This window comes from Bradyrhizobium japonicum USDA 6 (genome assembly GCF_000284375.1).
Taxonomy (GTDB): domain Bacteria; phylum Pseudomonadota; class Alphaproteobacteria; order Rhizobiales; family Xanthobacteraceae; genus Bradyrhizobium; species Bradyrhizobium japonicum.
On record NC_017249.1, the window covers coordinates 8,256,619 to 8,314,289 of the forward strand.

At 59.2% G+C, this 57,671-nt stretch carries 42 protein-coding genes and 9 pseudogenes (1 of these 51 running past the window's edge); 25 read left to right on the forward strand and 26 right to left on the reverse strand.

The genetic code is table 11. The features are described 5' to 3' along the window. A protein-coding gene (locus BJ6T_RS38255) for a hypothetical protein (protein ID WP_014497924.1) crosses the window boundary here: on the forward strand, positions 1 to 873 show its 3' portion. Its footprint begins 36 nt before the window's first position; 873 of the gene's 909 nt are visible here — the last part of the coding sequence; its start codon lies beyond the left edge, outside the window; the stop codon is at positions 871 to 873. A 462-nt stretch (positions 874 to 1,335) separates the two neighbouring features. On the opposite strand, the gene BJ6T_RS38260 is transcribed toward BJ6T_RS38255, so the two are convergent. Then, on the reverse strand, positions 1,336 to 1,770 hold the full coding sequence (locus BJ6T_RS38260; protein WP_011084653.1) for a VirK family protein: 435 nt from the start codon (positions 1,768 to 1,770) through the stop codon (positions 1,336 to 1,338). 685 nt (positions 1,771 to 2,455) lie between these two features. On the opposite strand from BJ6T_RS38260, the gene BJ6T_RS38265 reads away from it, so the two are divergent. The 5 genes from BJ6T_RS38265 (at position 2,456) to BJ6T_RS38285 (ending at position 10,804) form a co-directional block, all read left to right on the forward strand. Beyond that, positions 2,456 to 3,436, forward strand: a complete 981-nt coding sequence (locus BJ6T_RS38265; RefSeq protein WP_014497925.1) for a hypothetical protein — start codon at positions 2,456 to 2,458, stop codon at positions 3,434 to 3,436. Between the two features lie 2,013 nt (positions 3,437 to 5,449). Then, on the forward strand, positions 5,450 to 6,139 hold the full coding sequence (locus tag BJ6T_RS38270; RefSeq protein WP_011084649.1) for a response regulator: 690 nt from the start codon (positions 5,450 to 5,452) through the stop codon (positions 6,137 to 6,139). A gap of 26 nt (positions 6,140 to 6,165) precedes the next feature. Then, on the forward strand, positions 6,166 to 7,620 hold the full coding sequence (locus BJ6T_RS38275; protein WP_014497926.1) for a type II and III secretion system protein family protein: 1,455 nt from the start codon (positions 6,166 to 6,168) through the stop codon (positions 7,618 to 7,620). Between the two features lie 10 nt (positions 7,621 to 7,630). Next, positions 7,631 to 8,293 (forward strand): CpaD family pilus assembly lipoprotein, encoded by a 663-nt coding sequence (locus BJ6T_RS44580; protein ID WP_011084647.1) that lies wholly within the window; start codon positions 7,631 to 7,633, stop codon positions 8,291 to 8,293. 195 nt (positions 8,294 to 8,488) lie between these two features. Further along, the gene (locus BJ6T_RS38285; RefSeq protein WP_011084646.1) at positions 8,489 to 10,804 is read left to right on the forward strand and encodes a hypothetical protein; all 2,316 of its coding nucleotides are present in this window, start codon (positions 8,489 to 8,491) and stop codon (positions 10,802 to 10,804) included. A 292-nt stretch (positions 10,805 to 11,096) separates the two neighbouring features. Here BJ6T_RS38285 and ltrA read toward each other — a convergent pair whose 3' ends face one another. Then, positions 11,097 to 12,506 carry a group II intron reverse transcriptase/maturase gene (gene ltrA / locus BJ6T_RS38290; RefSeq protein ID WP_028170458.1) on the reverse strand — a complete coding sequence of 470 codons (1,410 nt, stop codon included), beginning with the start codon at positions 12,504 to 12,506 and terminating at the stop codon, positions 11,097 to 11,099. Positions 12,507 to 12,778: 272 nt separating this feature from the next. On the opposite strand from ltrA, the pseudogene BJ6T_RS42755 reads away from it, so the two are divergent. Next, positions 12,779 to 13,219: pseudogene (locus tag BJ6T_RS42755) on the forward strand (transposase); the annotation flags it as partial. Positions 13,220 to 14,012: 793 nt separating this feature from the next. Here the strand turns inward: BJ6T_RS42755 and istB are convergent. Further along, on the reverse strand, positions 14,013 to 14,723 hold the full coding sequence (gene istB / locus BJ6T_RS38300; protein ID WP_014497929.1) for an IS21-like element ISFK1 family helper ATPase IstB: 711 nt from the start codon (positions 14,721 to 14,723) through the stop codon (positions 14,013 to 14,015). Between the two features lie 8 nt (positions 14,724 to 14,731). After that, a pseudogene (gene istA / locus BJ6T_RS38305) lies at positions 14,732 to 16,108 on the reverse strand (IS21-like element ISFK1 family transposase); the annotation flags it as partial. A 625-nt stretch (positions 16,109 to 16,733) separates the two neighbouring features. On the opposite strand from istA, the gene BJ6T_RS38310 reads away from it, so the two are divergent. Further along, positions 16,734 to 18,068, forward strand: a complete 1,335-nt coding sequence (locus BJ6T_RS38310) for an IS5-like element ISBj2_B family transposase (protein ID WP_014497932.1) — start codon at positions 16,734 to 16,736, stop codon at positions 18,066 to 18,068. 129 nt (positions 18,069 to 18,197) lie between these two features. On the opposite strand, the gene BJ6T_RS44590 is transcribed toward BJ6T_RS38310, so the two are convergent. From BJ6T_RS44590 to BJ6T_RS38330, 5 genes and pseudogenes are all read right to left on the reverse strand, one after another. After that, positions 18,198 to 18,404: a hypothetical protein gene (locus tag BJ6T_RS44590; RefSeq protein ID WP_011084638.1), complete on the reverse strand. Its 207-nt coding sequence runs from the start codon at positions 18,402 to 18,404 to the stop codon at positions 18,198 to 18,200. Positions 18,405 to 19,238: 834 nt separating this feature from the next. Continuing rightward, on the reverse strand, positions 19,239 to 19,640 hold the full coding sequence (locus tag BJ6T_RS38315; protein ID WP_014497933.1) for a hypothetical protein: 402 nt from the start codon (positions 19,638 to 19,640) through the stop codon (positions 19,239 to 19,241). Between the two features lie 1,003 nt (positions 19,641 to 20,643). Next, entirely contained in the window at positions 20,644 to 21,708 is a 1,065-nt protein-coding gene (locus BJ6T_RS38320; protein WP_011084514.1) for an IS630-like element ISRj1 family transposase, read from the reverse strand. Positions 21,709 to 22,032: 324 nt separating this feature from the next. Continuing rightward, positions 22,033 to 22,191 (reverse strand): annotated as a pseudogene (locus tag BJ6T_RS44600) (IS630 family transposase); the annotation flags it as partial. Positions 22,192 to 22,425: 234 nt separating this feature from the next. Next, positions 22,426 to 23,447, reverse strand: a pseudogene (locus BJ6T_RS38330) (IS110 family RNA-guided transposase). A 325-nt stretch (positions 23,448 to 23,772) separates the two neighbouring features. Here BJ6T_RS38330 and BJ6T_RS38335 point away from each other — a divergent pair. Then, a pseudogene (locus BJ6T_RS38335) lies at positions 23,773 to 24,102 on the forward strand (transposase); the annotation flags it as partial. Between the two features lie 254 nt (positions 24,103 to 24,356). On the opposite strand, the pseudogene BJ6T_RS38340 reads toward BJ6T_RS38335, so the two are convergent. After that, positions 24,357 to 25,150 (reverse strand): annotated as a pseudogene (locus BJ6T_RS38340) (IS630 family transposase); the annotation flags it as partial. Between the two features lie 107 nt (positions 25,151 to 25,257). Here BJ6T_RS38340 and BJ6T_RS44605 point away from each other — a divergent pair. Beyond that, a pseudogene (locus BJ6T_RS44605) lies at positions 25,258 to 26,039 on the forward strand (IS5-like element ISBj2 family transposase). 9 nt (positions 26,040 to 26,048) lie between these two features. Here the strand turns inward: BJ6T_RS44605 and BJ6T_RS38350 are convergent. Genes BJ6T_RS38350 through BJ6T_RS46545 form a run of 11 tightly spaced genes read right to left on the reverse strand, consistent with a single transcriptional unit; the run spans position 26,049 to position 34,472 of the window. Next, complete coding sequence (locus BJ6T_RS38350) at positions 26,049 to 27,086, reverse strand: EscU/YscU/HrcU family type III secretion system export apparatus switch protein (RefSeq protein WP_014497939.1); 1,038 nt, start codon at positions 27,084 to 27,086, stop codon at positions 26,049 to 26,051. Continuing rightward, on the reverse strand, positions 27,083 to 27,904 hold the full coding sequence (gene sctT / locus BJ6T_RS38355; RefSeq protein ID WP_011084629.1) for a type III secretion system export apparatus subunit SctT: 822 nt from the start codon (positions 27,902 to 27,904) through the stop codon (positions 27,083 to 27,085). The genes BJ6T_RS38350 and sctT overlap by 4 nt, the downstream gene beginning before the upstream one ends. A gap of 10 nt (positions 27,905 to 27,914) precedes the next feature. After that, complete coding sequence (locus tag BJ6T_RS38360) at positions 27,915 to 28,190, reverse strand: EscS/YscS/HrcS family type III secretion system export apparatus protein (RefSeq protein WP_011084628.1); 276 nt, start codon at positions 28,188 to 28,190, stop codon at positions 27,915 to 27,917. Positions 28,191 to 28,192: 2 nt separating this feature from the next. Further along, positions 28,193 to 28,858 carry a type III secretion system export apparatus subunit SctR gene (gene sctR, locus BJ6T_RS38365; protein WP_011084627.1) on the reverse strand — a complete coding sequence of 222 codons (666 nt, stop codon included), beginning with the start codon at positions 28,856 to 28,858 and terminating at the stop codon, positions 28,193 to 28,195. Beyond that, the gene (gene sctQ, locus BJ6T_RS38370; protein WP_011084626.1) at positions 28,851 to 29,972 is read right to left on the reverse strand and encodes a type III secretion system cytoplasmic ring protein SctQ; all 1,122 of its coding nucleotides are present in this window, start codon (positions 29,970 to 29,972) and stop codon (positions 28,851 to 28,853) included. The genes sctR and sctQ overlap by 8 nt, the downstream gene beginning before the upstream one ends. After that, positions 29,969 to 30,505, reverse strand: coding sequence for a hypothetical protein (locus BJ6T_RS38375; RefSeq protein WP_011084625.1), 537 nt, complete (start codon positions 30,503 to 30,505; stop codon positions 29,969 to 29,971). The genes sctQ and BJ6T_RS38375 overlap by 4 nt, the downstream gene beginning before the upstream one ends. Next, positions 30,481 to 31,836, reverse strand: coding sequence for a type III secretion system ATPase SctN (gene sctN / locus BJ6T_RS38380; RefSeq protein WP_011084624.1), 1,356 nt, complete (start codon positions 31,834 to 31,836; stop codon positions 30,481 to 30,483). The genes BJ6T_RS38375 and sctN overlap by 25 nt, the downstream gene beginning before the upstream one ends. Continuing rightward, the gene (gene sctL / locus BJ6T_RS38385; protein WP_011084623.1) at positions 31,833 to 32,453 is read right to left on the reverse strand and encodes a type III secretion system stator protein SctL; all 621 of its coding nucleotides are present in this window, start codon (positions 32,451 to 32,453) and stop codon (positions 31,833 to 31,835) included. The genes sctN and sctL overlap by 4 nt, the downstream gene beginning before the upstream one ends. Next, positions 32,450 to 33,088 carry a nodulation protein gene (locus BJ6T_RS38390; RefSeq protein ID WP_011084622.1) on the reverse strand — a complete coding sequence of 213 codons (639 nt, stop codon included), beginning with the start codon at positions 33,086 to 33,088 and terminating at the stop codon, positions 32,450 to 32,452. Before BJ6T_RS38390 ends, sctL begins: the two co-directional genes overlap by 4 nt. An 11-nt stretch (positions 33,089 to 33,099) precedes the next feature. Then, positions 33,100 to 33,963, reverse strand: a complete 864-nt coding sequence (gene sctJ, locus BJ6T_RS38395) for a type III secretion system inner membrane ring lipoprotein SctJ (RefSeq protein ID WP_014497940.1) — start codon at positions 33,961 to 33,963, stop codon at positions 33,100 to 33,102. Between the two features lie 8 nt (positions 33,964 to 33,971). Further along, complete coding sequence (locus tag BJ6T_RS46545; protein ID WP_026312858.1) at positions 33,972 to 34,472, reverse strand: nodulation protein NolB; 501 nt, start codon at positions 34,470 to 34,472, stop codon at positions 33,972 to 33,974. A 182-nt stretch (positions 34,473 to 34,654) separates the two neighbouring features. On the opposite strand from BJ6T_RS46545, the gene BJ6T_RS38405 reads away from it, so the two are divergent. Together BJ6T_RS38405 and BJ6T_RS38415 are read left to right on the forward strand one after the other, a co-directional pair. Continuing rightward, positions 34,655 to 35,347, forward strand: a complete 693-nt coding sequence (locus BJ6T_RS38405; RefSeq protein WP_020608155.1) for a secretin N-terminal domain-containing protein — start codon at positions 34,655 to 34,657, stop codon at positions 35,345 to 35,347. Positions 35,348 to 36,496: 1,149 nt separating this feature from the next. After that, positions 36,497 to 36,700, forward strand: coding sequence for a hypothetical protein (locus BJ6T_RS38415; protein WP_011084616.1), 204 nt, complete (start codon positions 36,497 to 36,499; stop codon positions 36,698 to 36,700). 570 nt (positions 36,701 to 37,270) lie between these two features. Here BJ6T_RS38415 and BJ6T_RS38420 read toward each other — a convergent pair. Further along, positions 37,271 to 38,335, reverse strand: a complete 1,065-nt coding sequence (locus tag BJ6T_RS38420) for an IS630-like element ISRj1 family transposase (protein ID WP_039228620.1) — start codon at positions 38,333 to 38,335, stop codon at positions 37,271 to 37,273. 154 nt (positions 38,336 to 38,489) lie between these two features. Continuing rightward, positions 38,490 to 39,944 (reverse strand): DUF1521 domain-containing protein, encoded by a 1,455-nt coding sequence (locus tag BJ6T_RS38425; RefSeq protein ID WP_014497946.1) that lies wholly within the window; start codon positions 39,942 to 39,944, stop codon positions 38,490 to 38,492. A 250-nt stretch (positions 39,945 to 40,194) separates the two neighbouring features. Between BJ6T_RS38425 and BJ6T_RS44615 the strand changes: the two genes are divergently transcribed. The 13 genes and pseudogenes from BJ6T_RS44615 (at position 40,195) to BJ6T_RS38480 (ending at position 53,089) form a co-directional block, all read left to right on the forward strand. Continuing rightward, positions 40,195 to 40,755, forward strand: coding sequence for a hypothetical protein (locus BJ6T_RS44615; RefSeq protein WP_014497947.1), 561 nt, complete (start codon positions 40,195 to 40,197; stop codon positions 40,753 to 40,755). Between the two features lie 97 nt (positions 40,756 to 40,852). Next, positions 40,853 to 41,161 (forward strand): hypothetical protein, encoded by a 309-nt coding sequence (locus BJ6T_RS38430; protein ID WP_011084613.1) that lies wholly within the window; start codon positions 40,853 to 40,855, stop codon positions 41,159 to 41,161. 42 nt (positions 41,162 to 41,203) lie between these two features. Then, on the forward strand, positions 41,204 to 41,395 hold the full coding sequence (locus BJ6T_RS38435) for a hypothetical protein (RefSeq protein ID WP_014497948.1): 192 nt from the start codon (positions 41,204 to 41,206) through the stop codon (positions 41,393 to 41,395). A gap of 116 nt (positions 41,396 to 41,511) precedes the next feature. Beyond that, entirely contained in the window at positions 41,512 to 42,405 is an 894-nt protein-coding gene (locus BJ6T_RS38440) for a SctD/MshK family protein (RefSeq protein WP_011084612.1), read from the forward strand. A 33-nt stretch (positions 42,406 to 42,438) separates the two neighbouring features. Then, the gene (locus BJ6T_RS44620) at positions 42,439 to 42,975 is read left to right on the forward strand and encodes a hypothetical protein (RefSeq protein ID WP_011084611.1); all 537 of its coding nucleotides are present in this window, start codon (positions 42,439 to 42,441) and stop codon (positions 42,973 to 42,975) included. Between the two features lie 2 nt (positions 42,976 to 42,977). Further along, on the forward strand, positions 42,978 to 43,406 hold the full coding sequence (locus BJ6T_RS38445; RefSeq protein ID WP_011084610.1) for a tetratricopeptide repeat protein: 429 nt from the start codon (positions 42,978 to 42,980) through the stop codon (positions 43,404 to 43,406). A gap of 9 nt (positions 43,407 to 43,415) precedes the next feature. Next, a complete protein-coding gene (gene sctV, locus BJ6T_RS38450) occupies positions 43,416 to 45,515 on the forward strand; it encodes a type III secretion system export apparatus subunit SctV (RefSeq protein WP_011084609.1) in 2,100 nt (699 codons plus the stop codon). 30 nt (positions 45,516 to 45,545) lie between these two features. Then, positions 45,546 to 46,136, forward strand: coding sequence for a tetratricopeptide repeat protein (locus tag BJ6T_RS44625; protein WP_014497949.1), 591 nt, complete (start codon positions 45,546 to 45,548; stop codon positions 46,134 to 46,136). 181 nt (positions 46,137 to 46,317) lie between these two features. After that, a pseudogene (locus tag BJ6T_RS49890) lies at positions 46,318 to 47,126 on the forward strand (effector protein NopP). Positions 47,127 to 48,240: 1,114 nt separating this feature from the next. Beyond that, entirely contained in the window at positions 48,241 to 49,587 is a 1,347-nt protein-coding gene (locus tag BJ6T_RS38460; protein ID WP_014497950.1) for a M16 family metallopeptidase, read from the forward strand. A gap of 53 nt (positions 49,588 to 49,640) precedes the next feature. Continuing rightward, a pseudogene (locus tag BJ6T_RS47770) lies at positions 49,641 to 51,046 on the forward strand (M16 family metallopeptidase). Between the two features lie 519 nt (positions 51,047 to 51,565). Next, positions 51,566 to 52,315: a P-loop NTPase family protein gene (locus BJ6T_RS38475; RefSeq protein ID WP_011084600.1), complete on the forward strand. Its 750-nt coding sequence runs from the start codon at positions 51,566 to 51,568 to the stop codon at positions 52,313 to 52,315. Between the two features lie 54 nt (positions 52,316 to 52,369). Further along, positions 52,370 to 53,089 (forward strand): hypothetical protein, encoded by a 720-nt coding sequence (locus BJ6T_RS38480; RefSeq protein ID WP_011084599.1) that lies wholly within the window; start codon positions 52,370 to 52,372, stop codon positions 53,087 to 53,089. Between the two features lie 546 nt (positions 53,090 to 53,635). Here BJ6T_RS38480 and BJ6T_RS48855 read toward each other — a convergent pair. The 3 genes from BJ6T_RS48855 to BJ6T_RS47780 form a co-directional block, all read right to left on the reverse strand. Then, the gene (locus tag BJ6T_RS48855) at positions 53,636 to 54,097 is read right to left on the reverse strand and encodes an NEL-type E3 ubiquitin ligase domain-containing protein (RefSeq protein WP_074076604.1); all 462 of its coding nucleotides are present in this window, start codon (positions 54,095 to 54,097) and stop codon (positions 53,636 to 53,638) included. A gap of 66 nt (positions 54,098 to 54,163) precedes the next feature. Then, entirely contained in the window at positions 54,164 to 54,553 is a 390-nt protein-coding gene (locus BJ6T_RS48860) for a hypothetical protein (RefSeq protein ID WP_014497954.1), read from the reverse strand. 1,088 nt (positions 54,554 to 55,641) lie between these two features. Then, positions 55,642 to 55,938, reverse strand: a complete 297-nt coding sequence (locus BJ6T_RS47780) for a hypothetical protein (protein WP_161170740.1) — start codon at positions 55,936 to 55,938, stop codon at positions 55,642 to 55,644. Between the last annotated feature and the right edge of the window lie 1,733 nt (positions 55,939 to 57,671).

Consider the following 57,671-nt stretch of genomic DNA (forward strand, 5'->3'; position numbering starts at 1 on the left):
CGGATGCATAACCTCGATCCACAACAGGAAGAGACGGCGCAAGCAGACTTTGAGCATCGGCTTGGAGAGGCTCAGCCAATCCTCGCATCATTAGCTTCACCCGCGGCTGGATCGAACCCGACGGTAACGGACGGCAACAAGAAAGCGCAAGCTATCCCTGAGAACGAACGGTGCGCGGCTGCATCGTTCGTGAGAACGCGCGGTCAGCTTGCCGCAACGTTGACTTGCGCTAACCTTGCGGAACTCAGAAGAGACATCGAACTCGCTGCGCAAAGATCAGCACAATGGCCAAGAGCGACTGGATCGTCAGCCTATCGCGTCGACAGTGACCGCGTTTACGACGACGTGTTGGCATCGTCATACACGGAGCTGCAGCGCTTTCAAAACCACGCCAGCCACTGCAGGCCACATGTGTTGGACCGTCAAAGCGCGATGGCCCATTTGCGTTCCATGGCGGCTTTGCGTTACGAGCAAGCTCCCTGGAATATCTGGGGAGGCCAACGACTAGATCTGGGCCGCGCAGCGGCAGAGCACATGAGGGGCGATACCAATTCTTCGCCTTTTGTGTCACTGTCCGAGGACGCCTCACTACTGCTCGTTTCGCCGGACGACGACAAGGAGTTTGGCGCCAAAGTCATCGCGGAAAACGCGAATGAGTTGCACACCTACACGGTGCCGAGGGTCACAACTTGGACGGCGGAAGACATCGTCAGTATTCTCGAGGATGGAACCGAAAATGATGAACCCGATCTGGCATGGGTGAGTGCTACCCCAACCGAAGAGCGTGAGGTACTATTTCTGGGTGGGAATCTGGACGACTTTCGGACGGCCAGCGCATCGAATCCGTACAAAAAGTCAGGAGCAAAAGGCTGATGACGCAGGCTCCGGAAAGGGTGATTTGCCTTTTCCGATGCTTGGAAAAGTCGAAAACAGCGTTCATGCTATAATCCTCCGGTCCGTCTGCCCGGCGAGGGGGAGCGTCAACAACGCCGGTCCTGGCTGGATCCGCTTAAATATGATGTTCTCACGAGGGCCGCGGGCAGCGCGTGGACGTAGCGAGATCATCTGGACGTTCAACCGAGAGGTATTGGCTCAGCCCCATACGACGACTGCATGAGCCGCCGATCTTCCACCTCAAAGATCGAATGGAGATCGGCGACATTCATGAGTTAGCTGAGCAACAAGTTCAGGCAACTTGATCCTTCCCTGACGAAAAGACGGCTAGAAAGAGTCTGGCAGTCCTGACGATCGAAAAGATCCGTATCATGCCCGGCGAAGCTGTCCACACGATGGAGGATCAAGTCTACGAAGCGCCCGTCTGCTCTGTGCTCTTCGTTACCAGATGAACTTTGCGCCATCCGGCACTTCGCAGATGAATTCGCCTTGATTCGCGAGTTCGGTGGTCCCGACGACAAGTTTGGAGGCTCGCACCGTCAGCTTGCCTTCGCGGCTAAGGCTATGGCGGATGTACTCGGTCACGGCATGTCCGGAGCTGTCGACCGTTTGATGAGCATTGGCGAAGCTGATGCCGCTCTGGCTGGTCACCCTGAAGGCATTGATGACCAGACCGGCCTGCGTCGCCGACGCAGGTTTGCCACCATCCGCGTTGGTACAGTGGGTCATATCGAGGATGAGCTTCACATTCTTCCCCGCTTGGAGGGCTCTGAGTACTTCAGTGTATTTCGGCGAGGGGTCGTCGGCTCTTGCCGGCGCGCTCGCGGCCGAAAGCAAGGACAACAGGATCGTTAGTCCTCGGCCAGTAACCTTCATATGCTCTTCTCCCTCGATAAGTACCGCCGATTGCGGCCTCCAAGTCGTGATGCTCGCGATGCGTTTGGCTGATTCCAGACAACAAGCGCGCTCGTACAAAGCAGCCTGTCGCAACGACGCGCAAGACGTTGTAATGGCTATTCCGACATCACAACCTCGTATGTTAGGTTTGCGGAAGTGGCTTAGCTTCCCGCGCGTCGACTAGACCGGCTTGATCCAGCGTCGTCCGCTTGGAAACAGCAAACCAAACCGGTTGCGCTGGTCCGCCACAGGCCTCTCGAGCGAGAGAATGTAGTTCTCGCCTCTGCATAAGTAGACGATCTACGAACGCGCCTTTCGCCACCTCAAGCACCGGCTCGTCCATCTTGCTGTGCACGGGCTGTCTGCCTTAGATCACGCGTCCACAATGAAGTGGTGGGCGCGTCCTGGCGTGCCGATCCGAACAATCTCAGGCATCCAATAGCAGCCCAATCGAACACCAATGCCAGGAGGCAAACGGCAGCACCGATTTTGATCCGACGCTTCGCGCGACTTCCTTCCGGCTGGCTGTTCGCCATGCTGACTGACTCAATTCGACTCCGTCAAGAGCTGAAACTAAATGGCGCCCTCTCTGGTCTGTCAGCTTCTCGAAAGCTGCGCCTGCAACAATCTAGGCTGGCATCCGGCACTTCGAAGGGAGAGAGATATGAACGTTGATCCACGAAATGCTGTGGACACTCCCTTTGAGGTTCACAACGTGGTACAGCAGGCGCGCCGCGTCCATGGACAACAGGATGAGCTTGGCGCCGAGAGCAGCGCAACGGCACACAATTCCGAAGATCAAGCAAGCTTCGAGCAGCAGCTGAATGACTTGGATATAGACGACCTCGATTCGGCCTACCCGACGCCGCCTTCACTCTGCTTAGCGGCAAATTCCGCGACTGCCACGTCCTCGTCTGCGCCAGGCGAGGCCGCCTCGGAACCCGGTAGCTGCCCAGCCCCATCATTTGTCAGTGCCCGCGCTCAGCTTGCAGCAACACTGACAGGTGCCAATCTTGAAGTGCTTCGCAATGAGATCGACCTTGCCGTGCAGCAGGCGGCGCGCTGGTCACCGGCGAGCGCACCTAGCATTGACCGAGACGGCGTATTTGACGACGTCGTGAGGTCGTCTTATGTCACACTGCGGCGTTTTCAGAATCAGAATAGTGACTGCAAGCCGCATACGGACGAAAACACAAGCGCCATATTGCATGTTCGCAACACGGCTCGGGATCATTCTTCCATTGGAGATCATCCAGAGCGGTATCCTATTGACCGGGCGCGCCAAGCTGGCTGGCATATGCGCGGCAAGACAACAACATCACCCTTCGTATCGTTGGTCGAAGATCCGGCGAAACTCGCCGTTTCTCGCGATCATTGGGCGAGGGCGATCGCCAACAATGCGAACGCACTGCACACCTACACTGTTCCGAAGCACAGTGTCTGGACGCCAGACGACGTGATGAGCAGCATTGCGCTCAGAATGAATGCTGAAGACTACGACAACATCGATGCGGACGTCGATTTGATGTGCTCACTTGGCAGAACGCCAACGAAAGAGACCGAGCGCCTGTTCTTGGGCGGAAACTTGGAAAGCTACCGCACCGGCAGAGAAGAAAATCCCTATAAGCGCGAGAGCAATGAGTAGATGGTCTCTCGGCCAAACCGTTGGGCTGGTTCGTTGGTTTTCAAGCACCCAAACTCCCAAAAGAAAGACCTTGAAGCGGCGTACCAACTCCGCACACGCAGAACAGCTTAAGCTTATGCGGCGACCGGCGGCCCGATCAACTCGCCGGTCGAGCGGCAGAGCGGTTGGGTCTCCGACAAGATGCACTTCCGGCGACGCGAGGATGTCGGACAATCCTCCTCCTGTGCGCGCTCGTTGGAGCATCCCGGCGCCTTGGACATTGTGAGTTCGAACGACATACGAGCTCACGGCTGGCTGGCGGCTTTGGTGGAGTTACGCCGCTGAACGCGCTGCGTCCCTCTCTGTACTCGGTCTGAAATTGGCCGCGCGGTCAAGCAACAGGTGTTTCGGCCGCGATCGCATCGGGCATTCGCTCCCCGCGATAAGCCGCGCTGTTACAAGACAGCCGATCCGTCACCTGGATGCGTTCCATCAAAACAATCGATTTTGCGGAGCGCGCCTAAGAGGCTCATAGTCGATCGCAATATAAGGAGGCCGCATTCAAGATGACGTCTGGCAATCGATTCTCTCCTCAATCCCTTGCCGAACAACTTGGCTCGAGCGATCGACAGTCTTCACCTCGAACGTTGCTTCCTGTTCATCAAGTGGACGTCCACCTCTCGCCACGGTCTCCCCGCTAAATTGACACGCATGAGGCGGATCGGATCGCCCCGCTCCTGGTGTCATGGCTTACCCCGCTTGCCAAGAGCGCCTGCCTCTTCTGCACTCAATAGCGCTTCTGCGAGACGTTTAATTGGACGGACGAATGCTCACGGCTTTGTACACAGCGAGACGGACCGCCGCGCGCAGTTCGACGGCATGGTCGAACTGTGTCGCCGTTGCCTCACAACGATTCCAAACTGAAGGCACCCCGACAAAGAGCATTCAATTGCACTTGAATCTCACCTCGCGTCAGATTGTAGGATTTCCGACAGTCTCGCGACACAGTCCGCTCGTGTGAACTCTTCCTGACGGGTACCAACAATTGCGAACGTCTCAAAAACTCAATGCTCGGCCGATTCGGTTGATCACACTACCCAACTCCTCCTTTTTAAAGCTTGCATCGTTCATCTGCTCTGTGAGGGCTGGGCGAAGCGCCGTCTTCGCAGGCAGACCTGGATCCAGCGCGCGAGAACAACGCGGGCAGTCTTTGTTTCGCCTATGCCGACGAAAGGCAGAGTTCCTGAGCCGTGCACCCGATCCGACGACATGGAGCCGGCGTCGCCGCCTCAGACAAGGCACGACAGCAATGCCGCACGTAATTTGTCCTTCATTGGCAGCACTAGCTCAGTTGGGACGGAGAACGCCTCGGAAGCGACCGAGCATTGGAACGGTTGACATCTTACTTGGATAACGCCGGCAAACGAGAGGACGTCTGTCCCGAAGGACGCGTTGATCGTTTCGTCGCATCTCGGCCTTTTACGCCCCATTGGCCGGCACATAGCGCGCGAAGTGTCTTTAGCGCGGAACACTTGCAATGCCGCGACTTGACGGCACTACGGCCAACAGCCTCGCAAGACTGACCGCGGATCAAGACGAACTGGGAAGTATTCAATGTCGGTTTCGCAAGCCTGTTCGACGACAAATACAGCTGATCTCGCCCGTGCCTTGCTTTCGCTGGGGCAGTCTCGCGCGATCACTACCGCTAGCATTCGCGCAGCGCATGCAGGCATTGCTATGTGCCGCCCACAGATGCATCAGTGCGCCGCCAGGGCTCTCAACCCCGTAAGTCATCGCAGAGCTCTTGCCAACATAACGGATATGTTGAGCTGCGCCGCCCGCCCAGGCGACCCGCCGCGAGCCGTCACATATCCGATGTCAATGGATGCGCATGCATCGGTCGCCTGCCAACAAGCTCTTGCGGGTCGTCTACGGCTTTTCGAATTCATGCCAGACCGGCAGCATCCAGTCGCCGGATCTCTTGGTCAACCCTAACACGCTCAAGTCTTGCCGAGGACGGACGAGAGGCGATGGATGCGAATTCTCCTGGTTGATCATCATGCGGACTTTGGCCGCGCTGTGAAGGCAACGCTCGTGAATTGCGGGTTCGCGGTGGACGTGACGCCCACGCTGGATGAGGCGTCAGCCGCGCTGGATTGCGCAAACTACCACCTCGTACTGCTGGAGTCCGTCTTGCCGGATGGGGATAGTTTGGACTGGTTGAAGCAGTTGCGGCGCGAAGGACGATCAATGCCGGCAATGATGATGAGCAGTCTCAATGATCTCAGCCGCCGGATCGCGACCTTCAATGCGGGAGCGGATGATTTCCTGCCCAAGCCTGTGTCGATCGACGAACTCATCGCTCGCATGCGGGCCATTTTGCGAAGGTCAACGCAAATGACGGCGCCGGTCGTGACATTCGGGAATCTGCATTTCGATCCGATCGCCAGACAAGTCTCGGTGGGTGGCCGGATCCTGAGGATTGCTCGGCGTGAGGTGTGCATTCTCGAGCATCTGCTCAATCGCGCCGGCCGCACTGTGCCGCGCGCTTCGCTGGAAGATAGCTTGTACGCGTTCGATGACGAGGTTTCGACCAATGCGCTGGAAGTCGGGATTTATCGCTTACGCGCGCATTTGAACCAGGCGGGTGCGACGCTCAGAATCAAGACCGCGCGCGGCGTCGGTTACACTCTTGAACTCGTTGGCACAGCATCGGCTGCCTAGCAGCGTCACTTAAAGGCAACAATCGCTTGAAGGTCCTTAATAATGCCGCCGGCGCTACCCAGCCGCCTGCGATCACCAACCCACAACGCTCTGCCGCTCTCAATCGTCTCTGCTACCTCCTATGCGGATTTGCTTTGCTGTTTCCGCTTGCGGCCTCAGCCGAGACCAAGCGGGACGGCAAAGGAGAGATGCCACGTGCGGCACCCGGCAGCACCACGGGCACGCTCAATATTACCTCGTCACAGGGAAAGACGGTGCATTTGAGCGCACCGGCGGCGACCATTTTTGTCGCCGACCCTGCAATTGCCGATTATCAAGCTCCGTCGAGCAGTACAATTTTCGTGTTCGGCAAAAAGTCCGGGCGGACGAGCCTGTTCGCCCTCAACGAAAACGGCGAGGCTCTTGCCGAGCTGCGTATTGTCGTAACCCAACCACTCGAGGATCTACGGGCCGCGCTCAAGGCCGAGGTCGGCGACTATCCAATTCAGGTCAGCTATACCCCGCGCGGGGCGATCCTTAGCGGTATAGCGCCCAATGCCGATGTCGTTGAGGCTGCGAGGAAGGTCACTGAGCAATTTGTTGGCGCGGGCGCCCCGGTCGTCAACAAGATCCAGGTCGCCGGCTCACTGCAGGTAAATCTCAGCGTGCGCGTAGCAGAAGTCTCCCGCACCGCCGTCAAGGATCTCAACATCAACTTCACCGCCTCGGGCCCAAACGGCGCTTTCCTTGCCACCGGCAAACCGGGAGGGTCCGGCAGGGCTGGCGGCGGCGGCACGATTGGGATCGGGTTTAGCACCGGCAATATCAACCTCAGCGCTGTTCTCGACGCTCTCGCCAGTGAGCACCTCGCCTCAATCCTGGCTGAGCCGAACCTGACGGCAATGTCCGGCGAAGCCGCAAGCTTCCTCGCCGGCGGCGAGTTTCCGATCCCAGTCATGCAGGACAACAGGCAGGTTTCGGTCCAATTCCGGCAGTTCGGCGTGAGCTTGGAATTCGTCCCGACAGTGCTCAGCAACAACCAGATCGTTGTCCGTGTGAAGCCCGAAGTCAGCGAACTATCGACCGAAGGCGAAGTCAAGATCAATGGTATGGCGGTTCCTGCCCTCTCGACGCGGCGGGCGAGCACCGTGGTCGAGCTCGCCAGCGGCCAGAGCTTTGCAATCGGCGGCCTCATCAGGCGCAACTTCAACACTGATATCGGCGAGTTTCCCTGGCTCGGCGACGTACCGATCCTTGGTGCGCTTTTTCGCTCTTCATCGTTTCAAAAACGCGAAACCGAGCTAGTTATCGTTGTTACACCTTACATCGTACGGCCGGGATCAAATCCAAGCCAGATAAGTATTCCGACCAACCGCATCGCACCGCCATCAGATGCAGGCCGCATCTTGACGAACACGGTGGCACGGCCGCCTCAAGGCCGCGATGCGCCGCGCGCGAGCGCACCGGGACTGACGGGCAACGCCGGCTTTATCATCGAATGAGGATCGACATATGAACATGCGATATTTGTCCCATTCGATTGTCCTTGCCGCAATATTGGGGGGCTGCGCAAATACTGCGTCGATCCATCCCAATCCTGCCGAACAAGGAGTCCAGGTCGAACAGAAAAAGCGTGTCTTGCTTCTGCAGAGCCTCCATGCCCTCGAAAAGCTTCAGCTGCGTAATTTTATCGCCGACGCAAGTGGTGGCCGGCGGGATGCGCTCCATGTGGATGTCAGCGGCTCCCATAAGCTCATTGCGCAGGTGGCGCACGAAGCACGCGCCATGGGGGTTGTTCCCTCTAACATCCGGCTGTCCGCTTCTCCCCTCAATTTATCGGGCCGTTCCGCCGTCAGGATCGAGGCGATTACGTTTGAAGCGCATCTTCCGAACTGTCCGTCGCTTTTGATCGCAGGACCAGCAGTGGACGACAATTCGTTCGAACCGACTCTTGGTTGCTCGACCAAAAACAACCTGGGAGTGATGGTGAACGATCCGCTCGACCTGGTTGATAATCGGTCTGTCAGCACGGTAAATGGCGATCGCGCCGCCGCTCCTCTTGCTAGTCACTCTACTCTCGCAGCGCGCAACAAGGGCAACGGAGAAGATGGAGCAAGCACGACAGCGCCGGACGCAGCGGGACCAACAACACAGAATGTGCAGCCGCTCCGATAGGCGCTTTAAGCGCTTGTCGGAACCTACTGTGCAGCACCTGGCGCTCAGGCGCACGAGCGATGCTGCAAGGCGCAGAGAAGGCAATTGCGAGCCATCATTTATCCTTTCATTCTACCTTTCCGCTTGGCGATGTCAGGTTTTGGAAAGCAAACGTGAGTAGCGAAATAGCGAGAGAGCGAGCCCTGCGGACTGAACATGGACCGATTCAACACGATCAACCCAGCCGATAAGGCGTCCGCTGCGTCGGATGCCGCCGTGGAACAGCCGGATCAAAAGCATGTGGCGTTTGAGCAGCACCTGGCAGGCGTGCGAGAGGCGGGCCCTGTATATCCGCACGCGGCGCTTCATGATGTCACTGAGGAAGACGATCACCTCATCCAGGCGGCATCGGCCGCTGCTCTCAATGGAGGGCCGCCGCCGAGTGAGACCACCGTCAAAATTTATGATCGTCGGCTTCGCAAATTCGCCGAGGGGCTGAAGAAGTCCGGCAAATCAATTGCTGGGCTCGATGACGATGCCTTACTCGCTAACGCTAGGAAGCTGCTGCCAAACGACAGGGTCATCGCGCCAGCATTGTTAATGATCAGTCGGTACCGCGAGCCCGACGCCAACGCTCGCCCCCTCTCAACACATTATCGTCCTTCCAGGGAAGATGAGGGTCTTATCAGGGATGCCGCCGAGGCAGGTTTTGGTCGACAGATCGGCAGGAAAACGGCCGAGAGCTATGCGAGCGGACTGCGGAAGTTGGCGGTAGCGCTCCGACCCTTGTCCATTGCCGACCTCAGTGATGATAAACTGCTCGGACACGCGGATAGGTTGTTCCCGAAGGACAAGATGCTCATCTCCGCCTTGAATGGCCTTCGGGACTATCGCGCCATTACCCTGCAGACCAATTTAGGCGGAGAAGGAGGCAGTTCGCGCCAGGTCATCCAGCCGTCCACCCCCTCAGCTATGCCGGCCGATGAGCAGCCGATTGGGGACGATGCAGATGAGCGCAGCTCACGGCCGCCGGGGTTCAATGCTCCGCAGGTCTGGCATGGAGTGGGGTTGGCCGTCCATTCGCCTACGGAAAGTGTCGCCCAGGACGTGCTTTTCGATGCTGCAGAAGCCGAGAGCTTCTTGCCGGCGACCATGCTTGGGCCAACGGTCAGTTCAATGGTTCACTCGCCGGTGCAAAGTGTCGATCAGGAGGCGCTTTTCGATGCCGCGGATCGTGCGAACCTTTTGTCGGCGGCGACCTCCAATGCGCCGGTACCTTGGCCAACGATGAGTCCAACCATTCCCTCGCCGGTGCAACGTGTCCCTCGGGACGCGCTTTTCCATGCCGAGGGTCGCGAGAACCTCTTTCGCGCGCTGACCTTCGATGCACTGGTGCCTGGTCCAATGATGAGTTCAATCATCCACTCGCCGGTGCAAAGTGTCCCTCAGGACGCGCTTTTCGATGCAGCGGACCGCGAGAACCTTTTGCCAACGCCGACCTTCGATGCGCTGATGCCTTGGCCAACGATGAGTCCAACCGTTCCCTCGCCAGCGCAGAGTGTTGCTCAAGAAGCGCCTTTCGATGCCCCTGCTTGGCATCCGAGCTTGCGGCAGCCCGATTTCGCCTCTGAAGACCACTCTGGACAGATGATGAACGAAGGCGCTGCGGCGCAGACCACCCTTGAGCAGACGATCGCAGCAGCCGGCGAAGCCTTTGATGCGTCTTTGAGCGTTCCCGAACATTTCTCCCACGGGACTCAGGCCGCGCCGAATATGATGCACAGGCTTCGCCGCTGGGGCCTCTTGCCGGATGCAGCACAGCGGGTAAAGGCCTACGACATTCGAGGTGAGCGCTATATGGCCGTCTTGGGACCGGGAGGGCTCAACGATGTTCAGCTCGTCCATCTGCTGTCGCCCGCTGTCGGCGATACGTTTGATGTTTCTTTCGCCGTTCCCAAGAATTTTTCCCATCGCACCCAGCCGGCCCCCGACGAGATGCTGTCCAAGTTAGGCGAGTGGGACTTCTTGCCTGTTGTGGAACATCCAATCATGAACTTTGAGATCGGCGGCGAACGCTACACGGCCATCTTGGGACCGGAAGGGCCCAAGGACGTTCAGCTCATTCATCACCCTCGGCCCGCTTTGCCGGGCGAAGCTAGGCCTGCGGCACTGAGGACTTCCTCAGATATCTACGGCGGTCTTGCGCCAGGGCTTGATTCGGCGGCTCCGTTCGAATGGAGTAGGGACGCTCCCTCGGCGCTGGCGCCGAACCTTCCTCTGCCGTCTGCCGCACCTGCATCAGGCCATCAGCCAGTCCCGCAAGTGCCTGAACTGGGAGAGTTCTTGGGCGACGGCTGGACGCACGCCTCCCAAGAGGCTTCGCCCGCCGTGATCGACATATTGCAGAATCTAGGCCTTCTGCCGAGCCGGGACGTCCCAATGACCGCTTTTTTTATCCACGGTCAGCTCTACACGGCAGAGAGCCTACCGGGAAGCCGCGTTCTTCTCTTCCATCAGCCACAATTTGGCTGAATGAGGGGCTCGTCGGCACCTCGGACAGCTGCTCAGGCGGACCTAAAACCACGTCTGATCCTCCTTCCGGAGATCTTAGAAGCACGCTTCAACGATGCCGGGCGGTGAGCAAATCCGACCTTTCCAGTGCCACCATGATCTCAAGCAGCTATCGATCAAGTAAGCATTCGGCAGCACCGCACTCTGCAGAGCAAGAGAGGCGCGGTCGAGTAGCTCAGCCATTTGGCTTTCGCCCTCACAGATCCGGGCGGGCGGATTTCCCGCACCCGGCTCTTCCCGAGGGTAACCCGCGTCATATCCGCGCCTGCGCCCAAGTGCGAGTGATGCGTGGAACGGGCAGAGGGAAGCGTGCCGTCAGGGTGTCGAACTCCGACCAGCCCATGCGCCGACTTTTCTGGCTGCGTCGTCTCAGACAACGTAGCCAGATCCGACGCACTTCGCGGTAGAAGCCGTTGAGCGCTGGATAATTGTGCGGCCTGCCATAGTAGCCGTAGTGCCCGCGCAGTGCGGCGGCGAACCGCTCGTGCTGCGTGGCCAGTGGCGCGTGCATGAGCCGCCAGGCGTCCTGGCGCAACGCCGTCAGCTTGCGCGTCAGGCGTTTCCCTTCCGTCTTGTGCTTCACGATGAACCGGCCATCTCGGGTCCGCCCGCAGTAGTGGGTGAAGCCGAGGAAGGCGAAGGTCTCTGGTCGCCGCTCGCCGCGCCGCTGACGCGAGACGGCCGCGAACCGGCCAAACTCGATCAGCCGCGTCTTGCCCTCATGAAGCATCAGGCCAAAGCTGGCCAGCCGCACCTTGAGGGCCAAGAGCATTTCCTGCGCATCTGCCTTGCTCTCGAAGCCCATGACGAAGTCGTCCGCATAGCGCACGGTCACGACGCGACCGCGGGCATGACGACGACGCCATTGGTGGGCCCAGAGATCGAGGATGTAGTGCAGGAAGATGTTGGCAAGGAGCGGGCTGATGCCTGCCCCTTGCGGCGTGCCCCTGTCCGTCTCTCGCTTCTCGCCGCTCTCAAGAACACCGGCCCGCAGCCACAGCTCGAGGAGCCGTAGGATGCGAGGATCGGCGATCCTGTGCGCCACCATCCGCAACAGCCACTCGTGGTCGACCGAGTCGAAGAAGCTGCGTATGTCGGCATCGAGCACCCAGTTCACACGCTGGCTCATGATCGCCGTATGCAAGGCATCAAGCGCCATATGAGGATTCCGCCCCGGCCGGAAGCCGTAGGAGAACCCAAGGAAGTCGGCCTCATAGACGGCGCTCAACACCTCGGCCACCGCGCTTTGGACGATCTTGTCCTCGAGCGCCGGCACACCGAGAGGCCGCTTACCGCCATCGGCTTTGGGGATGTAGACTCGCCGCACCGGCTGTGGCCGGTAGCGACCAGTGTGGACCCGTCCGCAGAGGTCGCGGATGTTATCCGTGAGCCCCTCTTCGTACTTCGCCATCGTTACCCCATCGACCCCCGCGCTGGCCTGCCGCTTTTGTCGTCGAAACGCCCGAAGCAGAGCGTCCTCGTCGATGTGGTGCAGCAAGGCCGTGAACCGGGTTTGGGCAGCCCGCTTGGCCGCCGCGTTCACCCGATCGAGGTTCGGCGGCAAGGCAACCCGGCTCTGTGTCCGGACCCTGGCCTTCTCGCGCGGGCTCCCCTCGGGCTGGCCCCTTCCCTCCATACGTCTCGTTTCCTTCGACGACTTCACAGGTACTATGGACCAGTCCGACTCCCGACCTCAGCTCGGACCGCGGCTCTGGCAGTGCCTCGCCGCTGTCCCCCACTGGAGACCAATCCAGTGGACCCGATCGGGCCTCTCATGTTCCGATGATTGCCTTCCATGCGTGATGCGGCCATCGACCCCGACGGAGCGGCATCGTCTCGCATAACGACGATGCTCATGCTGCCTTCGTGACTAGGGAACACACTCGGCCTCCGGCTGATGGCGCTGGTGGTCGAAGGCATGACCGGCGCGGCATGTGCAGTGAGATCGGCGACAACGTGAAGGCCTTCCTCAACCGCCCGCTCTAGGGCGATCGGCCCTATCTGTGGATCGGCCACGTACGTGAAGCTGCGTCAGCAGGGGCGCATCGTCTCGGTCGCGGTGACCATCGCGTCGAGTTAACAGCGACGGCCGGCGTGAGGCGCTCGGCATTGACGTCGGCCCATCCGAAGCCGAGACGTTCTGGGCCGCGCTCCTGCGCAAGCTCGTCCGCCGCGGCCTGCGGGGCTACGGGCTCGTCGTCTCCGATACTCATGAGGGATCACGGCCACGGTCGGCGAAGTTCTCAACGCCACTAGCGCTGCCGCGTCCACTTCATGCGCAATGCGCTGGCACGTGCCGGCAAGAGCGCACGGCGCCTCGTCTCCGCCTTCATCGCCACGGTGTGCGCTCAGGACGATGCCGAGGACGCGCGGGCGTAATGGCGCTGCGTCGCCGACCAGCTCCGCTCCCCTGCCAAAGCGCGGCGCCTTCCTTGCAGCGCCGGATCCGCTACTGACGGGCAATGCACGGCGGCGGGCAGGAACTCATCTTCCGTCAGACCTCCGGCTCTTGCGATTGATTTGATACGCAAGCGGCTGACCGCTGGCGTTGTCACGTGACGATCTCCTTCATCCCGCTAATCCCGAATCTTTTTCGATTCGCCTGTGCGATGTAGTGCGCGGGCTTCTTCGCCATGTTTCTGAACTTGGCCACTCTAGAATCAGAAATGCCGTCAGTTGCGAGTTCCTTGCGTGCAATGAAAATTCAGATCGAAGCCCGTAGCACGAGTAAGTACGCGGCAACGGGCGGTGCTCCCGCCGCTCTTCGTAAATATGAATGTGCATCACGTCTTCGACCTCTGGACCCACGAGTGGAGAAGCAGCGGCAGCTATGCCGGCGGCAGTCTTATGGGCTTCGAAATAAAACCGAGGTCCTACGCCTTCTCGACGCCCTGCGTGAGCGAATAGCGGAGTTCGGTCTTTCGCTAAATGAGGAGAAGACCCGGATTCTGAAATTTGGACGGTACGCGGCCGAGCGCCTCTCGCGCCGGGGCAACGCCGCCCGAAGACGTTCGACTTCCTCGGGTTCACGCACATCTGCGCGGTGCACCCAACGAAATCCGCACTTCACAATGCGGATTTCACGGATCGTGAGCATCGATTTCGCGCGATCGTGAGCACTGAATTCAGACGATCGTGAGCAGCCCGCTACGGCCGATGGGAGATAGAGTCAGTGTTCTGGTTGGCCGTCAAGGGTGATGGTTTTGGCGCTGCGTTTTCGCATGCTTTCTCCGGTGAGCTGGAGGCGGTGGGCGTTGTGGACGAGGCGATCGAGAATGGCGTCGGCGACCGTGGGGTCCCCAATGGCTCCATGCCAGGTGTCCACGGGGAGCTGACTTGTGACGATGGTGGATGCGCGGCCATGTCGGTCCTCGAGGATTTCGAGCAGATCGCGGCGTTCCGCGGCGGTGAGCACCGATAGTCCCCAATCATCCAAAATCAGAAGCTGAGCGCGGCCGAGGCTTTTGAGGAGCCGGGCGTAGCGTCCGTCTCCGCGCGCGAGCGCGAGCGCCTCGAACAGCCTTGGAACGCGATGATAGAGGACTGATCGGTTGTCGCGGCAGGCCTTGTGGCCGAGCGCGCAGGCTAACCAACTTTTGCCCAGGCCGGTTGCCCCGGTGACGAGCAAATTCTCGTGGCGATCGATCCAGCGACCTTCGACGAGTTTGGCGAAAACGGCGCGGTCGATGCCCCGCGGGGTGCGCAGATCGACGTCCTCGACGCAAGCAGTCTGGCGCAGTGCGGCGATCTTGAGGCGCGTGGTGAGCCGCCTGGTGTCGCGTTCGGCGGCTTCGCGGTCGACCAACAGGCCGATGCGATCTTCGAACGGCAGGGCTTCGAGATCGGGCGATCGGCGCTGCTCCTCGAAGGCCTTGGCCATTCCGGTCAGTCGGCGCCGTAGCTTTTGACGAGCGCCAGAATGCCAAGGCAGGTTCGAAAGCCTTGTTCTGGATGGGGCCGGGCGTCGATCGCGGCCTGGAAAAACGCTGCTGTCGAAGGACCGATCCGCTCGCCGGCGGCGATCACCGCGGCGGGGGTCCATTTGCCGTAGCGGCGATGGGCGCTGGGCATGTGGTCGGCGATGGTGGTGTGTCCGCGTCGGTTGGGCGCGCGGGCATGGCTGGCGATCCGCTGGCCCTTGTGGAAGATCTCGACCGTCCGATCGTCGATACGGGCATCGACCAGCTCGCCAATCAGACGATACGGCGCGGAGTACCAATGGCCGTCGACCTCGACATGATAATCGGGAGCGAGGCGGCAGCGCTTCCAGCGTGCGAAGGCATAAGGCTGATCTGGCAGCGGGGTTAGCTTGGGTTTGTCGAGTTCGGCAAACAGTTCGGCGCGGCTTGAGCCGAAGCCACGCATTTGACGAGCATTGAGTTCGTCGACGAGTGTCTTGATGGCGGCGTTGAGCTCGGCCCGTGAAAAGAAGCGCTGATTGCGCAGCCGGGCCAGAATCCAGCGCTGGGCGATTTGCACCGCGACCTCGACCTTCGCCTTGTCTTTTGGGCGCCGCGGCCGTGCGGCGAGAATGGCGGTGCCGTAATGGCTCGCCATCTCGGCATAAGTGCGATTGAGGCCGGGATCGTAGCGGTCGGGGTTGCTGACGGCGGCTTTGAGGTTGTCGCAGACCACGAACGTCGGCGTTCCGCTCAAAAACGTGAACAAGTTGACGTGGGCCCGGATCCAGTCGGCCAAGCTCTCGCTGGGGCAGGCCTCGGCGTAGGTGTAGTTCGAAGCGCCCATCGCCGCGACGAACAGCTTCATCGGCTGCACTTCCCCGGTCAGGGGATCGACGATGTCGATGGTGTCGCCGGCGAAATCCACGAACACCTTCTCGCCGCCCAGATGAATCTGCCGCATAGAAGGTCGGACCCGCCCCTTCCAGGCCTCGTAGGTAGTGCAGAACCACGTGTACCCGAAACCGTCGGGATTAACGGCGCGATACTCCTCCCAGAGCAGGCGACGGGTTACGTTGCGCCGGCGGAGCTCTTTATCGATGTAGCTCCAGTCGGGCACCGGCCGCTGCGGGCTCTGAGACGCTGGTCGTGGGGCCGGGAAAAGCAAAAGCTCCAGGTCTTCATCGGTCATTCCCTCCGGAAGCGGCCAGCTCAACCCAGCAGAGCGGGCGCGGCTCAGGTAGCTGTGCACAACGCCGTTGCTGACGCCCACGCTCCGCGCGATGGCCCGCTCTGGCAGGCCTTGAAAATGTTTTAACCGAAGGACTTCCTTGATCCGGCGCATCGACAATCTCTGGGTAGGCATTGGACTTCCTCGTTAACCACGAGGTCATCCCTAAGCCGGTTGAGTTGTCGGCCGAAGCGCTGCAAGGCTCCGAAAGCCTTGCTCACGATCCTGCGAAATCGTTGCTCACGATCCCCTGAAATCCGCGCTCACGATCCCGCGAAACGCGCATCACAATCCGACGGGTGACAATCGACTCCCGCAATGCCAGGATGGCACGATACGACACGGCGTAACGAACCGCCGCCAGGCGTTCATCGTTGATACCGGCGCGTGGCTCCGCCGCGTGTTGCAGGGATACCTGAACTACGACACCATTCACGGGACTCTGATACGGGCTCGGGCCTTGGCCCGGTGCGATGCTTACGCGCTGGCCCGCCGAGCGACCACAGCGCGTTCTGCAGACCCTCGGCCAGGGCGACGAAGCTCTCGCCCCAGGACTGGTAGTCGCCTCACGTGTCTCGGCGATCAGCTTCGGATGTTGTCCGTGAACAAGCCTCCAAGCACTTGATTGAGAGTCTGTTTTCCGGTTGCGGCGGCATTTGAGATTGCAGGGGATTGGGGCTTCACAGCAAAAACCTGCAATTTCGATTTTGGATTTCCCTGCCGCTGCGAACCGTGATTCTGTGCTGCATCGGAGGGACCGATGCGACCAAAGAAGCACAGGACGACAGGCTCGAACGATCTGTTCCGGTCCCGGCTGGACCAGATCATCAACATGCGACACGAGCTGGTTCTGCTCGCCGGCAGGGTCGATTGGGACTGGATCGACGGCGAGATCGCGCCGCTCTACAGCGACAACGGCAGGCCGGGTATCGCGACCCGCTTCATGATCGGATTGCTGCTGCTCAAGCACATCTACTATGGGGTGTGCGAGCGCTGGGTCCACGATCCGTACTTCCAGTTCTTCACCGGCGAAGAGTTTTTCCAGCACGTTTTCCCGCATGAGCGCTCAGACCTGAGCCACTGGCGCAAGCGGCTCGGCGACAAGCTGGAGCGGTTGTTGGCCGAGAGCCTTCGCGTGGCGCACGCGAGCGGTGCGTTGCGCAGCCAGGACCTCAAGCGGGTCACGGTCGACACGACCGTCCAACCGAAGGCCATCAGCTTCCCGACCGACGCCAAGCTGCTGCATGCAGCGATCCGCGGGTTGAACCGCCTGGCGAGGAAGCACGGGGTCAGGCTCCGGCAATCCTATGTTCGCGTGGCCAAAAGCGCGGCGATGATGGCGGGCCGCTACGCTCATGCCAAACAATTCAACCGGCATCAGCGACAGCTGCGCATCCTGCGCAGCCGGCTGGGCCGGATCATCCGCGACATTCGCCGCAAGACCGAGGGCCAGGCCGCATTGGAGGGGGCATTCGCCCTGCCGCTGAGCCGAGCCACCCAGATCGGCTCGCAGCAGCAGCGCCAGCGCGGCTGGAAGTTGTATTCCTTCCATGCTCCGGAGGTCGAGTGCATCGGCAAGGGCAAGGCCGCCGCGCCCTATGAGTTCTGCGTGAAGGCCTCCATCGTCACCAACAACCAAAGAGCTCCGGGCGGCTTGTTCGTGCTCCACGCCTGCTCGCTGCCGGACAACCCCTACGACGGTCACACCCTTCGCAACGTCATCGAGCGCACCGAGAGCCTCACCGGCTGCCCGATCGAACGGGCCTATGTCGACAAGGGATATCGCGGCCACGACACACAAAATCCCCGCCGCGTCTTCATCTCGGGCCAGAAGCGCGGCGTCTTCGGCGTCATCAAGCGCGAGCTACGCCGCCGTTCCGCCATCGAGCCCATCATCGGACACATGAAGAACGAAGGTCACCTTAGCCGCTGCTATCTCAAAGGCCGCGCCGGAGATGCCGCTAACGTTCTCCTCTCGGCCGTTGGCCACAACCTCCGCCGTGTCCTGGCTTGGCTCAGAGACCTTTTGTCCCTCTTCCTGCTCTCACTCTGGCCAACGCTCAACTGTCCAGTTCAGCCCAATTCGGCTTATTAACGATCGACTCGGATCGCAGGCAGCGCGGGCGACTCGCCGCCTTGGCTGACTTCAATCGGGAGCTAGTTCAGTTTCTGCGGAGAAAAATCTCGTGTTCCGAGCCTGGCGGCCCGATACCGGCTGTTTAGTTCACGTCCCCGAGAGTAAGACTTTTATTTGGCTCAGATCCGGATGGGGCAGAAGCTTGTGCAAACCCATTCGCAACTTGAGGTCTTCCGGCGCCCACGGATCTCCCTGCTGCCAGCTCGGGGGCACATAAAGAGACAAACTTGGCAGCGGCTGGTTGCGCCGCACTTGCGGCGCATAAGGCGAGGATGTTGAGTTGAAGCCGTCCATGTTCCACCCCCTGAACGCTTAAAGCCGACTACAGAAGGTCAGCGACAGGAAACAGCGCGGGCGCGGCCTGGCGCCTACCGACCTGGGGGGCTGGATAAAGGCACTATCCCTGCCGCTCCGCGCTGCCGTTGAGTTTAGCGGAAAGCGTGACTCGGCGCTGACCGTTCTGGATAGATAGCGCTGTCCCTGCCACGTCCCGTTAACCACAACGGCTCTGTATCCGGGCTGGCTTACTGAAAGCTGACGAGACCCGGCAATTCCCAAAACGAAAGCGGCCCGTGTGGGCAAGTTGCAGTCAAGCGTGAGAACGACGTTCCGGCGGCACGCTTGGTACCACGTCAGCCTGAGCATTCGCCAGCTAGCAGCTCCGGTGTCCAGCGCCCGGCCTGCCGGAGGGCCGCAGGCGGTGGCCACCAGAAGGGCCTCTTCCTTGTCGTTGAGTTCGCGCTCTGCCCGGTAGGCGGCTCTTCGCTCTGGTTCTCCGCCAGGTTGCCTTCGACAAAAACGTCGAAGGGTGGGAGACCGCCAAGTGGCCGACGCCCAGGCTTGTGGCGATCACGTCATCACTCATCCCGGCATCGGCCGCCAACCGGATCTGCGCCCCCTTGAGCGGACAGCGGTTGCCTGCCTCCGCCTAAGAAAAGCTCTATTCGACAAAAAGAGAGGTATCTATGGCAAACGAATCTTAGATAACTCGCGGCATCTTGAGTTCAGAGCAATCGTGGGATTTGGCGGGTGAGCTGAAGCCACTAAAGCGACCCACACCCTCGTCAGTGGGCGACATATGCCCTCGGCTCTGGAGGAAGTAGCTGCGATCGGGCTCTTATCGCAAGCTCAGTGAAGCGCCTGCCTTCCCGCGGGTGATGGCTGTGGCTTGAGATGATCCAATATCTTCGAGCCGGCGCTGAACGACCTCGACCAGAATTTCTCCAGAAAATCCAGGTGACACCGCAACAGCTCCGAGGAAGTTTTGGAGTCCGCGATATCCTTCAGAAAGGTGGCCTGATCGTGCAGGGAGGAAGCCGCCAAACCTAGTCCGTCCTTCAGGGCCGCAGCGAACAGGTTGCTTGTCGCTTCAATCGAGCTCTGCCATTCCCGAAAAGTAAATGGACTAGGCGATGCGGCTGTCGTAGATTTCCCAGCGCCATCGGCGGAAGCGCCAGATATCAGAGCCGGGTCGTGCCCGACATGTGGCCGCCGCTCGCGTTTCTCGTCTTCGCTTGCATTCGGTGCCATTCGAGATCTCCTAGCTTGAAGGGCTTATAACGTACTAAGTTGTTCGCCGCTCATTTCGATCATCCCCTACAAGGTACCACAATTGCCAACACGCGATACCTACCTCATTTGGTAACGTGGCAGCAAAGGAGGCAGTGAACGCGATACGGCCAGAGCCCATAGGCTGTAAAGCGCGCGTCCGTGTGCTGTCGCTTTGCCCACCGGTGCCGGCCCAGAGGCTGAGAACTGGGGCGATCGGATGGAGGATGGTGCCGGCTGCGCGTAGATGGCTGGCGGCGGCAAAGTCGGTGAGCGCACGTACATGGAGCAGCAATCAACATTCAATAATTGTTTAAGATTCTCCAAGCCGCTGGAACGGGCGATCGCTTCTACCCTGCTTCGAAGGCTTCACTGGCAGCCTGCTCGGCCTGTTGACGGCCCTGCCCTCTGAGCCAACGAGCGCTTCTGGACGGGCCACATGAAAGCGACTTTGAATCGCGGTGGATGCCCTCGACGGCTGGAAGCCGATTCGGCCGGCTGGCGTATATGATCTATTAGAACCATCTCGGCGGCTCGCGCAACCAGGCGACCGCCAGGCACTTAACCGCCGCGGCACCGCTATACGGGATCATCCAGAGGTTCTTGCCGACCGAATGCGAAATCCATGCTTCGATACGACGAGCTAACTGCCGGCGCAAACTTGCGATGTTCGGCGAAGCTTGTCCGGTGTCAGCTAGCGGGTTGGGTTAGGTGAAGCAATAGACGTTGCAAGCACCCCGCGCGGGAAAACGGCGTTGATGGACAATGGCGGCAATACCCTTGCGTCTCGAGTTTAGCTGGAGGCTTGCTTTTTCTCTCGCACGCAGGCTTACGTCCTGTGGCTCTCGAACGTGTGCGGCGCAATGTGGCACTCGGGCCGATCTTGAGACGTATAAACGCTGTGATCGTATGAACTTGTAGCAGCGCGGCTCGAGATAGACGACCAGAGACATGCTCCAGATGGCACCGTCCCTAGTACCCGGAATCAGAGCTGAGTGATACGGCGGCCTTTGAAACGGCGTTGACGGACCTTTTTCTTGGTCCAGACGAAGGGCTCGGCTCTGTCGTTGTATGCGTTGACGTAGGCATCGATGTGTTCCTGAAGCTGCTTGAGGCTCGTGAAGGAGGTGCCGCTGAGCGACTGCCCCTGCAAGATGGAAAACCATACTTCGACCTGATTGAGCCATGACGCACTTGTCGGCGTGAAATGAAATTGCACGTTGGGGTGGGCCTTGAGCCAGTCCTCGTTCTTTTTATGGGTGTTGAGGTTGTCGAGGATGACGTGAAGCTTGCGGTTCGGAAAAGTCGCGGTGACGCTGTTCATGAAATCGAGAAACTCGACGCGGCGCCGGCGTTTTGAATGGGTCGCGATGATCTTTCCGGTGGCGACTTCGAGCGCCGCAAACAATGTTGTGGTGCCATGCCGCTTGTAATCGTGGCTTTGGCCGGTTAAGGCGCGGCCATTGGGCAACTTCAGATAACCCTGCGCTCGCTCCAAAGCCTGGATCGAGGGCTTCTCGTCCACGCACAGCACAATGGCCTTCGCCGGCGGCGCGACATAGAGGCCGACAACATCGGCGGCTTTGGCCGTAAAGTTCGGGTCGTTGCTCTCGCACCAGGACTTGCGAGCCACCAGGTCAATCTTGTGGCTGCGCAGGAACCGCCAGACATATTGGACATCGACATCGCCCAGCGCCTCGGCCAGCAGGGGGCCGGTCCAGCGCGCAAACCCTTGCGGTGGCGGCTTATCCAGCAGCTTCAGAATCCGCTTGTCGGTCGTCTTCGTATAGATCGGCTGCTTGCCAGGCCGCGGCTTGTCTTGCAGCCCTTCAAGGCCATGGTCGGCATAGCGATGCCGCCAAAGGCTGACAATCCGCGGCTGGACCCCAACTTCCTTGGCGATCGACCGGGTGCTGCGCCCATCCGCCGCCAACAGAACTATCCGCGCCCGCTTCAAATCGCGCTGCAACGTCACCGGTGAGCGACAGCACGCCTCAAGCACCTTGCGATCTTTCCTCGAAAGGTGGACTTCTCTTGCTTCGGGTATCATCCCGACCTTGAATCACGACTCACGTTCCAAGAAAAGTGGGTACTAGTTGACGATCAGCACTACCGGCTTGTCAACCGAGTGGCAGGGTCCCCTAGCCAAGGTGGTACAAGTCGACGTCCTCGAGGGTGTAGGCGCTGAAGCTCCCGAAATGGGCGAACAAGTTGTTGCGCTTGGCGCCGCAGCTGATCCGGTGATCCGGTCGGCGAGGCCGCGGCCCAGAGGCTATCGGGCGAGCGCATCGGCGCCTCGCGGAAGATGCGAGCATCGATTGAGCGCCAGCCTGCAGATCGCAGCGTCAGGACAGGACGACCTAGTCACGTGAATCTAATGTTCGCCACATAAAGTCTGCTGGGTTTTGTGGCAGAAGCGTTTGACGGAAGCCAAAATCTGGTCTGCGGACTTGGTCCATTTGAAGGGCTTCGGGTTTTGGTTGTGCAGGTGGATGAAGGTGCAGATGTCGGCCTCGAGTTGCCCGACGGAGGTGTCGTCTAATCGCTGCTGGGACGTCAAGCATTTAGTTTCGTCAAGAGACGCTGCCGGGTGCGTGGTTGTCTTCGCGGTCGACATTGGTCGCCGCATGATGGAGCTTCGCGGACGAGCCTTCAATGTGGACGACGCACTTTGCTGAGTCAGCAGTGCAACCCCATCAGCGGAATGGCTCGGCTCACGTCCTGGCAGGGATACCTTAGGCGTTCAGGTTCTGAACGCTATCCGAGCTTATGCGGCAGCTCCGGCATTCGGATTGAACAGCTCGCCGGTCTTAAGCATCGTATGCTTATCACCGCCAGTTTCCGTGCCACAGCCACGGCGGCTCTTTTGAAGCCGATCCTCTCCCGGAGATGCCGTCCCCACGTCCGCAGAGCGCTGTCGGTTGAGCTGCGCGTCAGAATGACCGCTGCCGCTTCATAGAGAAGCCCACGCAAATGGCGGTCGCCACGTCGGGATATATGGCCATCATAATCGACTTCTCCGGATTGGTAGCGGCGCGTTGTCAGGCCGATCCACGCGCCAACAGATCGGGATTTCCTAAAGTTGTCAGGCTCCTCAATAGCTGTGGCAAAAGAGGTTGCGGTGATCGCACCGATGCCCGGAATCGACATGAGGATGCGGCAGGCCTGACTCTCGCGCGCATCCCGAACCAACTGGCGACCGAGTTCGGCGGCGCGGATGCGAATGCCACGCCAGGCTTCCAGCATCGGAAGCACGATGGATGCAAGTCCGTCCTGATCAGCCAGAAGGTTCCGGACGTTCTCGAAGGTGCTTCCCTTTCCGGCGGGAACAAGCAGACCGAAGGTCTTCATGACGCCGCGGATCTGGTTCGAAAGCTCGGTGGTGATCCGGACCAGCCGCGTGCGCGCCGCGACAAGCGTGCGGGTCAGCATGCTGTTGAATCCCTTCACGCGCACCTCACGAAAGAACCCGACTTCCGCGAGCTGCGCCAGACCATCGGCGTCGTTCGCGTCCGTCTTGTTCGCCGCCATATCGAGCGCCGCTTTATCATGGCGCGCATCGACGCAGATCGCCGGCAATCCTTCGGTGCGCAAAGAATGATAGAACCATACCGACAGCGGTCCCGTCTCGAACACCACGCGTTTCACGGCCGGCGCCCGCTTGCGGATGAGCGCGGCGATGACACTGGGATCAGATGCACACTTGCCGCGCCAGATCCGTTCACCTGCTCGACGGATCGAGACCGCCGTCTCTTTCATCGACACATCGAGACCGATATACTCTTCCATGGCTGTTCTCCATTCGATGCTTGGGCCCGGCGTCCAGTCGTGAGCCCGTATTTCCATCCTATCGGGGAACAGCCACCCTCCAAGACTATTGATTGTCTTTAGGGCAACACGCTCCTGCGATTACCCCATGTGGACGCCCCCTCACGGCATCGCTGTGCCAAAGTGGTGTCGTTGACCATCACTTGAACGGAGGCGTCCATGTCGGAATTTAGCATAATCGCGTTGGATCTGGCGAAGAATGTGTTCCAGATGCACGGCGCGGATGCATCAGGAACCGTGCTTTTCCGCAAGAAGCTGCGCCGGGATCAGATCCTTAAATGTCTTGCCGCGCAGCCGACGTGCACGGTCGCAACGCGACTTTGCGGCATGGCTGGGGCTTACCCCGCTGCAGCGCTCCACCGGAGGCAAGCAGAAGCTCGGCAAGACGTCACGTATGGGCGAACGAACCCTGCGACGACTACTGATCATCGGCGCGAGCGCGGCCGTGCGCTGGGCAATGCGCAAAGACTCGACAGCGGATTCTTGGCTTGCGCGCATGCTTGCCCTCAAGCCGCCCATGCTGGTGATCGTCGCCCTCGCTAACAAGATGGCGCGCATCGTCTGGGCATTGATGGCGAGAGGCGGAACCTATCGGGCTCCGGCTGCGGCGAAGTAGTTCCGCGGCAGGGACCGTGAGTGTGAGAAGGTCAACCGGAGAGTATGGCGCACGGTCACGAGACAGGAATGGGAAAACCAGATCATGGATACGCGCCTCGAGCACGCGAAGTTGAATTGGACCCGTTCCGCGAACTCCCATACGGGCCAGCGGCATGTGGCAGCCGCAACAAAAGGCCGAACACATGTCAGCGCCCGACCACGCTCCGCACTCTTCGAAAGATTCTTCTTGCACCAACGGGGGCGTCTACACATGTCCATGACGATATGGACATCGAGGCCTTCAGGAACTTGAGCATCGATCTCTTTTAAAAACTTCAAGACTCGACTGCCCGGTGGCGCTTGTAGCATTTGCCGATGACGAACCCCGAGGCGACATCGAGCGCGGCAAACAGCGTGGTCGCACCATGCCGCACATAGCTGTGCGTACGACGCTCCGGTATGCCGGGCATCATTGGCAAGACCGGCTGCTCGCGATCGAGTGCCTGAATCTGGCTTTTCTCATCGATGCTGAGGACAAGGGCTCGGTTCGGCGGGGACAGGTAAAGCCGACGATGTCGCGTGCCTTGTCGACGAGCCGCGGATCGCTCGACAACTTGAATGTCTGGCTACGGTGCGGTTGCAAGCCGAACGCCGACCACATTCGGCGGATCGTGGTGCGGGAAAAGCCAGTTTCCGCAGCCATCGAGCGGATCAACCATTGCGTCGCCTCGGCCGGCGTCGTACGCAGCGTGCGATCGATCATGGCGGCAACCTGATCGTCGTTGATGGTGCGAGGGCGGCCAGGGCGTGCCTCGTCAAGCAAGCCATCACAGCGATCCTTCAAAAATCGGCGGCGCGACTTGCCAACGGTGTGTTCGTGGAGGCCGAGTTCGGCAGCCACAGACTTGCTTGGCAAGCCATCCGCCCACCGCAGGATCGCGCGGCATCGCTCAGGAAAGCAACCGCGCAGCACGATGACGACGAACTTGCCTCTCCAAGTACGCCCGCTCCTGCGGACTCAGCACCAACGGCGCGATCGGCCGGCCTTTCCCACCTGCATTCGCCACAAGCGCTCTCCTCTCTCGAGATTCAAGCTATCAACCAATGCGACGAACTTGCGTTCCGGATGACTAGGGTCTGTACCTAAATAGCGCCACGTGATTCTCTTGCCTACGTGTTGATTCGGGGGCGAGAGAATGCGCGCTGGTTTGTTTTGGCTGAACGACAGGCAATGGGCGCGTATCGAACCGCATCTGCCGAGGGGACTGACGGGGCCGGATCGGGACGACGACCGACGCATCGTCAGCGGCATCATTCACATGCTGCAATCGGGTGCACGATGGCGTGATTGTCCACGTGAATACGGCCCTTACACGACGATCTACAATCGCTTCAATCGCTGGGCCAAGCGAGGACGATGGTGCGCAATCTTCGAAGCGCTGGCCAAGCCTGGCGAAGACGGCGTCGTACTGTCGCTCGACTCGACCTCGATTAAAGCTCACCGGTGTGCCTCCGGCGGAAAAGGGGAAGCACAATCAAGCAATCGGCCGCTCGCGCGGAGGCCGCACGACAAAAATCCATGCGCTGAGCGATCCGCTCTGCCGGCCGGTCGTCCTGCATCTGACTCCAGGCCAGGATGCCGATATCGCTGCGGCTCCCGATGTCCTGGCGCTCGCGCCACCCATGAGCGTGCTCCTCGCCGACAAAGGGTATGATGGCGACAAGCTTCGCGGCGCAATCATTCGTCGTGGCGCCAAGCCCGTAATCCCCAATAAATCTAACCGTGTCGTCATCCATCGCTTCAACAAACGCGCCTACAAAGGACGAAATGTCATCGAACGCTGCTTTTGCAGGCTCAAGGACTTCCGGCGCATCGCCACGCGATATGACAAGCTCGCCCGTAATTTTTTGGCCGCTGTTCATCTCGCCGCTCTCGTCGCATATTGGCTCAATTGAGTCTGGACCCTAGACTAGCCCCGCCGCATAGAGCGCTTTTGCGACTGACTCGAAATACTGCGAAGGCACCGGGTTGCCGAGCCTTGCCTTGCCGAGCAGCTGACGCGCCAGAACATTGTCCTCCACAATGTTGAGGCGAAGCGCGCGCGCCTCACCAAGCAGCTGTGAAGCAGCTTCACCCTCGCCACGGCAGACCAACACCGGCACACCGGTCTCGCCGCGAACATAGCGCAGACCAATCAACGTTGCCGGTCCCCGCAATATCAACGTGGCCCGGCTGATGCCGAGTGGAGCCTCGTTTGCCGACTCTTGCCGCAGCCGCCGGTGCTCGCGCTTCACCTGCGGATTGCCTTGCTGTTCCTTGTTCTCCCGCTTGGCCTCCGTTTCCGTCATGCGCATGTCCTGCATAAACAACCAACGCTGGATTAGAAGGTCAGCCAATCCGCCGACCAGAAAAGCTCCAGCGGCAATGCCAATCAGCAGTTTAACCTCGGTGAAGACGAAACCAAAACAGCCCATGCCGCAGACTGGCAGGTACACCAGCGCTTTCCAGCTCGCGGTCACGGTTAAAAAGAAGATCGCACCAAGCAAAACCACTTTAGCCAGGGTCTTGCCAAGCTCGATGGCCGAACGTTTCGAGACGATACGCTTCAAGCCTTTGATGGGATCGAGTTTCTCGAGCTTCGGCTTGAGCGGCTCCGAAGCAAACATAAAGCCGCCATTGGCCAGGACATTGGCCAGAAGAGCTGCTGTCACGGCAGCGGCGAGCAACGGAGCGACAGTGGCAATCGAAAGTTCTAGCAAGCCGCTGAGCGCTTGTGGCACCGCGCTTGTGAACGGCTGCTCCTGCAGTTTATCGACCAGCCGGGCCGTCTCCTGCCACTTGTCCTCAATGGCACCCGCTCGCCACCACAGACAGCCGAAACCGGCACAGGCGCTGACGCCGCTCACTAGATCGGAGCTGCGCGCGCTCTGCCCCTTCTTGCGCGCATCGCGCAGCTTCTTGGGCGTCGGAGGAAGCTTTTTCTCCTCACTCGTAGAGCTCATTTCAACAGCTTCCTCAGATGATCGAGCATGTCGTTCGAGGTCAGGATTTCAGAACCGGCATATTCGAGCAGATAGACGGTGTAGCTGACCATAATGACCCCGAATGCAACATTCTTGATCATCGGAGAGAGATCGTTCATCTTGAGCTGAGATGCAAAACGGCCGAGCATCATGACCGAGATATCCACCAGCAACAGCAGGGCCAGAACCGGCCCGGCGACCAACAAGGTCGTCATCATGATACGATCGAGAAGGGCAAGACACTCCATTGCCCCTTGCACTGTCAAGGCAGGCAAAAACTGATAGACAGGCCACACTAGGTAGCTGCCATAAAGGCCGCTCACCATGGTCTGCAGCCCGCCGACCAGAACGAAGATCGTAACCGCCGTAACACCGAGAAAGAGCCCGGTTCCAGTCGCTTGGCTGTGCGTCGCGGGATCCTCCCCCGCAACTTGGCTTGAAATTCCTCGTTGGGTATCGATGATGTCGCCGACTGCCTGTATGCTCCATAGTGGAATACTGAGCAGGATGCCGAGCATCAGACCGACGAACACCTCCTTCACGCCAAGCATGGTAACGCTAACCAAGCGCGTGTTCGGGTCCAAGGCCTGCAGACCGAGCTTGATCTGAGCAAGGCAAGGCAGGCCAATCGCAATCGTCAGGCTTCCCCGAATGAGGCCGCTGATACGCGGCCGGGTGAAGACAGGAAGCACCAGCATGATGCCTAGGGCGCGGGCCGCACTCAGGCCGGTTGCGGCGACGAATTCGATCGAGCCCTGAACGAGAACTTGCGCCTCTGCGGGTGACAGGCCAGCCATCCAAGCTCTGCTAGTATCTTGCGGTGAGTGCCGGAAACTCGCTGAAGATGCGCTCGGCCTGGTCGATCAGCGGGGCGCTGAGAACCGGGGAAAAACCGGCGAGCACGGCGACGACAACCAGAAGCTTGACCGTCAGTGGCAGGGTTTGGTCCTGGAGCTGAGTTGCCGCCTGGATAAGGCCAATGATCAGTCCGGAGATCAGAGCTGCGAGCAACGGCGGCAGAACCCAGATCATGAAGAGCACGAGCGATTGACTGAGGTGCGTAAGGATGCTGGCTTCGTTCATGGTCAACCTCCTGGCGTGGTGTAGCTTAGTACTAGCCCGTGCATGAGACGTGACCAGCCGTCGATAGTGACGAACAGAAAGAGCTTGAAGGGGACAGATATCACTGTGGGGGATACCATCGACATACCCATGGCCATCAAAATCGTGGTGACAATCAGATCGATCGTGATGAAGGGAAGATAGAGAAGAAAACCGATTTCGAAGCCCCGCTTGAGTTCGGAAATCAAGAACGACGGCACAAGAATTGAGAAATCATCTGCCGTTACGCTGCCGCGCATCTCCTCCGACCAGACATGTTCGGTGGATGACAGGAAGAAGCGGCGCTGCTCTTCATTGGTGAATTTCTTCAGATGAACACGCAGCGGCTCCTGTCCCTCCTTGGCGGCCATCACCCAGTCATCGAAACTCTGGTAGCGAAGTTGCGGATCGGTAAGGCGGTTATAGGTCTGCTCGAAGACTGGAGCGCTGATGAAGACGGTCAGGATGAGTGCCGCTCCGTAAAGGACGATGTTCGGCGGTATCGATTGAGTTCCTAGCGCATTGCGCACGAGGAAGAGAACAACCGAGACCTTGATAAAGGCTGTAGTTGTGACGACAGCAAAGGCCAGGAGACCAAGGCCGACCGTTATTGCAAGAAGCGCCAGGATGCTGGGTTGAATTTCAGTCATTAAGCGCCAACCTGCCGCGTAACCTGACGGCGAGCTCCTCGCCGATCCGCACGATGTCGCCTCGGCCGATACGTTGGCCGTTCGCAACGATATCGACCGGCCCGTCAAGATGCCGGCCAAGTTCGAACACGTGGCCTTCGTTGATGGTTCGCAAGGTTCCCAACGGCATCGGCCAGCGGCCACATTCGAATACGAGTGTGATCTCGATGCTGTCGATATCCGCCTCTGACGGGGGCTGCTGTTGCATCTGGTTTTGGGGCATCACATCTTCACTTTTTAGAGGGTGGGATCGCAAGCGGAATGGTCCTCGCAGCACCAGCCTGTCGCCGCCAATCTCTGCAGGGGCCCACAATCGGTCTGCAACGAGAACAATTTGGCCTCGCGCGAGTGGAATTGTGTCCGGGAGCAGCGCATCGCCTTGCTCTGCTTGGCGAAGAACGCCGATCGCGACGCGGAGCGAGCCGATATGGCCTGCAACGATGACCGGGAGTTCGGAAAGCAGCCTGGCCGCCTGTCGCGGTAATCGGCCGAGCAGCTCGCCGAGGACGGTGAAAGCCGGAGGCACCGGACCGTCGAACGGAGAGAATAGAAGCAGCCGAGCCTTGCTGGCGAGCTCACCATAGGCGACGTCAAATTCAAGATAAGGCTGCGTACTCCGCGCTTCCTCGGTGCGAACAAGCTGCAGATTCCGCTGCGTCATTCTTTCCAGCGCAGCAAGCAAGGGTTCAAGCGCAAGTTCCAGGACCAGCGAACGCGCCGGCTCAGAAGGTAAGGTAAGCCCATTCTGCACGGTCCGAACCAGCGCTTCCGCAAGCTTACCCGGCAAGGACAGGATCAAGGTTTCACCTTCTACTTCGAAGACGCAGTCGAGCATCGGTGCCGCAGCCGGCTCCGCCTGCCAGACGGTCCGGCTCACGCGCACAGATAGCGGCTTCTCGCCGAGGAGGCCTTGTAGAGGCGCACGCAACGCTGTGATCTCGTTAAGCCACGAGGCCACTGCGTGCGACAGGATCAGCGACGGCATGAAGGCTGCGCGCTCAGCCGGCCGGTCCGAGGCCGGTGCGGCTTCCGCGCCGCAGGCCCCGAGCTCGCGCGTGAGAGGATCTGCAATCATGCTGGCTCACCTCCCGTCTGCCCTGACGGGCCGCGCCGGTAGCGGAGCAAGACTTCATCATCAGCTTCGATTTCGGCGGCGGCTTCGAAATGAGCACTCGTGGTGCGCCGAACGTCTTGATCAATCTCACGCCATTTCTGGCTCGCCGCTGAACGCCTGGCCCAAACGGCCCTCGCCTCAAGAACCGCAGTCTCAGCTTGCGCCTGAGCAGCACGGGCATTTTCAAGAACCTGCTGCGCCGCTGCAATCTCGTCTGTGAGCCGGCCGATGATGAGATGATAGCGCCGCTGCAGCTCGCAAACAGACATCGCATCGGCTGCTAGCATCTCCCGATAGAGCTCTGCCTCGAGCTTTGCCCGGCGCTCTTCGGCATGTGTAAGATGCTCGAAAGCTCGTTGGACAGCTTGGATCGCAAGGTGGCGCTTGGCTTCCATGTTAGACAATTCACGAATGGCGCTTCGCTCCCGCATGTCCTTTACGAGCCGCAGCTTCGAGGCGTGAACGGGACTTAGGCGGTCAGACGCGATATCCATGCGATCGTCTCCTCAAAGCTGCACGCCTCACCCTGCCCCTGGCGCAGAAAGGCCCGCAGTTGCTCGATCGAGGCGATCGCCCGATCGGTCAGCGGATCAGAGCCTTGTTTGTATTCACCGACCTTGATCAGGAACTCGGCCTCAGCGTACCGTGACAGCAGATCACGGAAAAAGGATGCCGCCTTGCGATGCGGCACGGACACGATCGCATCCATGACGCGGCTGCGGCTCGACAACACGTCGATCGCCGGAAAATGCTCCCGGGAGGCCAACGCGCGGGAGAGAATAATGTGGCCATCGAGGATGCCGCGTGATTCTTCCGCTATCGGATCACCCGTGCCGTCACCTTCGACAAGCACAGTATAGAAGGCCGTAATGGAGCCATGCTCGCCCATGCCGGCGCGCTCCAACAAGCCCGGCAACAGTGCAAAAACGGATGGCGGAAATCCGCGCCGGGTCGGCGGTTCTCCTGCGGCAAGTCCGATTTCACGCATGGCGCGGCTAAAGCGCGTCAAAGAATCCATCATCAGAACGACGCGAAGGCCCTGATCACGAAAATATTCGGCTAGCGCTGTCGCCATGTGGGCGCATTGGGCCCGCTCCATCGCCGAACGGTCGGAAGTCTCCACCACAACGACGGAACGGTGAAGGGCTTCGCCAAGATGACGTTCGATGAATTCACGCACCTCTCGACCGCGCTCGCCGATCAGCGCAACGATAGTGACGTCGGCCGCTGCGCCTCTTACGATTTGCGACATCAGCGTCGACTTGCCGCAACCGGCATCACCATAAATTCCGATCCGCTGACCTTCTCCGCATGTGAGAAGACCATCCAGGACACGGACGCCGAGCGGGAACGGCTGTTCAATCGCGCGCCGTTTCATCGGATTAGGCGCCCTGCCGCGCAGCGGTCTGGCTTCGCCGGCTTTTATAGGGCCCTTGCCGTCGAGCGGCCGGCCAAAACTGTCGATCACGCGGCCGAGCAAATCGGGGCCGGCAGCCACTTCCTGCATTCGCCCGGTCGTCACCACCTCTGCGCGATTGGACAGCCCCACCATGTCCCCGATGGGCGTGAGTAACACCCCATCCGGCAACAGACCGATTACCTCGGCCTCGAGCGACCATCCGCTGCGAGGATCCTGCAATAAGCACAGTTCTCCGACCCTGGCCTCCGGCAAGACGGCGTGCAGCAGCGTGCCCACGGCCCGCGTGATCCGGCCGCGGACAGCGCGTGTATCGATGTGCTTGGCGGAAGATCTTAAGGATGAGAGTGCGGCCTTTACGGTTCCTTCTGCGGCCGCGGCATGATGGGTCGGTCGTTGCACGGTCACGATTCAGCTTCCTCCGTCAAGCCAAAGCCGAGGCGCAGCGCGCGCAGCTGCGCGGCAAGCCCAAGATCGACGTTGCCGAACTCGCTCCATAAAACACATTGGTCCGCGCTCAGCGCCGGATCCGCCTCAATCCTGAGCTTCGGCCGGCCCTCAAGTCCGTCATAATCCTTGAACTCACTGGCTAGCAGGTCGGCTTTCAGTGGGGATACGTGAAGGCAGACCTCCGTGTTTTTATATCTTTGCTCGATGGCATGACGAACGCACTGGACCAGCATCTTGCCCGAATCAAATGCGCCAAGCAGATCGCGAACGATCTCAAAGACCAGTTGCGGCAATTCCCGCTCCAGAACCGCCTTGCGTTGGGCCAGTTCACAAGTCGCCTGCGCAATCAGCCGGGCCATTTCCTCTGCGCCAGCCTTTGCACCCTCGGCGCGGCCCTGCGCACGTTCCCGCTCATAAGCCAGGCGTGCCCACCCTCGAACCCGCTGCAGATGCCGCTCGGCAGCGGCCAGCGCCTGTATGGCATCGTGCCAGATCTCAAGCTGCGCAGCTGGGATCAGCGGTCCAAGAGCCCGAATCTTCGGGGCCGCGGGTGGTGCGAGGGCATCGGCCGTCATGCCCCAGCATCCTCAGTGCGCAAATGAGCCATGACGAGGGAAAGCAGCGGGCCTGCTGCGCTACGGTGCTCGGCAGTTGAGCTCTCGGCGGCCGTCCCAGCGGGCAAGCGTAGAAGCACGCGGATACGAGCAAGCGATGAAGTCTCTTCGAGCCAAGCGCCGAGACAAGCATGCCCGTCATATTCGATCTGTCGGGACAATTGCTCTGGATCGGCGATCGGGGCCGTTGCGACGGCGCAGGATAAATGCCGGACTGCGAAAGCATGCGCCTCGGCACCGATCAACTCCACCAACACAGGCAGATCGTGCCTGGAGAACAGCTTGAGGATGGAGCGTGCATGCCAAATGCCGCCCGCGAGCAGCGCAGCCCGCCGCGGATCATGCCCCAGGAGAGCATCTTCGCTCCAGTCGCCGCAGCTCACCTCCCCCTTGCTGCCCAAAAGCAGTTCGGCGAGCCTTGGCTGTAGCCTGGCACTCTGCTGTAGCCGAGCCAAAGTGGAAGGTGAAAGCAGCGGGTCAAGAAGCCCGGCAAAACGACCGGGATCGGCCGAGGCAGCAAGCTCGCGCAGCCGATCGGCTGCGAGCGTGAACGAGCGATTGGTTTTTGTGGCTGTGGTTGACATTGATGGCGGCATGAGCGTCCAGACTATGACGCATCAGCAATCATCTTGCCCGCCGCTTGGTCAGCAGACAGGCGCGAGCCCCTACCGAACACGCTCAGCTTACGCGATGATTTTCCAAACTGACGCATGCGCGGGCCCAGCAATACGCAAGCGACGATGCCGAATACCGCTCCGGCGCTTCCTACAGCAAGCGCAAGTAACGGCGATGAGCCGGCTCTTGCTGACTGAGCCACAGGGACTCCCGGACCGGCAGACTGCTCGACTGGAGCGCGCTCGACCGGCACGAAGACAACGGCGACCTTGTCATAGGACAGCCCTTCAATGCTGTTTGCGACGAGCATCTTGATCTGCGGCAATAGTGCCGAAAGCCTCGCGCTGGAGCCATGTCGAATGAAGACCGATGCCGAGGATGGGGTCGCACCTTGCCGCAACAAGTCGTTCTTCGGCAGAACGACGTGAACGCGTGCTGAAAGGACGCCATCTATATCGCTGATCGTGCGCGACAATTCTTCGCTTAGAGCATAAACGTATCGTGCCCGCTCCTCGATCGGCGAGGCAACGAGGCCCGATCCCTTGAACACCTCGCCGAGATTCTTGAAGGATTGGCGCGGCAGCCCCTCAACATTGAGCAGGTCAATCGAATAAGCGAGCTGCTTTTCCTCGACCTGGATTGTGCTGGTTCCGTCCTTGGCGACAACACGGACAGCATCAACGCCCTTGCCAAGGAGAAGCGCGAGCATCTCATTAGCCTCGCGCTCCTGAATTTTGGTGTAGAGATCGGTCTTACAGCCGATCAGCGAGAGGAGAAGGGGCATAGCAAGAAACACGCGAAGCCGTCGCCACGATTGACGGCCGCCGGAGCTCCCCCTCTTCGTATCGCCAGTCATCAGCTTACTCAGCCGGCCGATAGCAGCTTGTTTAGCGACGAGCTGACGGCGCTGGTGCCCTTGGAGACGAGGGAAACCTGAACAACGTCTTTGTAGACGTCTCGCAGATTCGTCATCATCGATTCGAAATCAGCTCCAACCGGCTTAACAGCCGCATTGGCTCCGGCGTTATCCGCCGGCAAAAGTGGCTGCGCAGCCGGCCCAGGCTGCACCCCATTTACGACAGCCGGCGCAATCGCCGGAGAAACGGCTCGACCCTGGTAGATGCCGGAAAGGGTTTGGAGGATTCGGTCGCCCGGCGGACTTGCCAGCACATTCGTGCGCTGGACCTCCAATATCGGAGGAGTCGCTGCGGGTGGATTCGCGGTCGGGAAAGCAGACCCCTGATTGGGAGCTACTTGCGCCAGGGACTGCTCGAAACGCGCCTGCTCGCCAGCAGCTGCCGGAGAGCAGGCACCGGAAAGACAACCGGCTGAACTGGGAGGGATCGGCGTTGCGCCTAACAACATGGAGTGTGTCATTGTGCTGGTTTGATGACCTAAGCTTTAGCCGATGAACCGATCAAGTTCATAGGCTGCCGAGCTGACGAAAACCTGACGGAGATCAGGTTGACTTGGTCATCTAATGATCACGTTTGGCTTCCAAGCTGCGGCGAAACTCTAACTTCATAATGAGCGGAAGGCGTCAAGGAATGCTCGCGCGGTCCACGGTGGTACATATCTTAAAAAGAATTTTTTGTGCCGGTGTTCTCATCTGTGTCGGAATTTTGCGCACGTCTGCTGCATCCCTTTCGCTGCCGCCCGCCCCTTATAGCTACACCGTTCTCGATCAGGATCTTGCTGCGGCGCTGCAGGAGTTCGGAAACAATCTCAATATCAGGGTCAATGTCAGCGCCGACGTCAGGGGCCGGATTCGTGGACGAATGCCGGACCTGCCGCCACGAGAATTCCTTGACCGTTTGACTGCTTTGTACAATCTCCAGTGGTACTATGACGGACTTGTCCTTTACATCTCCGCCGCCCAAGAGGCGCAAAGCCGGCTCATTGTATTGAACCCAATCAGCTTCGATGCGCTCAAGGCCGCGCTCGACGCGCTCAACATCTCGGATGAGCGCTATATCGTGAAACCTGCCCCGGGAGAGGGCCTCATCCTTGCTTCTGGCCCACCCAGATTTGTTGCGCTGGTGGACCAGACCCTCAAGGGCCTTGTGGCGGAAGCGCAGGCCCGGCGCAGTCCCGCCGCCGAGAGGTCACAACACGAGTCGGTTTTGATGTTGTTTCGCGGCTCCTCGAGCACGGTCTTCCGGGACGGGCGGCCGGAAGCTTCTCCCGAAACGCCGCTTCATGGGGGCGCTGTGCGCGAAGCCGGTCCAGGCCAGAAGTGATGGTCGAAGATGCAAGACCGCTCCGACTGAAGTCGCATCCGATCGTCAGCTTTTCGAAAGCTAAAGCCCCCAGCATGAGCCTGCGAGGTCTTGACGGCTGCCCTGCTTGAGGCAGCCCGATAGATGGATAAGAGACCGGATGCTCGAGGGAAATTGGGTAGCGCTGCCTTCACGCAGTGCGAGGCATTAAAGATCAATGTGGGCCTCCGCACGCGCGCTTCCGAGCTAGCTGAGGCTTCGCATAGCTCAATGCGCGTCATCAGTTGGAAGGAGAAACAGGGTGGATTTCAATGCAGTCGCCCCGGCGAATACGAGCCCGGAGCCCGACACAGCACGGACGGCTACAGATGCAACCGAGTTCGAGCGGCAGCTCAGCGGTTCAGAGGCTCCCGCTTCGGCGCAGGGAGTCGCCCATCCAGTGCTGCAGGGCGAGGCTTATTCACCCTATCTCGACGCGGGCCATCCCTACTCTCCATACTTGGAGACAGGACACCTCTATCCGCCTTACCCAGATTTAGCGCATCCCCTTGGGCCAGACTCGGGTTGGCAGGATAATCTATATGCCGCGCCTGCGGCCGTCGCTGCGCCAGAGCCGGACAACGGCCAGCTGCATCTCTCGCCGCAGGCCATAGCTCAGGCGATCGAGGAACATCCCGGCTTCGATCAAGATGTGATATGGCAGACTCTGGATGTCGGCCCATCGGAAGCCGAGCCACGGCACGGTGAGCCTCAAGCGGGGACATCGCATGCAGGACCATCGCGCACCGCCCCTTTTTCAGGATGAGCCGCCGCACGCCGGCCCCTCGCATGCCCGGCCATTGCAGGCGGGACCGCCCCAACCTGGGTCTTCTGAAGCTCCGCCAGAAAGGACCGCGAGGCGATCCATGTCGTCGAGATGAAGGTAAGCGCGTTGCGGATCAGGATAGTCTGGGTATGACCGGCCCCCCTAAATACCTTCAACATACCGGTTGTTAGAACCAGCACAGTTCTTCGCACAAACCTCCAAACACCGGACCACCTGAGATCACTCGGGGCACGAATCGCGGCATCAATCCGGCCTCACTCTTCGTCAGCTTCTTGCAAGCTGCCCCTGCTAGCACGAAAGGAATAGGTCATCTCGCGGCACCGCCGCTATCTGAGTTTTATGACATGGACACAGGCGCAGCCGATATCGCAGCAACGGCGCCAGACGCTGGCACAAACACCGATAACGCCGCGAACGGCGGCGACAACTCGCACGCAGCATTGTTGCAGCGGGCCTTCGAAAAAGCTCTGGTTGCCGTCGCTACCCAGGTCATAAGCGATACCCAGTCAGACATGGATGACGCTATGAGCGAGCTAGATGATGGCTGAAGGCCGGATTATCAGACGCGCACAGGGAGGACCTGACGGACGGCAAGCCGAACCGAAAACGATCGGGTGAAGCAGGCGGACTTGGCAACAGCAGCCGCTAGACCGTCTTAGGTGATCCTCCAGGCAGGCGGTGCGGCCGTTCTGCAGGACCTCGCAACTTTCGGAAGACGCCGCAGCGACTTGCTCATGCCGCCGTGTCACATATTCTTCGATGAGGGTTCATCAGGAGCGCTCTTTAGCCAGGGCACCAGACGTTCTAAGCGAGCCCGAGCGCTCCCCGCCGATGAACTTCGTCATCTATTATCCTCGATTGGTTCTGCAGCCGCCCGCGAGATCGTGCGCTAGAGAGATCCTCCGAGATTTTCCGGAACATAGGCAGACTTGGCGCTCGCTGCGCCCATATCTGCAGAACTCCGGGGACCGCTACCCCTCAGCATCGAGGCATGTTGCTGCTGCCTGATCCTGAGTTATGGCGTATTTGTCGCTACGAATTGGCGCCAAAGCTCAGACTGCCCCTATCACGCTAAGAGCTAAGATCCTCATCGAGGCCGCCGCACCTAGTACCCGGAATCAGAGCTGAGTGATACGGCGGCCTTTGAAACGGCGTTGACGGACCTTTTTCTTGGTCCAGACGAAGGGCTCGGCTCTGTCGTTGTATGCGTTGACGTAGGCATCGATGTGTTCCTGAAGCTGCTTGAGGCTCGTGAAGGAGGTGCCGCTGAGCGACTGCCCCTGCAAGATGGAAAACCATACTTCGACCTGATTGAGCCATGGCGCACTTGTCGGCGTGAAATGAAATTGCACGTTGGGGTGGGCCTTGAGCCAGTCCTCGTTCTTTTTATGGGTGTTGAGGTTGTCGAGGATGACGTGAAGCTTGCGGTTCGGAAAAGCCGCGGTGACGCTGTTCATGAAATCGAGAAACTCGACGCGGCGCCGGCGTTTTGAATGGGTCGCGATGATCTTTCCGGTGGCGACTTCGAGCGCCGCAAACAATGTTGTGGTGCCATGCCGCTTGTAATCGTGGCTTTGGCCGGTCAAGGCGCGGCCATTGGGCAACTTCAGATAACCCTGCGCTCGCTCCAAAGCCTGGATCGAGGGCTTCTCGTCCACGCACAGCACAATGGCCTTCGCCGGCGGCGCGACATAGAGGCCGACAACATCGGCGGCTTTGGCCGTAAAGTTCGGGTCGTTGCTCTCGCACCAGGACTTGCGAGCCACCAGGTCAATCTTGTGGCTGCGCAGGAACCGCCAGACATATTGGACATCGACATCGCCCAGCGCCTCGGCCAGCAGGGGGCCGGTCCAGCGCGCAAACCCTTGCGGTGGCGGCTTATCCAGCAGCTTCAGAATCCGCTTGTCGGTCGTCTTCGTATAGATCGGCTGCTTGCCAGGCCGCGGCTTGTCTTGCAGCCCTTCAAGGCCATGGTCGGCATAGCGATGCCGCCAAAGGCTGACAATCCGCGGCTGGACCCCAACTTCCTTGGCGATCGACCGGGTGCTGCGCCCATCCGCCGCCAACAGAACTATCCGCGCCCGCTTCAAATCGCGCTGCAACGTCACCGGTGAGCGACAGCACGCCTCAAGCACCTTGCGATCTTTCCTCGAAAGGTGGACTTCTCTTGCTTCGGGTATCATCCCGACCTTGAATCACGACTCACGTTCCAAGAAAAGTGGGTACTAGTATCTTCATCTCCTCACTGAACACGAAAAGCGGGCGCTAGCGCCCACTTCAGTGACTTATCCCATAAGCTGGAACCGCTTCGCAGTACCAGCCAGACCTCAGGCCAACTCAAGCATCGGACGTTGTGCCTGGATTCTCATTGCTGTCGATGATTTCCTGGTTCACCTGGCGTCCAGACCGGTCAACCCAGCCCGAGCCTGGTTGTTCATAAATCGTCTGGGCTCCGTCCGAAGTCAATTGATCAAGCGTACGGCCCGCATTCGACTGCGTCACCTTGAGATTGTTCTTACCGTCAAAGCGGTCTCCAAGCCCTTCGACGACCATGGCATTGTCGCCGTTAGTAATGGTCAGCTTCGAGGCCATCGTTTTGCCCTTGCCGATATCAACGGTGTCGACAGTAATCTTCGTGCCGTCGTCGAGCTGGAAAGTCATGTTCTTCTTGAAGTCAAAGTCGACCTTGCCGTCACCGTCGGCATCGACGTGGGGATCGCCTTTAATCGAGGTGATCTTGCCTGTTTGACTGTTACGAATGAGCACTGTTCCGTCATTTTCGTCGACCAAGATCGAATACTTATCACCAAGCTTGATCTCAGCCTTGCCGTCCCTGACCTCATGTGACCACACTGGCGCCGGCTGAGAAGACTGCGTGGGCACCTGGGCAGCCGCAACAGGCACCATCGCAAGAGGCGGCGGCGGAGGAGGAACGAAGAAGACGGGCGCCGTAGAGGTGGGCGCTCCGCTTGCATACTGGTAGTTGCCCGGCCCACGCCCTTGCTCGCCGTCGTCGATACTCGCCTGATTCACGGCGCGTCCGGCGCCATCGACCCATCCCTGTCCACTCTCATGGATCGTTTGGGCACCATCAGACGTCAACTCGTCAAGGGTCATCCCAGCGTTGGACTGCGTCACCCTCAGATTGTTTTTGCCATCCTTGTCGTCGCCGAGCCCCTCGACAACGATCGCGTTGTGGCCGTTCGTAATCGTAAGCTTTGAAGAGATGGCCTGGCCATTGCCGTAGTCGACATTATTCACAGTAATCTTCGTGCCGTCGTCGAGCTGAAACGTCATATCCTTCTTGAAATCGAAGTCATCCTTGCCGTCTCCGTCGGCATCAACGTGCGGGTCGCCATGAATGACCGTGACATGGCCGGTCTGGTTGTTGCGGACTGTCCACGTGCCATCCTTCTCATTGGCCGTAATCGTATACTTGTCCCCAAGGTTGATCGTGGCCTTGCCATCCTTGACCTCATGCGTCCACACCGGATCCACAGCAGGCTCGGCATTCTGATTCAGCTGGCTCATCAGCATGGTGGAAGGAGGAGGCGCCATCATGTACGCCTGCGTCGTAACGACGGCTGGCGCCACGACGACCGGAACGACACTCCCAACGGCCGTACCGACGAGGGCTGGTGAGGCTACCGGCAAGTACTGGTAGCTCGCCGGGGCATATTGCCCCAACATGGCGTTGAAGGTGGGAGTGACAACAGCGCCCTCCGGCGCCACTCCGTTCATCGAGTCGGGCGCACCCACCACTGGCAGGCCGGCCACGGGAAGATACTGCATTTAGTTCACTCCTGTTGCATAGACGACATCTGTAAAACTGTGAGCGTTACGCGCATAGTCACCCAAGATCCGCCGCTTCAGATCTGCATGAGAGCGCCTGATCAGCTCATCCGAACGAACGACTAATTCCCTTGCCAGAACCGGCAGCCTATGGAGATCCTCTCTCGCCCCATCACCGTAACCGCACGAGCACATCACGCGCATTCAACTCACAGATACGGTAGCCCGAACACCTGTCGAAAAGCTGACGATGATCAGCGAGCCAAGCCGCACGCACTTTGGCATCGATCGGATGTCCGAAACGCATCCTTCGCTGAACGTATCGCAAGATTTAATATTCCCTCCTGGCAAGATTCGTCTGGTACCAGCGGTGCTCCCATGTCTTCAGGCAAATGACACGACGTTGCCGGTTATCAGCCAATCATCTCATCCTCACCGCAATCAGCGCTCCCGCCGGAACTGCACATCATCTGCGAGGAGCGATCAACAGCTTGAACTCTCGCTGCATTTTCCCAAACATCAAGACTTCGCGAAAGGTGAGCTTTCGCAAGCCGCCATCTTAGCCAAACGGGACAAGCGAGGGCTGAGATCCGCACGGCTCGATGACCTTATCCCGCTTCCGTGCTCCACCCTGCAAGCCACGCGCCTGCGAAGGTTCCGCCAAGTCAAATCATTCCTGAACGCGCAGCTAAGCACGGCTCAACTCGCCTTCATCCAAGCCGGCTATAGGGCGCCGCTGGGAGCGACAGGGCGATCCGATGATTGCGAGCAGATGCAAGCCTGCCGCAAAATATCACTCGCCTCAACGTGAGGCTCGTCAGCTTTTCGAAAGCTAGCGCCCCTAGCATGAGGCCGCTGAAGCTAGGCGAACAGTCGTCTGCGCAACAAGACGAACATAGGAGAACGCAATGATCGGAGAAATGATTGGAAGCGCCGCCGGCGGTTACCTAGGCGGCCCGGCCGGAGCGGCAATTGGTTCGGCACTGGGCGGGACCGTGGACAAGGTCTTTGACAAGGTGGTCCACACCTTGGTGCCCGACGAGGGTCACCATGATAAGGCCGAAGACCACAAAGACGCCGGCGAAAAGACCGAGGTGCAATCCAAGCACGAGACTGCCTGCAAGAGCCCGGAGCTGAACCTCGGGCTCAGCACGCTCGGCGGTACGCCCATGTTCCTTTCCATTCCTGCGATCGTCTCGCCGGCCCGCACCTCGTAACAAATCAGAACCAGCGTTATCCCAAAAGAAAGGCAAATAGACATGGCGGTTGACAATGTTGGCGGAAATGGCGGCGCTGCTGGTGCCCAGCAGACCGGCGATAGCGGCTTCCAGAACCAGATGGCTGAATTCGAGCGTGTGAGCCAGAAGGTTCAGGCCCAGGCCGTGGCAATGCGCAGAATTACGACCGAACTCTCGTCCGAGAAGAAGGTCGCCGACGAGCGCGTCCAGTAATTCTGCAAGACGGGTGGCTCACCGCAGTTGCTACCGTCGCCGCGCTGTGAATGACGAAGTCTGGATGAGCCGTACGGCACCGCCGTACGGCTTCTCTCGTTATTCGGGGGATTATCGTGAACGACTCTGTTTCGCTTGAGTTCGAGGTGCTTTCGGGGGTCTATACCGGGCTCAAAGGAAAGACGGCGGGCGGCGAGAGCATTGTGGGCAGCGGCCTCGATGCGGACATGATCTTCGTTGAACAAGGGCTCGAACCGCATCATCTTCGCGTCATCCCGCAGCGCGATTCGATCGAGCTCGAAGCGCTCGCTGCCAGAATCAGCATTGACCGTCACGCTAGCATTGCAACAGGTGAGCGCGTCAGAGTGCCGCTTCCCGCGATCATTCATGCCGGCGCGATGTCCATCCGCTGGTCGGCAGAGGATTTCCAACCAATTGCTTCGAGCAAGCGATCTCGCCGCTCGATCGTGGCACTCAGCCTGATCTTGCTCAGCTCTGTCGCGATCGGCACCGTCTCAATCATCTTTGCCCCCGGCGATAGGGCGGTGGCGCCAAGCACCGGATCATCGCACGCGGTCGAAATTGCCGCTAAACCAACCGTCGATCATTTTGACGCGAGAGCTGCTGATGAAATGGCCGCATCACTGCGCCAACAGATCGAACGAGAGGGCCTTCCTGACGTCAAGATCGGGCACGGGCCCGGCGTCGTGACCGCGGAAGGGACGATTGCGCCGGACCTCGTCGCAAAATGGAAAGAAATCCAGCAATGGTTCGATCGTCAAAGCAATGGTACCCCGACCCTTGTGAACGCTGTCGCGGTGAAAGAGGAAAAGATGCCGTCTTCGATTGCTGTCCAAGCCGTCTGGCGCGGAAGCGAACCTTATCTGCTTATTGCCGGGCAGAAGTATTTCGTCGGCGCGCTCTTAAGTAATGGATGGACCGTTGATCGAATCGAGGATGGACGAGTTCTGCTCAGCCGCAACGGCCGATCTGCCGCTTTGCCCTATTAAGGTCTCTACCCTGCAAAAGAGAAGGAGAAGGCTATGGCTAGGCTGCCTCAGAACTCCGTAGGGCCCGGCAACTCATCGCAGGGGTTAGATGCGGGCCAGCACGCACCAGTCATCGGCTCGCCTCCTTCGCGAGGTGATAAGCTCGAAGTCGGAGGCGCCCATGCGGATAGCGGCACGAAGCGGGCGTCGTGGCAGGATGCGGCTTCGTATGATCTGCCAATTGATGGCGCGAGCGAAGCGGCGCTCGGGGTCGATTCCGTCGGCGCCATCTCACGCGTCACTTTATTCGAAAGCGAAGCAGGAGCGAATGAGGTAGATGCACGCGCGAGATTGGCTTCGCTTTATGGTCCCAATCTGTCCCGCGGACTACTCTCCTTCGTAGTTCCGCGCCTTCGTCATCCCGACGTACTGCGCGCTGACAAGCATGGTGTTCTTCTGGAACGCTTGACGCGAACATTGGAGGCGACGCCGGAAGACAAGACGGCGCGAGAGTGCTTGGCAATCCTGCAGCAGGAGCTGCAGCGGTTACTAATGCTCCGACAAAACCAAAACAGCTTAATCAAGGGTTAGCCATGGCCGATCCTGATGGATTGCATCGCGTCGCCGTTCCCCTGGCTCCAGGAGTCTCAAAATCCGGCGATATTCCGTCGATCTCCGGGCCAGAGCGCGACCTGCTTTGCGCACTCTCATATGTCCATCTCGCGTGCGGGCAGAGCGCACACAGCCTGGCTCTGTTGCGAATTGCAGCTCGCGAGCATTCCAACGACGTCGGTCTACTCCGCATTCTAGCCTACACGCTCATCGCCGAGGGCCTCGGCGAGGAAGCACTCCATGTGCTGGACCGGCTGGACGCACTTGATACGCAACCCTCTTCTCGCATACCGATGACGCTGTTGCGCAGTCACGCGCTACGGCACGCTGGCCGCATGGCCGAGGCTCGCGAGGTCTTCCAGACCTATGTGTCATTGCGCGCGAGTACAGCCCTCATCCGAAAGCAATAGGGATCTATCATGGCCAACACCTTGCGCGGCTTTGTCGTGCGCGCTCCGGCCCACCCGGATTTCATGGTTGCCTTGATGCTGCTTCTAGCGATCGGCATGATGATCATGCCAATCCCAATCATCGTGATCGACATGCTGATCGGCTTCAATCTTGGCTTTGCCATATTGCTGCTGATGGTTGCCCTCTATCTCAGCACACCGCTTGATTTCTCGTCCTTGCCGGGCGTCATCCTGATCTCCACCGTATTTCGGCTGGCGCTGACGATTGCAACAACACGGCTGATCCTCGCCGAAGGCGACGCGGGCAGCATCATTCACACCTTCGGCGACTTCGTCATTTCAGGGAATATTGCGGTCGGAATTGTCATATTCTTGATCGTGACCATGGTCCAATTCATGGTTCTTGCCAAGGGTGCCGAACGCGTCGCAGAGGTGTCTGCGCGCTTCACGCTTGACGCGCTACCAGGCAAGCAGATGGCGATCGATGCGGAGCTACGCAACAGCCACATCGATCAACACGAAGCACGCCGCCGACGTGCCGCCTTGGAACAAGAGAGTCAGCTTCATGGCGCTATGGATGGTGCCATGAAGTTCGTTAAGGGAGACGCGATCGCCGGGCTGATCGTGATCTGCATCAATATGCTTGGCGGAATAAGCATCGGCCTGCTCTCCAAGGGCATGTCGCTCGATGAAGCGCTGCATCAATATACTCTTTTGACGATTGGTGATGCGCTCATTTCGCAGATTCCGGCGCTGCTGCTGTCAATTACCGCCGCGACCATTGTCACGCGCGTCAACGGACCCTCCAAACTCAGACTCGGCGCCGATATCGTTCACCAACTTACCGCAAGTACGGAGGCACTTAGGCTAGCCGCTTGCGTCTTGGTATTCATGGGGCTCGTTCCTGGCTTTCCTTTGCCCCCGTTTGCCGTGCTGGCCGTCCTGTTCGCTGCCGCAAGCTACGTCAAGGTCGGCCCCAAAGACGACAAGCCTGCCGCCAAAATAGGAGCTAGCGCCGCGGCATCGGCGCCGGTTCCTGCAGCGGTCCAAAAGCAGGCCGCACATGCGGAAGCGCTTCCGATCGCGTTGTTCCTTGCACCAAACCTGACGGATTCGATCGACAAAGACGAGCTGGAAGAGAGCATTTCGCGTGTTTCAAGGCTCGTGTCGGCGGACCTTGGCATCACCATTCCGCGGATCCCTGCCCAGATTGGCGACAGCTTGTCCTCGTCGCAGTTCAGGGTCGATGTCGATAGTGTGCCAGTTGAGCGTGATGTGATCAATCCCGGGCACTTGGCACTCAACGACGATGTCGCGAACATCGAATTGAGCGGCATCCCTTTTCAACAAGACCCTGAAACGAATCGGGTCTGGATCGAAGAACGGCATGCAGCGGCTCTCAAGGCCGCCGGAATCGGATATCATCGGCTAAGCGAAGTTCTTGCCTTACGTCTCCATTCCACATTGACGCGCTTTGCACAGCGCCTGGTCGGTATTCAGGAAACCCGCCAATTGCTCGCTCGGATGGAGCAGGAATACCCTGATCTGGTGAAGGAGGTACTGCGTACGGCCACCGTCCCTCGGATCGCCGAGGTCCTGCGCCGCTTGCTCGATGAAGGCATTCCAATCCGCAATACCCGCTTGCTTCTGGAGGCATTGGCAGAATGGAGCGAGCGCGAGCAAAACGCCGTCCTGCTCACCGAGTATGTTCGTGCTACCTTAAAACGCCAAATCTGCTTCCGGTATGCTAATGCCCATCGCGTCGTGGTCGCCTTTATCATCGAGCGTGAGAGCGAGGAAATCATCCGCGGCGCAGTACGGGAAACGGCCGTAGGCCCATATCTCGTCTTGGATGAATGGCAGAGCGAAAAGCTGCTTGCACAATTTCGTCAGATTCATGCGACCATCGCGCAAAGTAAGAGCCAGCCTGTCGTCCTCGGTTCGATGGATATCCGGCGTTTCGTGCGCGGTTTTCTCACGCGCAACGGAATCGACTTGCCTGTTCTGTCCTATCAAGATCTCGCCGCGGACTTCACGGTCCGGCCGATCGGATCCGTCAAGCTTCCAAAGGCGCCTTCCTCAGGAGGGCTCCTAACAGCTGCAAGCTAAGAGTGCGCAGCACTACCTTGTGAGTAGCCGATGAAATCTAATGACACCAGCTTCCGCCGATATCTGTGCTCCGCCAGTCCAAGGCTGCGGCCGGCTCTGCTTGCGATGCTGACTGTTGTGCTGCTCGCTGGTTGCGCTACCGCAGACAAACATGGCCTTTCACCGCAGCAGAGGCCCGCATCAGACCTCGCAGACAGCGAAGAGATCGACCCCGCCGCGCGCGAGCGCATTTCGCACGCGCTTGGCCGAGATGCTGATGAAGGGGCTCTGCGCGACGCATTGAAGCAACAGCCGAACAACATTGATGCGGCTATTCCTCTTGCGCGAGCCCTGCTGGCACGCAACTGTCCGAATGATGCGCTTGAGGTGCTCGACGGCGTGTTATTGGCAACCCCTGGCGACCTGCGCGCATTAAATGCCAAAGCAGTTGTTCTCGATCACGAGGGCCGTCATCAGGAAGCCCAAGAGCTATACCGCCAAGCTCTCGCGGCGGAACCTGCAAACCCGATGCTGCGCAACAATTTCGGACTGTCCCTCGCCCTTCAAGGCAAGATGGACGCCGGCGATGCCAGCGCAGCACCTCAGGCGGGCAGCCGGAAAGCATTGGCTCGTTCAAGATAAGGCGATCAAGAGCGGGCAGGAATAGCGAAGCGTGATGCTTAGCTGTCAGCTTGCCGACAGCTAGGCTTACTATGAGCGCGGAACCCCACTCCGGCGCGGCCTCGCCGACATAACAGGACGTGTTATGTTTCAAAACACTAAAGCTCTATCTAACAGCGAACGTGCGTCCGAGCTCGATGAAATGGGAACGAGCTCGGACGATGGCTCCCACACGGATAGCCCAAGATTCTTGGATGTATTCTCTGCTCTGAGTTTGGCGCCATCGAGCTGCTCCGTTGATGCATCTTTGGCAGCAGTCCCGCCATACGCGCTGGTTGACGAGCGGCCGGTGGTTGAGATCTCAAAATCTTCGTTTGAGAATAAGCTGGCAGATTTTTATGGGGGAGACATAGAGGATATTGCTGCCAATCCGCAGCGATACTCGCGCTGGGTTTCCGAAAAGGCTCACGCACAGCGGACACTGCATTTCGCTTCGGCACGAAGTCTATTTCGGAGAAATCGTGCTTTTTCAGCTATCAGCTTGGGAACAAGAGCGTCGGGCTTCTGAGAACGGAACCCGGAGGCCGCATGAGTGAGCTGTTCAAGGGCAACAATGATTGGCGCCATCAATTTCCTGGACGAGATGAAATCACCTCAACAATAGCTTTCCGGGTTACTCATCCGCTCGTCGAGAACGCGGGCGATATCTTGCTTGAACATCAGCTCCAGATCGACGGAAACAAACCGCTCGTTCTCTCCCACTCTTCCAATCCGGAAGCGAAAGCCCGCGCGGCAGCGTTGGGCTTTCTTGAGGTTAGTGACTCGATGATGGTGCTAGATCCCACCAAGCACGATGACAAATGGAAGAACGAAGGCGGCAATTGGCAGCGGGCGGGTAAGCCGCCTTTGTATCTTGCCGCGACTGAAGACAACAGCGGCAATGCCAAGTATACCGAGAGTGTAGCGAAGCCCGCGAACGATCCGTATGATGAGGAATATGACTTTATGTAGAGCCTACAGGCATCACACGAAGAGCGATTGGCCGGATCGGCGGGGCAAGATCAGGCCTCTATCTCATTTCCTGCTGCATGTACTCTTGAGCACCGACATCTTTTCCGTATCCGCAGGCGGAGTTGGACTGCGCTGTGGGTCCTTTCGTCTGGCGGAATCAAGCCGGACGAGCAGCAGATCGATTATCTCTCGGACTCCGCAGCCTCGTGTTCCTCCTGATCTGCAGCTTGCGCCAGCAAAGAGCCTCCTTGTATCAGCCGAAATGACGCGGTCTATCGGCACTGCGAAGCTACAGCGCGCGATGGCGGCGCACGATCTCCATGACACCCGGTCCTGCCATGTGAGGATCTCCTCCTCTGCCTTCCCGGGAAAAAACTTGCTCGCAAACCGTTTTCAGCCCTTTAGCCGCCGGCAGCGGACGGCATGATTGGTTGGCAGAATCTTGCCGGCATGAACGTCCTCCGGGAGGATCACATCCTCATCAAACCCGCTCGGCACTGCTACATCCACGCCCTTCTGGCATCTTGTCGTTCAGATAAGAGAGAGGAGAAATAGCGAAGTAGTTAACATGCGCCAACCAGGCTCCGGCTTGCAACCGCAAATCACATGACCGCGATCTGCGGTGCCCTTGGTATCCTTAATCTGAGTGACTTGTTGGCAGGTGATTTAAGGACGGTGAGCGGTGCGCTCGGCTTCCCTTTGCCTTACGTAAACCGCGACGGCCGGCAAGTGACTTCCACTGTCTCATCGAAGCTATCGCTGAGCATTTGTTTACCTCGCGCGTCAACAACCGATGGGCTTTTGCGGCAAATCTTCTCAATCGCGCTCCCCCGCGGCACCTGATGCGCGCGGCCGATAAACTACGCTGTTGTCGCACGTTCATCCTGGACTACTTCGGCGCAGTGTACTCAGAGGAGCTGCTCGCTGGCAGACAAATCGTCAAGCCGCTCATCGTGTAGAGCGAGATGTGTGACGGCAAGCTGCTGAGTGTTGTGCCAGCGTATATCGCGCTTGATCTACCCCCAAATCTCCAGAGACGCCAAGTTCTCCTGAGACGTTGTGCGCAAGGTTGTGTTCATGACATGTCGACGGTTACATTTGGCCACCTGAAGCCTTGGACTCGACGACGCGCACCACTCCGGCGGTTAGCGTCTATGCCGGCACGGTCAGATCAGATCGAGCAGCATGCTTCACGCTTCAGAACGACCTGCAGGTGGTTGTGATCCAGGATCATCGCACACCAGTCGTCACTCAGATGATCTGGTATAAGGTCGGTTCCGCGGATGAACCGCCCGGCAAATCGGGGCTTGCGCATTTCCGCGAACACCTGATGTTCAAGGGTACTTCCAAACATCCGGCGGATGAATTCTCCAAGGCCGTGCTGCGCGCCAGCGGCTACCAGAACGCCTTTACCGGGTTCGACTTCACCAGCTACTTCCACCACGTGCCTCGAGAGCACCTCGGCAAGATGATGGAATTTGAAGCCGACCGCATGACCGGTCTCGTTCTCAAGGACGAGAACGTGCTCTCCGAGCGAGACGTCGTGCTGGAGGAATTCAATATGAGGGTCGCCAACCATCCAGGTAACCGGCTTGCTGAGCAGATGATGGCGGCGCTTTACCTCAACCACCCCTACGGCCACCCTATTATCGCGTGGCGCCAGGAAATCGAAAAGCTTACCCGAGAGGACGCGCTTGCCTTCTACCGGCGCTTCTATGCACCTAACAACGCGATCCTGATTGTCGCTGGCGACGTAGCCACCAAGGAAATGCGCTCCATGGTGAAGGAGACGTTTGGCGGCATCCCCGCGCAACCTTCGATTCCCAAGGAACGCCTGCGGCCGCAGGAACCACCGCCGGCCGCGCAGCGCAGAGTGACACTGGCCGATGCCCGCGTCGAGCAGCCGGCCCTGCGCCGCTATTATCTCGTACCCTCGACTCGCAGCGCGGCCGCGGGCGAGGGTCCAGCGCTTGAGGTGCTCGAGCAGTTGATGGGCGGCGGCATTAACTCATATCTCTATCTCTCGCTGGTTGTCGAAAAGCAGCTCGCGGTCACCGCCAGGGCGAGCTACCACTCTGCCGCGCTCGATCCATCGCTATTCGAGATTTCCGTCATACCAAAGCCTGGCGCCAACCTCAGCCTGATCGAGCGCTGCATCGACGAGGTAATCGCCGGTATTGCCCGTAATCCCGCGAGTGCCGAAGATCTCCAGCGGGCGAAGACGCGGCTAACCGCGCAAGTCGCCTACGCCCAAGACAGTCAGGAACTGCTCGCTCACTGGTATGGCCGCGCCCTGACGACGGGACTATGCATCGAGGATGTACAACGCTGGCCGGACGACATCCGCGCGGTCGGCGCACCGCAGGTGCATGAGGCCGCGCGGATATGGCTCGACAAGAAACGAGCGGTAACCGGCTATCTCGTCAAAGAGTCTACCCCGCAACACTGGGAGACGCTCTAGTGATCCATCCTTGCACTCGACGCGGGATCCTCCTTGGAGGAGCCTCCCTCTCCATGGCGGTGCTCGCTTCGTCAAATTCGCATGCCGCACCACGATCACTGGACCGGACCAGGATCAAGCGTTTGATTTCGTCTTGCGGCATAGAAGCCTGGTTCGTGCAGGACTCCACTGTCCCATTGATCTCGATGGAATATGCCTTCACCGGCGGCGCGGCTCAGGATCCCGCTCAAAGACCTGGCGTAGCCCACATGGTTTCTGGGCTGCTCAAGGAAGGTTCCGGCAAATTTGACTTCAAGACCTTTCATCAGCGGCTGGACCGCCATGCCATTGAGCTGCGTTTTCACGTGACCCATGATCACTTCCGCGGTGCCTTGCGCACGATCAATGACAGCGCGGAGGAGGCCTTCGAGCTTTTACGGATCGCGCTAACCTCGCCGCGTTTTGAGGCCGCCGACGTCGAACGGAACCGTGCCGCTGTGCTTGCGCGCCTTCGGCACGACTCAACCGATCCTTCGTCGCTGGCTCGCCGCAAGTTCCTCGAAGTCGCTTTTGGGGATCATCCCTATGCTCGCCCAGTCGATGGCTACTTGGAAAGCGTGCCGAAGATAGAGGCCGAGGATCTCAAGGGTTATGTCCGGCGCGTCATTGCAAAAAGACACGTTCAAAATCGCGGTGGTCGGCGGGGTCGATCCAGGGGCCGTCTGCAAGCTGCTCGATAAGACCTTTGGCAGCCTGCCGAGCAACGCGGAAGCGATGCCGGTCGCCGACGTCATCGCAGCAAAGCCGCCGCAGCGGGTCTTTATTCAGCTCGATGTGCCGCAGACAGTTGTGACTTTTGGCGGTCCAGCCGTCCGTCGCAGCGAGCCGGGTTTCATGCCCGCCTGTATCGTCAACCACATTCTCGGCGGCGGCGGCCTGACGTCACGCCTGTTCCGCGAAGTCCGCGAGAAGCGCGGACTGGCTTATTCAGTCCGTGAGCAGCTTGTCTGGCTGGATCATTCAGCCATGTTTCTCGGTACCAGCGGCACCTGCGCCGATCGGGCCGGTGAAACGGTTGAAGAAATCGAGAAGCAGGTCCGACAGATCGCCGCGGAAGGACCGACTCAGCAGGAGCTCGATGACGCAAAGTCCTACCTGAAGGGCTCGCAACTGGTAGCTCTCAACACATCATCAAAACTGGCGCGAACGCTACTGCAGCATCAGCTTGACAAGTTGGCTATCGACTATCTCGAAAACCAGAATGCCGTCGTCGATGCGGTGACGCTGGAAGACGCCAAAGAGAGCAGCGCAGCGGCTGTGGGGCGGGGGTCTGCTCACAATTATCGTCGGCCGCGCCCCAAAGGACGCAGCGCAGGCGGCCATTGTGCCGTCCAGGACTACACCCCCGCCGGGCGCCGATCAGCTAGACACCGGCCCGACGACGCCGCCCAATTTATTTTCTAGCAGCCCATGTGCTTAGCTCTCGCGCGCAGAGAGGCCTTTAGCCACTCACCTTTAGCTCGTGGAGATATTCCTCGGCATGCCGAAAAGACGGCGATCTGATCCAGTAGACCTTTGATGGTCTGCGAAGCCATAGTCGGACCGCCTAGCATCCCCCCGATTTGCGCTTTCATCGAGCTCGCAATCTGACGCTACGTAAGACTCGGTCTCCCATTAAAATTTGATAGCGGCAGCGACAGCATCCATAGCGAACCTACGGCAATCCAACGATCACCATGGGCAGACTTTGATTCTTGCCCCGCATATTCCAGCCGCACACAAACCTCACGTAAATCACCAGTACAAGTGATTACTCCCATTGCCGGAGCTGCATCATCACGCGACGTTACTCGCTAGATGTTGAAAACGCTTATCAGTTGCAGAGCTCTCGCATCGGCGGTTCATTGCCCCTTCTTTCCGCCATGTTCGCACCCAAAGCAGTGACGCGCCGATAGCGCACTTTGCGCGCGGCAATAGCAAGAGCTCAGGAGATGTTTCTATGGTGAAGCCAGTGGTAATTGTAGTCGGTGCGGACAAGGGAGGAGTCGGCAAGACGACCGTATCACGAACGCTACTGGACTACTTTAGCGTCAATAACGTGCAAATACGCGCGTTCGACACGGAGTCGCCCCGGGGAACGCTGAAGCGCTTTTACCCCGGGATCACTGAGATCGTCGACATGACTGCGACGGCGGACCAGATGAAGATCTTCGATACCTTGAACTCAGGGCTGTCCGTCACTGTCATCGATGCTCGCGCAGGCCTACTGTCCTCTGCGCTGGCTTCCTTGCGCAACATCGGCTTTCTGGACTCGGCACGGTCTGGCCAGATCACATTTGCCGTGTTCCACATCCTGGGATCATCTATCGCGTCGCTAGACGAGATCGAGGAAACCGCGACTTTCATGACCGGTGCAAAGTACTACCTGGTCAAGAACTTCATCAACGACACTCAATTCTTCCAGTGGGATCAAGCCACTTATAATTCCTATTTTCATCGCATCAAACATGCGACTGAGTTGACCATCCCGAAGCTTAACGAGATGGCGTATGAGCAGGTGGAAGTCGCGTCCGTCCCGTTCATAGACTTCGTCGCGAACAAGGGACGCAATGATGAACCCGCGAACAACTCCTTCGTGCTGCGCGGCTATGTCCGGCACTGGCTGGCAAATGTCTGGAGCGAATTTGATCGCATCAACTTGACGGAATTGGCCGGGGCCAAGTCCGCCACCCGGGCCGGCGAGAAGTAGCCGTATATCCGGCAAGCTCGAGCCCACGCACAGAACGAAATTGATCTGCTGGCTATGTTAGCGACCCCCATCTACATCATCTGCTCACCTAGCCCGCAGGTCGGTAAAACCCTCATCGCTCGGGCCATGAGCGAGTTCTTGCTGCTGAAAGACGGTACAACGCTGTCGTTTGACGTCAACTTGAAAGAGCCATCATTGCTCGACTACCTGCCCAACATCACGGAGACCGCGGATGTGATCGACACATACGGCAAGATGCAGCTGATGGACCCTCTCATCGTTCACGATCGTGTACCCAAAGTAATCGATCTCGGCTTTCACGCCTTCGACGAATTCTTCAAGATGTGCGAGGAGATTGGCTTCGTCAAGGAGACGGCGCGGTGCTGTGTCACCCCTGTCGTACTCTTCGTCGCGGGCGCAGATCGCATCTCCTTTCGTGGTTACGAGATGCTGCGGCGGCGAATTCCCCCGGCCTCGCTGGTCATCATCCACAATGAATTCGCACTGCGCGGCGGATTACCTGAAGCGATGGACGGCGATCGGGTGATTCGAATTTCCGCACTACCGCTGTTCCTTAAGAGATATATAGATCGGCTTGGCTTTTCCTTCACTGGGTATCTGCGCAACGAGAAGGACTGGTCCACCGAGCTGCATCAATGGATCCGGCGGAATTACGGCATGTTTCGCGATCTGGATTCGAGTGTGACGCTGCGAAGGTGGGATCGGCCGCGGGGGACGGACATCGGTAGCCTACGTTGCACGAGGGCGACTTGAAGAGATCGGTCTGATCCCCCATCTATTTGTCTGGCCTATGAGAGGCCGTTGAGCGCTGAGTTCAACGGCGCTCGCAACGTGAACGCATTGCGTTTTGCTAATCTTCTCTTGGATGTCCATCCTATACCATGATCGTCCGCACGGACGCACGGGCGCAATTAACAGAGCTCATTCGGCAATGGCTCATGCAGACAGTCCGTCATGCAGGCAGTCCGTCCCGGAAGGCGTCGATTAAATTTTGACTTTTGTGACCGGCGAGGCGGATCGACGGACCCTCCTTCGGAGGTGCGCTCATAGCTGAAGGCCGAGCTTCCCGAGGACCTGATGCAGGAGCGCGCTTTTGATCGCGCGGGCAATCTCGTTTCGTATCTGGCGCCGAGGACCGGCTCGGCATCGGCATCGCCCGTCAGACCATGCTCAGCCAGTCGCTCATCCAAGCGGGTTTCAAATTGTACACCCATCACGCCGACGAGCCGCTCCTGCATTTCAGCATAATCTTGGGGTACCATACGCCTCACCACGCTTTCCATGGTTGCCATCGCGTCGCTAAATAGTCCCGAAATTCCGCCGCTTCCCGTCCCGCGCCGACGCCTCGGCCCTGGCCACATCGGCCTCGGTCACTTGAGACACATTCATGAAGCGCATGTCGGGAGCGTTGTGCCGCAGCTCCAGGGCGTCCCGCAGCTGGGCTTGGTAGGCAAGATAAACCTCGATCTCGTCGACATCCGCGTCGGGATCGGCACGGCGAAGTGAGTTGACCCTCTCGCGCGCGATCCCGTCAAGCGCTTCCAAGCGAAACAAGACGCGGTCGTTCTGGAGCAGTTCGCCGAGGCGCCCGTCATAGAGTCCGTCCTCGACATCAGCGTTCAGGCGTGCGGTCTGCATGCCGTTCCAGACCAAAGTAACGCGATCTTCGCAGCTCCCGTTCGCTCCCGAAGCCAACTCGAAATACTGCTCGCGTAAACGGGGCCTGACGGCTGCCTGCCGCAGATCTTCGGCGACCGCCAGGCGGAACGCCTAGTGATGGTAGTTCACGGTCTCTGCAGGCAGGCGCGTCAGCCCATTGCTGATGGCCTAGAGCCGCTGGAGGCCGGTCGAAAGTGTCTCGGGCAGGCTGTCGAGCTGATTGTGATCCACATTCAGGCGGCGCACCTCGGCCAAAATGGGCGCAGGCAAGGCGGTAAGGGACCGAGACGACAGATCTAGCGGCTGATTGAGATCACCCGTCCCCCGCCAAGCCGACGTTCGGCTTACCGCTTGTTGCCGATCCCCATGTTGCCCCTGCCCGTCTTCGGCAGCCCAGTTGGCCAGCACCTCCTCCGGCGAGGCAACCGCTCCGGCAGCGGACGTGTGCACGCCGGCCAAGGTCTCTCCCCACAGCGGTGCGGCCGGAGAGCCTGGTTCGGAGCTTTCCAAATCGGAAGTTGCGGAAGGAATACGAGTGACGAGCTGTTCTGTGTTCATCGATATCGTTTCTTCGGTAGCAAAATGAAGCGAATGCGCCGGGGCGGCGCATCTTAGAACCGCCAATCCTCCACTATGGCTGACGCGCCACCGGCCCACAAGGAGTGAGGTGCGATCCCACAAGCGTGCCGACAGGCACGAATGGCCCGGATACGCTTCTGCAACTAGCACCCACTGCAGACAGTGTAGCGAATCCAGACGGCGTTTCGCTCGCGGATCAATTGATATTGCAGTCCACCGGTCTCGCCTGCGAGCTCTGCGCCCATTGAGCCAAGCCTGCAAGGGAGTAGCGGCGCTCATGATACGAGCGCCACCTGTCGATAACCTGACGCAGTCCGGAGCGACGAAATGACGGATGGCGTTTGTAATTCCGTAACCTTGGGCTCAGCTCTCCGCAGACGAATCACTTTGTGCTGGACCGGCTGGTGGCGGGTGCCGGTCCGCCGGCAGCAGCGCGTTTAGGCCGGCAACTTTGCTGTGACGTGAGGCGAGGCGGCCATACTTCTCCCCGGGGTCAAACGCTTGGGCGATAGCTGAGCTCAAAAGCTTGCAGCCTATCGCGCTAACGCGCTTGGCTACGAGACGCAGCGCGCCCCGATGTCAACACCGCGGGCTCGCTAATTCTCTTCGACGCGGAGTTCCCAGCCATTTTAACATTGGTCACGTGAACCGGCAAACGGCGATCGGGCGGCTCTTCACGGTATCCTTCCGACTGGATAATCGGACAGGTGCATCTGTCACTGGTACGACAGATTTTCTGTGTCGAGCTCAGTGTAGCCTAGCTGCGCCGCGACCAAATAACTCGAGCAGCTAGTGCGCCTTGTTGATCTCGCGTTAAACACGCTTAACCCTATGAGCGCTGGAATTGTGCAGGACACACGTTCGCGGCGCATTGAAACCGCGAGGATCTGCCGCGATTTCTCGCCAAACGCGCGGCGTAGGATAATATTGACTTATAAGCGTCGCATACATCGGACTTCTCGCCTCCTCCGGACACGAGCGGGCGATACGCCGTTGTCGGCTCAACTATCCGGCAGGAATGCGGAGCCAGGGAACGACCGCTCGACGAGCATCGCCATGTTTTACACTTAAGGATCAACATCCGTGATGACTTCGATTGATGATACGCTAAGTGAGATCAGATGGCTGCGAAACGGAATCTGGCGCTGCCGCCGGCTACTTAACACCGACCTGCCTGGCACCGAACGCAAGGCCCTTGAGAAGCGTCTGCATGAACAGCTCTCTGCCTTTGAACGGCTCTCGTCGACGGCGTTTCCTTTCGCCTTGAGCTCTAAAGTGTATTCGGTCAGGAGCACCACAATCGGGCGAAGCGACTCCCCTGAAGCGCCCATAGAGAACGCCGCAATGGTATCAAGCGGTTGCATGGGGAAATCGATCAGCGGCTAACAAAAGAGGTTTCCTAGCCCAATCTGTTACAGCTCAGTCTAGCCGAAGGTAATCCTGAGAAATCTAAGGCAACCGCGATGAAACAAACGCGCTGATATTCCGGCAATCATTGGCTGTCGCAGCCGACTTAGCCACTTCCGCAAAAATACGTAGTCGCGGGCCACAATGCCATAAATTGATGACAGTACGGTCCACTGCCTCCACAGCTGACGCTGATTGCCCTTGGGACCAGCCACAGAGAGACGAAAGCAACTTCACAAAACCTCGAAGCCGCGAATGGCTACAGCGCTGAACAAAGCGCAACTGCTGCAGCACGAAACTCGAAATTCAAGGCCGCACCACGCCTGGGCAACTGTATCGCTAATCGAGCCAATCCAATCACGGATCGGTCCCACCCAGCCGACTGCGCCTCGGCAGGCTGATGCTCCAGCCCGGTCGACCTTCAGCCACCAAGCTGGCCAACCCCGCCGCCCGTCAGTCTGAATACTTCACTATCGTTCGAGTTCGCAACTGCCGCGTCTCTCGATGAGGGCCTACCGGGCGCTTGTTGAGCGATTGTCTCGGTGCATCGTTTTCGTTTGCCGCGGTTGGCATCATGCGCCGGCATTCGCGGTGCAAGTTTTTGAAATTGTCCCTAAGACAAAACATGGCCACGTCAACATCGCTACGGCCTGTAAAGCGGTCACAGAAGCGGATCACGTCTGATTTGCACGACGCCAAGACTTCCTCGGCTCGCCGATCTCGCGCGCGAGCGTGTCCTGTGCACCATGTCGCAGCGATCGCGATCGCAGCGAGGACGGCTGCAAAGCGATGCGCATTGCAAGTCCAGCCCATTCGTCGCTCTTGATTGACCAAACCCCTCATAAGACGCCTGTGCTTCTCTGTTTTTCTTTGCCCCGAGAGGTGATCTGTTTACCGGATTGGAATGCCTCGGCAGCCATGAGTCTCGCTTCTCGCGGGCCGGCTGCAATGATTGCCGCGCTCCGAATCATTATCCCGCCACTCGCAACACGCATTGCGAAGACCGCGACAAACAGAGATCGGCCGTTTAGCACTTATGTGCCCATGTTGGCTCCCAATATGGTTTTCTGCTTCGCCATGCCTACAACCTGACGTTACGGTCGATTCAAGCACTTTGAGCGCGCGGGCACCGCATATCATCTCGGTCAGCGCTTTCGCCAAGCGACCGTCTACAGGCCTTCTCCGCCGAGTAGATCGGATGGCGCGTCAGTCGGATGGCATGGAGTTGTGCATCATTGACGAGCTCTACGGCCGCATATTCGCCAAAGCACGATCTCGAACGCGAGAGGCTTGGCATGATCCTTGGGTGCCGCCTCACGGCCCTGCATGTGCGGTTGGAGACGCGAGCGTCAAAGTCCTACAATAGGATGCGGCGATTTAAGACGCGGAGTGGAGACAGATAAAACGCCTCCCTTGCCGCTAACCGCCCAGTTATCACTTCGAACGGCACGCGGATTGCTGGGTAAGTATCAGCCAGTTGCCGGGAAGGAAGCGGCTCAGGCGGAGCCGGAGTTCCAATGAGACTTATTCGATTCATGTTAATCGACCTGGCGCTGATGCTGGTCGCACCTGAGAGTGCAGAGGCTACGATCAGCTACTGGGCAGACTTCAAATCGGCTCGCGAAGCTGTGGGATCATTGATGCCGATTTCCGGCCGCGGGCCAGTATTCAGCTTTGGCGTGAGCCGGCA

Bases quoted from the DNA above. Each gene is read 5' to 3' on its own strand.
- BJ6T_RS44625 (WP_014497949.1), top strand. From the start codon at position 45,546: ATGAAATCTAATGACACCAGCTTCCGCCGATATCTGTGCTCCGCCAGT.
- BJ6T_RS38315 (WP_014497933.1), bottom strand. From the start codon at position 19,640: ATGGCACCGAATGCAAGCGAAGACGAGAAACGCGAGCGGCGGCCACAT.
- sctJ (WP_014497940.1), bottom strand. From the start codon at position 33,963: ATGACTGGCGATACGAAGAGGGGGAGCTCCGGCGGCCGTCAATCGTGG.
- BJ6T_RS38360 (WP_011084628.1), bottom strand. From the start codon at position 28,190: ATGAACGAAGCCAGCATCCTTACGCACCTCAGTCAATCGCTCGTGCTC.
- BJ6T_RS38390 (WP_011084622.1), bottom strand. From the start codon at position 33,088: ATGCCGCCATCAATGTCAACCACAGCCACAAAAACCAATCGCTCGTTC.
- BJ6T_RS38270 (WP_011084649.1), top strand. From the start codon at position 5,450: ATGCGAATTCTCCTGGTTGATCATCATGCGGACTTTGGCCGCGCTGTG.
- BJ6T_RS46545 (WP_026312858.1), bottom strand. From the start codon at position 34,472: ATGTTGTTAGGCGCAACGCCGATCCCTCCCAGTTCAGCCGGTTGTCTT.
- BJ6T_RS38260 (WP_011084653.1), bottom strand. From the start codon at position 1,770: ATGAAGGTTACTGGCCGAGGACTAACGATCCTGTTGTCCTTGCTTTCG.
- BJ6T_RS38310 (WP_014497932.1), top strand. From the start codon at position 16,734: ATGCGACCAAAGAAGCACAGGACGACAGGCTCGAACGATCTGTTCCGG.
- BJ6T_RS44620 (WP_011084611.1), top strand. From the start codon at position 42,439: ATGGCTAGGCTGCCTCAGAACTCCGTAGGGCCCGGCAACTCATCGCAG.
- BJ6T_RS38425 (WP_014497946.1), bottom strand. From the start codon at position 39,944: ATGCAGTATCTTCCCGTGGCCGGCCTGCCAGTGGTGGGTGCGCCCGAC.
- BJ6T_RS38445 (WP_011084610.1), top strand. From the start codon at position 42,978: ATGGCCGATCCTGATGGATTGCATCGCGTCGCCGTTCCCCTGGCTCCA.
- BJ6T_RS38480 (WP_011084599.1), top strand. From the start codon at position 52,370: ATGTTAGCGACCCCCATCTACATCATCTGCTCACCTAGCCCGCAGGTC.
- istB (WP_014497929.1), bottom strand. From the start codon at position 14,723: ATGGCCAAGGCCTTCGAGGAGCAGCGCCGATCGCCCGATCTCGAAGCC.
- sctT (WP_011084629.1), bottom strand. From the start codon at position 27,904: ATGGCTGGCCTGTCACCCGCAGAGGCGCAAGTTCTCGTTCAGGGCTCG.
- BJ6T_RS38375 (WP_011084625.1), bottom strand. From the start codon at position 30,505: ATGGATATCGCGTCTGACCGCCTAAGTCCCGTTCACGCCTCGAAGCTG.
- BJ6T_RS38265 (WP_014497925.1), top strand. From the start codon at position 2,456: ATGAACGTTGATCCACGAAATGCTGTGGACACTCCCTTTGAGGTTCAC.
- BJ6T_RS44615 (WP_014497947.1), top strand. From the start codon at position 40,195: ATGATCAGCGAGCCAAGCCGCACGCACTTTGGCATCGATCGGATGTCC.
- BJ6T_RS47780 (WP_161170740.1), bottom strand. From the start codon at position 55,938: ATGCAACCGCTTGATACCATTGCGGCGTTCTCTATGGGCGCTTCAGGG.
- BJ6T_RS38475 (WP_011084600.1), top strand. From the start codon at position 51,566: ATGGTGAAGCCAGTGGTAATTGTAGTCGGTGCGGACAAGGGAGGAGTC.
- BJ6T_RS48860 (WP_014497954.1), bottom strand. From the start codon at position 54,553: ATGAACACAGAACAGCTCGTCACTCGTATTCCTTCCGCAACTTCCGAT.
- sctV (WP_011084609.1), top strand. From the start codon at position 43,416: ATGGCCAACACCTTGCGCGGCTTTGTCGTGCGCGCTCCGGCCCACCCG.
- sctQ (WP_011084626.1), bottom strand. From the start codon at position 29,972: ATGATTGCAGATCCTCTCACGCGCGAGCTCGGGGCCTGCGGCGCGGAA.
- BJ6T_RS38285 (WP_011084646.1), top strand. From the start codon at position 8,489: ATGGACCGATTCAACACGATCAACCCAGCCGATAAGGCGTCCGCTGCG.
- BJ6T_RS38420 (WP_039228620.1), bottom strand. From the start codon at position 38,335: ATGATACCCGAAGCAAGAGAAGTCCACCTTTCGAGGAAAGATCGCAAG.
- BJ6T_RS38430 (WP_011084613.1), top strand. From the start codon at position 40,853: ATGATCGGAGAAATGATTGGAAGCGCCGCCGGCGGTTACCTAGGCGGC.
- sctR (WP_011084627.1), bottom strand. From the start codon at position 28,858: ATGACTGAAATTCAACCCAGCATCCTGGCGCTTCTTGCAATAACGGTC.
- BJ6T_RS38415 (WP_011084616.1), top strand. From the start codon at position 36,497: ATGGACACAGGCGCAGCCGATATCGCAGCAACGGCGCCAGACGCTGGC.
- BJ6T_RS38435 (WP_014497948.1), top strand. From the start codon at position 41,204: ATGGCGGTTGACAATGTTGGCGGAAATGGCGGCGCTGCTGGTGCCCAG.
- BJ6T_RS38320 (WP_011084514.1), bottom strand. From the start codon at position 21,708: ATGATACCCGAAGCAAGAGAAGTCCACCTTTCGAGGAAAGATCGCAAG.
- BJ6T_RS44580 (WP_011084647.1), top strand. From the start codon at position 7,631: ATGAACATGCGATATTTGTCCCATTCGATTGTCCTTGCCGCAATATTG.
- BJ6T_RS38350 (WP_014497939.1), bottom strand. From the start codon at position 27,086: ATGAGCTCTACGAGTGAGGAGAAAAAGCTTCCTCCGACGCCCAAGAAG.
- sctL (WP_011084623.1), bottom strand. From the start codon at position 32,453: ATGACGGCCGATGCCCTCGCACCACCCGCGGCCCCGAAGATTCGGGCT.
- BJ6T_RS44590 (WP_011084638.1), bottom strand. From the start codon at position 18,404: ATGGACGGCTTCAACTCAACATCCTCGCCTTATGCGCCGCAAGTGCGG.
- BJ6T_RS38405 (WP_020608155.1), top strand. From the start codon at position 34,655: ATGCTCGCGCGGTCCACGGTGGTACATATCTTAAAAAGAATTTTTTGT.